At 61.2% G+C, this 55562-nt stretch carries 53 protein-coding genes and 1 pseudogene (1 of these 54 running past the window's edge); 33 read left to right on the top strand and 21 right to left on the bottom strand.

Annotation, left to right across the window (positions count from 1 at the left end; translation table 11 throughout):
- The 3 genes in view from ACFQJC_RS17850 to ACFQJC_RS17840 are tightly spaced (each overlapping or abutting the next) and all read left to right on the top strand, a layout consistent with a single transcriptional unit that may run on beyond the window.
- A protein-coding gene (locus ACFQJC_RS17850) for an ABC transporter permease (protein ID WP_390226020.1) crosses the window boundary here: on the top strand, window positions 1-628 show its 3' portion. Its footprint begins 332 nt before the window's first position; 628 of the gene's 960 nt are visible here — the last part of the coding sequence; its start codon lies off the left edge, out of view; it ends in the stop codon at window positions 626-628.
- Window positions 628-1557 (top strand): ABC transporter permease, encoded by a 930-nt coding sequence (locus ACFQJC_RS17845; protein WP_390226018.1) that lies wholly within the window; start codon window positions 628-630, stop codon window positions 1555-1557. The genes ACFQJC_RS17850 and ACFQJC_RS17845 overlap by 1 nt, the downstream gene beginning before the upstream one ends.
- The gene (locus ACFQJC_RS17840) at window positions 1554-3683 is read left to right on the top strand and encodes a dipeptide ABC transporter ATP-binding protein (RefSeq protein WP_390226016.1); all 2130 of its coding nucleotides are present in this window, start codon (window positions 1554-1556) and stop codon (window positions 3681-3683) included. The genes ACFQJC_RS17845 and ACFQJC_RS17840 overlap by 4 nt, the downstream gene beginning before the upstream one ends.
- A gap of 146 nt (window positions 3684-3829) precedes the next feature.
- On the opposite strand, the gene ACFQJC_RS17835 is transcribed toward ACFQJC_RS17840, so the two are convergent.
- A complete protein-coding gene (locus ACFQJC_RS17835; RefSeq protein ID WP_390226014.1) occupies window positions 3830-4519 on the bottom strand; it encodes a DUF1028 domain-containing protein in 690 nt (229 codons plus the stop codon).
- Window positions 4520-5120: 601 nt separating this feature from the next.
- Here ACFQJC_RS17835 and ACFQJC_RS17830 point away from each other — a divergent pair.
- Complete coding sequence (locus ACFQJC_RS17830) at window positions 5121-6284, top strand: glycoside hydrolase 5 family protein (protein WP_390226012.1); 1164 nt, start codon at window positions 5121-5123, stop codon at window positions 6282-6284.
- A gap of 4 nt (window positions 6285-6288) precedes the next feature.
- Window positions 6289-6774, top strand: a complete 486-nt coding sequence (locus ACFQJC_RS17825) for a right-handed parallel beta-helix repeat-containing protein (RefSeq protein WP_390226009.1) — start codon at window positions 6289-6291, stop codon at window positions 6772-6774.
- An 11-nt stretch (window positions 6775-6785) separates the two neighbouring features.
- On the opposite strand, the gene ACFQJC_RS17820 is transcribed toward ACFQJC_RS17825, so the two are convergent.
- On the bottom strand, window positions 6786-7355 hold the full coding sequence (locus ACFQJC_RS17820; RefSeq protein WP_390226007.1) for a SprT-like domain-containing protein: 570 nt from the start codon (window positions 7353-7355) through the stop codon (window positions 6786-6788).
- 328 nt (window positions 7356-7683) lie between these two features.
- On the opposite strand from ACFQJC_RS17820, the gene ACFQJC_RS17815 reads away from it, so the two are divergent.
- The 3 genes from ACFQJC_RS17815 (at window position 7684) to ACFQJC_RS17810 (ending at window position 9098) form a co-directional block, all read left to right on the top strand.
- Window positions 7684-8346, top strand: coding sequence for a helix-turn-helix domain-containing protein (locus tag ACFQJC_RS17815; RefSeq protein WP_390226006.1), 663 nt, complete (start codon window positions 7684-7686; stop codon window positions 8344-8346).
- Window positions 8347-8430: 84 nt separating this feature from the next.
- On the top strand, window positions 8431-8781 hold the full coding sequence (locus ACFQJC_RS18330) for a DUF7344 domain-containing protein (RefSeq protein WP_465261530.1): 351 nt from the start codon (window positions 8431-8433) through the stop codon (window positions 8779-8781).
- A gap of 17 nt (window positions 8782-8798) precedes the next feature.
- Window positions 8799-9098: a HalOD1 output domain-containing protein gene (locus ACFQJC_RS17810; protein ID WP_390226004.1), complete on the top strand. Its 300-nt coding sequence runs from the start codon at window positions 8799-8801 to the stop codon at window positions 9096-9098.
- A 3-nt stretch (window positions 9099-9101) separates the two neighbouring features.
- Here ACFQJC_RS17810 and ACFQJC_RS17805 read toward each other — a convergent pair whose 3' ends face one another.
- Entirely contained in the window at window positions 9102-9659 is a 558-nt protein-coding gene (locus ACFQJC_RS17805; RefSeq protein WP_390226002.1) for a hypothetical protein, read from the bottom strand.
- 481 nt (window positions 9660-10140) lie between these two features.
- Here ACFQJC_RS17805 and ACFQJC_RS17800 point away from each other — a divergent pair, with 481 nt between their 5' ends.
- From ACFQJC_RS17800 to ACFQJC_RS17790, 3 genes are all read left to right on the top strand, one after another.
- Window positions 10141-10452, top strand: a complete 312-nt coding sequence (locus ACFQJC_RS17800; protein WP_390226000.1) for a winged helix-turn-helix domain-containing protein — start codon at window positions 10141-10143, stop codon at window positions 10450-10452.
- A gap of 212 nt (window positions 10453-10664) precedes the next feature.
- Window positions 10665-11672: a DUF1616 domain-containing protein gene (locus ACFQJC_RS17795; RefSeq protein WP_390225998.1), complete on the top strand. Its 1008-nt coding sequence runs from the start codon at window positions 10665-10667 to the stop codon at window positions 11670-11672.
- A gap of 180 nt (window positions 11673-11852) precedes the next feature.
- Window positions 11853-12437, top strand: a complete 585-nt coding sequence (locus ACFQJC_RS17790; RefSeq protein WP_390225997.1) for an NUDIX domain-containing protein — start codon at window positions 11853-11855, stop codon at window positions 12435-12437.
- A gap of 76 nt (window positions 12438-12513) precedes the next feature.
- Here the strand turns inward: ACFQJC_RS17790 and ACFQJC_RS17785 are convergent, their stop codons facing one another.
- Window positions 12514-14142 carry an alkaline phosphatase family protein gene (locus ACFQJC_RS17785; RefSeq protein ID WP_390225995.1) on the bottom strand — a complete coding sequence of 543 codons (1629 nt, stop codon included), beginning with the start codon at window positions 14140-14142 and terminating at the stop codon, window positions 12514-12516.
- Between the two features lie 325 nt (window positions 14143-14467).
- On the opposite strand from ACFQJC_RS17785, the gene ACFQJC_RS17780 reads away from it, so the two are divergent.
- Window positions 14468-15769, top strand: coding sequence for an antibiotic ABC transporter permease (locus ACFQJC_RS17780; protein WP_390225994.1), 1302 nt, complete (start codon window positions 14468-14470; stop codon window positions 15767-15769).
- A 509-nt stretch (window positions 15770-16278) separates the two neighbouring features.
- On the opposite strand, the gene ACFQJC_RS17775 is transcribed toward ACFQJC_RS17780, so the two are convergent.
- The gene (locus ACFQJC_RS17775; protein WP_390225992.1) at window positions 16279-17298 is read right to left on the bottom strand and encodes a lipid II:glycine glycyltransferase FemX; all 1020 of its coding nucleotides are present in this window, start codon (window positions 17296-17298) and stop codon (window positions 16279-16281) included.
- 372 nt (window positions 17299-17670) lie between these two features.
- Here ACFQJC_RS17775 and ACFQJC_RS17770 point away from each other — a divergent pair, with 372 nt between their 5' ends.
- From ACFQJC_RS17770 to ACFQJC_RS17750, 5 genes are all read left to right on the top strand, one after another.
- The gene (locus ACFQJC_RS17770; RefSeq protein ID WP_390225990.1) at window positions 17671-18210 is read left to right on the top strand and encodes a twin-arginine translocation signal domain-containing protein; all 540 of its coding nucleotides are present in this window, start codon (window positions 17671-17673) and stop codon (window positions 18208-18210) included.
- A gap of 303 nt (window positions 18211-18513) precedes the next feature.
- Window positions 18514-21213, top strand: coding sequence for a hypothetical protein (locus tag ACFQJC_RS17765; RefSeq protein ID WP_390225988.1), 2700 nt, complete (start codon window positions 18514-18516; stop codon window positions 21211-21213).
- Window positions 21214-21333: 120 nt separating this feature from the next.
- Window positions 21334-22746, top strand: coding sequence for a sulfatase (locus ACFQJC_RS17760; RefSeq protein WP_390225986.1), 1413 nt, complete (start codon window positions 21334-21336; stop codon window positions 22744-22746).
- Window positions 22747-23096: 350 nt separating this feature from the next.
- Entirely contained in the window at window positions 23097-25895 is a 2799-nt protein-coding gene (locus ACFQJC_RS17755) for a hypothetical protein (RefSeq protein ID WP_390225984.1), read from the top strand.
- Window positions 25896-26195: 300 nt separating this feature from the next.
- A complete protein-coding gene (locus ACFQJC_RS17750; protein ID WP_390225982.1) occupies window positions 26196-27662 on the top strand; it encodes a flippase in 1467 nt (488 codons plus the stop codon).
- A gap of 4 nt (window positions 27663-27666) precedes the next feature.
- Here ACFQJC_RS17750 and ACFQJC_RS17745 read toward each other — a convergent pair whose 3' ends face one another.
- On the bottom strand, window positions 27667-28032 hold the full coding sequence (locus tag ACFQJC_RS17745) for a cupin domain-containing protein (RefSeq protein ID WP_390225981.1): 366 nt from the start codon (window positions 28030-28032) through the stop codon (window positions 27667-27669).
- Between the two features lie 50 nt (window positions 28033-28082).
- On the opposite strand from ACFQJC_RS17745, the gene ACFQJC_RS17740 reads away from it, so the two are divergent.
- A complete protein-coding gene (locus ACFQJC_RS17740; RefSeq protein ID WP_390225979.1) occupies window positions 28083-28664 on the top strand; it encodes an NUDIX hydrolase in 582 nt (193 codons plus the stop codon).
- A gap of 60 nt (window positions 28665-28724) precedes the next feature.
- Here the strand turns inward: ACFQJC_RS17740 and ACFQJC_RS17735 are convergent, their stop codons facing one another.
- Together ACFQJC_RS17735 and ACFQJC_RS17730 are read right to left on the bottom strand one after the other, a co-directional pair.
- Entirely contained in the window at window positions 28725-29795 is a 1071-nt protein-coding gene (locus ACFQJC_RS17735) for a Gfo/Idh/MocA family protein (protein ID WP_390225977.1), read from the bottom strand.
- Window positions 29796-29978: 183 nt separating this feature from the next.
- The gene (locus ACFQJC_RS17730) at window positions 29979-31604 is read right to left on the bottom strand and encodes a right-handed parallel beta-helix repeat-containing protein (RefSeq protein WP_390225975.1); all 1626 of its coding nucleotides are present in this window, start codon (window positions 31602-31604) and stop codon (window positions 29979-29981) included.
- A gap of 172 nt (window positions 31605-31776) precedes the next feature.
- On the opposite strand from ACFQJC_RS17730, the gene ACFQJC_RS17725 reads away from it, so the two are divergent.
- Both ACFQJC_RS17725 and ACFQJC_RS17720 read left to right on the top strand, forming a co-directional pair.
- The gene (locus ACFQJC_RS17725; protein WP_390225973.1) at window positions 31777-32712 is read left to right on the top strand and encodes a hypothetical protein; all 936 of its coding nucleotides are present in this window, start codon (window positions 31777-31779) and stop codon (window positions 32710-32712) included.
- A gap of 98 nt (window positions 32713-32810) precedes the next feature.
- A complete protein-coding gene (locus ACFQJC_RS17720; protein WP_390225971.1) occupies window positions 32811-33683 on the top strand; it encodes an amidohydrolase family protein in 873 nt (290 codons plus the stop codon).
- A gap of 13 nt (window positions 33684-33696) precedes the next feature.
- Here the strand turns inward: ACFQJC_RS17720 and ACFQJC_RS17715 are convergent, their stop codons facing one another.
- Complete coding sequence (locus ACFQJC_RS17715) at window positions 33697-34461, bottom strand: enoyl-CoA hydratase/isomerase family protein (protein WP_390225969.1); 765 nt, start codon at window positions 34459-34461, stop codon at window positions 33697-33699.
- A gap of 23 nt (window positions 34462-34484) precedes the next feature.
- Window positions 34485-35132, bottom strand: coding sequence for a helix-turn-helix domain-containing protein (locus tag ACFQJC_RS17710; protein WP_390225967.1), 648 nt, complete (start codon window positions 35130-35132; stop codon window positions 34485-34487).
- 117 nt (window positions 35133-35249) lie between these two features.
- Here ACFQJC_RS17710 and paaA point away from each other — a divergent pair, with 117 nt between their 5' ends.
- The 5 genes from paaA to paaE are packed head-to-tail and all read left to right on the top strand — an operon-like array spanning window position 35250 to window position 37932.
- The gene (gene paaA / locus ACFQJC_RS17705; protein WP_390225965.1) at window positions 35250-36191 is read left to right on the top strand and encodes a 1,2-phenylacetyl-CoA epoxidase subunit PaaA; all 942 of its coding nucleotides are present in this window, start codon (window positions 35250-35252) and stop codon (window positions 36189-36191) included.
- Between the two features lie 2 nt (window positions 36192-36193).
- Window positions 36194-36508 carry a 1,2-phenylacetyl-CoA epoxidase subunit PaaB gene (paaB, locus tag ACFQJC_RS17700; RefSeq protein ID WP_390225962.1) on the top strand — a complete coding sequence of 105 codons (315 nt, stop codon included), beginning with the start codon at window positions 36194-36196 and terminating at the stop codon, window positions 36506-36508.
- A 1-nt stretch (window position 36509) separates the two neighbouring features.
- Window positions 36510-37337, top strand: a complete 828-nt coding sequence (gene paaC / locus ACFQJC_RS17695; RefSeq protein ID WP_390225960.1) for a 1,2-phenylacetyl-CoA epoxidase subunit PaaC — start codon at window positions 36510-36512, stop codon at window positions 37335-37337.
- Window positions 37334-37765: a 1,2-phenylacetyl-CoA epoxidase subunit PaaD gene (paaD, locus tag ACFQJC_RS17690; protein WP_390225958.1), complete on the top strand. Its 432-nt coding sequence runs from the start codon at window positions 37334-37336 to the stop codon at window positions 37763-37765. Before paaC ends, paaD begins: the two co-directional genes overlap by 4 nt.
- The gene (gene paaE, locus ACFQJC_RS17685; protein ID WP_390226157.1) at window positions 37765-37932 is read left to right on the top strand and encodes a 1,2-phenylacetyl-CoA epoxidase subunit PaaE; all 168 of its coding nucleotides are present in this window, start codon (window positions 37765-37767) and stop codon (window positions 37930-37932) included. Before paaD ends, paaE begins: the two co-directional genes overlap by 1 nt.
- 53 nt (window positions 37933-37985) lie before the next feature.
- On the opposite strand, the gene ACFQJC_RS17680 is transcribed toward paaE, so the two are convergent.
- From ACFQJC_RS17680 to ACFQJC_RS17665, 4 genes are all read right to left on the bottom strand, one after another.
- Complete coding sequence (locus ACFQJC_RS17680; RefSeq protein WP_390225956.1) at window positions 37986-39437, bottom strand: aldehyde dehydrogenase family protein; 1452 nt, start codon at window positions 39435-39437, stop codon at window positions 37986-37988.
- 93 nt (window positions 39438-39530) lie between these two features.
- Window positions 39531-39914, bottom strand: coding sequence for a PaaI family thioesterase (locus tag ACFQJC_RS17675; RefSeq protein WP_390225953.1), 384 nt, complete (start codon window positions 39912-39914; stop codon window positions 39531-39533).
- 65 nt (window positions 39915-39979) lie between these two features.
- Entirely contained in the window at window positions 39980-40984 is a 1005-nt protein-coding gene (locus ACFQJC_RS17670; protein ID WP_390225951.1) for an LLM class flavin-dependent oxidoreductase, read from the bottom strand.
- Between the two features lie 95 nt (window positions 40985-41079).
- Entirely contained in the window at window positions 41080-41550 is a 471-nt protein-coding gene (locus ACFQJC_RS17665; RefSeq protein ID WP_390225949.1) for a MaoC/PaaZ C-terminal domain-containing protein, read from the bottom strand.
- A gap of 94 nt (window positions 41551-41644) precedes the next feature.
- Here ACFQJC_RS17665 and ACFQJC_RS17660 point away from each other — a divergent pair, with 94 nt between their 5' ends.
- Window positions 41645-42052 carry a PaaI family thioesterase gene (locus ACFQJC_RS17660; RefSeq protein ID WP_390225947.1) on the top strand — a complete coding sequence of 136 codons (408 nt, stop codon included), beginning with the start codon at window positions 41645-41647 and terminating at the stop codon, window positions 42050-42052.
- A 44-nt stretch (window positions 42053-42096) separates the two neighbouring features.
- Here ACFQJC_RS17660 and paaK read toward each other — a convergent pair whose 3' ends face one another.
- Window positions 42097-43389 (bottom strand): phenylacetate--CoA ligase PaaK, encoded by a 1293-nt coding sequence (gene paaK / locus ACFQJC_RS17655; RefSeq protein WP_390225945.1) that lies wholly within the window; start codon window positions 43387-43389, stop codon window positions 42097-42099.
- A gap of 101 nt (window positions 43390-43490) precedes the next feature.
- Here paaK and ACFQJC_RS17650 point away from each other — a divergent pair, with 101 nt between their 5' ends.
- Together ACFQJC_RS17650 and ACFQJC_RS17645 are read left to right on the top strand one after the other, a co-directional pair.
- Window positions 43491-44654: a thiolase domain-containing protein gene (locus tag ACFQJC_RS17650; RefSeq protein ID WP_390225943.1), complete on the top strand. Its 1164-nt coding sequence runs from the start codon at window positions 43491-43493 to the stop codon at window positions 44652-44654.
- A complete protein-coding gene (locus ACFQJC_RS17645) occupies window positions 44654-46093 on the top strand; it encodes a zinc ribbon domain-containing protein (RefSeq protein WP_390225941.1) in 1440 nt (479 codons plus the stop codon). The genes ACFQJC_RS17650 and ACFQJC_RS17645 overlap by 1 nt, the downstream gene beginning before the upstream one ends.
- A 35-nt stretch (window positions 46094-46128) precedes the next feature.
- Here ACFQJC_RS17645 and ACFQJC_RS17640 read toward each other — a convergent pair whose 3' ends face one another.
- Window positions 46129-47289 carry a thiolase family protein gene (locus tag ACFQJC_RS17640; RefSeq protein WP_390225939.1) on the bottom strand — a complete coding sequence of 387 codons (1161 nt, stop codon included), beginning with the start codon at window positions 47287-47289 and terminating at the stop codon, window positions 46129-46131.
- An 81-nt stretch (window positions 47290-47370) separates the two neighbouring features.
- Between ACFQJC_RS17640 and ACFQJC_RS17635 the strand changes: the two genes are divergently transcribed.
- Together ACFQJC_RS17635 and ACFQJC_RS17630 are read left to right on the top strand one after the other, a co-directional pair.
- A complete protein-coding gene (locus tag ACFQJC_RS17635; protein ID WP_390225937.1) occupies window positions 47371-48255 on the top strand; it encodes a 3-hydroxyacyl-CoA dehydrogenase family protein in 885 nt (294 codons plus the stop codon).
- Window positions 48252-49079, top strand: coding sequence for an enoyl-CoA hydratase/isomerase family protein (locus tag ACFQJC_RS17630; RefSeq protein ID WP_390225935.1), 828 nt, complete (start codon window positions 48252-48254; stop codon window positions 49077-49079). The genes ACFQJC_RS17635 and ACFQJC_RS17630 overlap by 4 nt, the downstream gene beginning before the upstream one ends.
- A gap of 417 nt (window positions 49080-49496) precedes the next feature.
- On the opposite strand, the gene ACFQJC_RS17625 is transcribed toward ACFQJC_RS17630, so the two are convergent.
- Window positions 49497-50264, bottom strand: a complete 768-nt coding sequence (locus tag ACFQJC_RS17625; RefSeq protein ID WP_390225933.1) for an IclR family transcriptional regulator — start codon at window positions 50262-50264, stop codon at window positions 49497-49499.
- A 121-nt stretch (window positions 50265-50385) separates the two neighbouring features.
- On the opposite strand from ACFQJC_RS17625, the gene ACFQJC_RS17620 reads away from it, so the two are divergent.
- From ACFQJC_RS17620 to ACFQJC_RS17610, 3 genes are all read left to right on the top strand, one after another.
- Entirely contained in the window at window positions 50386-50706 is a 321-nt protein-coding gene (locus tag ACFQJC_RS17620) for an EthD family reductase (RefSeq protein ID WP_390225931.1), read from the top strand.
- A gap of 6 nt (window positions 50707-50712) precedes the next feature.
- The gene (locus ACFQJC_RS17615; protein WP_390225929.1) at window positions 50713-52407 is read left to right on the top strand and encodes a thiamine pyrophosphate-binding protein; all 1695 of its coding nucleotides are present in this window, start codon (window positions 50713-50715) and stop codon (window positions 52405-52407) included.
- Window positions 52408-52491: 84 nt separating this feature from the next.
- Complete coding sequence (locus ACFQJC_RS17610) at window positions 52492-53436, top strand: NAD-dependent epimerase/dehydratase family protein (RefSeq protein WP_390226155.1); 945 nt, start codon at window positions 52492-52494, stop codon at window positions 53434-53436.
- A gap of 16 nt (window positions 53437-53452) precedes the next feature.
- Here ACFQJC_RS17610 and ACFQJC_RS17605 read toward each other — a convergent pair whose 3' ends face one another.
- The 4 genes and pseudogenes from ACFQJC_RS17605 to ACFQJC_RS17590 form a co-directional block, all read right to left on the bottom strand.
- The gene (locus ACFQJC_RS17605) at window positions 53453-54310 is read right to left on the bottom strand and encodes an alpha/beta fold hydrolase (RefSeq protein ID WP_390225927.1); all 858 of its coding nucleotides are present in this window, start codon (window positions 54308-54310) and stop codon (window positions 53453-53455) included.
- A gap of 83 nt (window positions 54311-54393) precedes the next feature.
- The gene (locus ACFQJC_RS17600; protein WP_390225925.1) at window positions 54394-54747 is read right to left on the bottom strand and encodes a cupin domain-containing protein; all 354 of its coding nucleotides are present in this window, start codon (window positions 54745-54747) and stop codon (window positions 54394-54396) included.
- Between the two features lie 31 nt (window positions 54748-54778).
- Window positions 54779-55372: an HD domain-containing protein gene (locus ACFQJC_RS17595; RefSeq protein WP_390225923.1), complete on the bottom strand. Its 594-nt coding sequence runs from the start codon at window positions 55370-55372 to the stop codon at window positions 54779-54781.
- Window positions 55373-55374: 2 nt separating this feature from the next.
- Window positions 55375-55562 (bottom strand): annotated as a pseudogene (locus tag ACFQJC_RS17590) (EthD family reductase); the annotation flags it as partial.

Genomic DNA, 55562 nt, shown 5'->3' with positions numbered 1-55562 from the left:
AGTCGTCCTCTCGGTCCCACTCGGCGTCTACGCCGCTATCAACCAGAACGAGGCACCCGACGTGAGCGCCTCGATGTTCGCGTTCGTCGGTATCTCGATGCCCATCTTCCTGTGGGGACTGGTGTTCATCTTGGTGTTCGCCGTCTGGTTGAATCTCTTCCCGACTGGGGGATACGTCGCCCCCAGCGAGGACTTAGTGGGGTCGCTACAACGACTCGCACTGCCCGCGGGCGCGATGGGATTCGCCCTCACTGCCTACATCATGCGGATGACTCGGTCGTCCATGCTGGAGGTCCTGAACGAAGAGTACATCAAACTCGCACGCGCGAAGGGAATGAGCCAGCGCGTCATCGTGCTCCGGCACGCACTGAAGAACGCAATTATCCCCGTCATTACCGTCATCGCGTTCCAGTTCAGTTACGCCTTCGGCGGCGTCGTCGTGCTCGAAGAGGTGTTCTTCTGGCCCGGTATCGGCCGGTTGACGCTGACGGCGATTCAGAGCCGCGACATCCCGCTCATTCAGGGATGTATCATCGTAATCGCACTCATCTACATGTTCTCGAACTTCGCTGCAGACCTGCTGTACGCCTACTTCGACCCCCGTATCCGCTACGGAGGTGACGACTGATGGCGACAGAACAGGAGACGAAACAGCCGCTCATCTCGCAGTCCCAACGCGAGCGTATCGCCCGGTTCGTCCGGAAGTTCCGTAACAACACCAAGGCGATGATCGGACTCACCATCGTCGTGGCGCTCGTGTTCGTCGCGATTTTCTCGCGGCCCATCGTCATCGAGGGATTCACCATCCAGCCGTTCTCCCTCGCACCGTATCCGGTCGCGGAGACGAACATCCCGGCGCGGACGCAACCGCCGTCGCTCGCGCACCCGTTCGGCACCGACGACCTCGGCCGCGACATCTTCAGTCGCGTCATCGCGGGGAGTCGCATCTCCCTGTACGTCGGGTTCGGTTCGATTACGGGTGCACTCCTCGTCGGCGCGGTTATCGGCGTCGTCGCGGGATACGCCGGCGGCTTGACCGACGAACTCCTCATGCGCGTCATGGACGCGGCGATGGCGTTCCCACCGGTGTTGCTGGCACTGACCCTTCTCGTCGTGCTCGGCCCCGAGTTGACCAACGTCATCATCGCGCTCGCGTTCGTCTATACGCCCTATATCGCGCGCGTCTCGCGCAGTGCGGCGTTAGCCGAGCGCAACGAAGCGTACGTCGAAGCCGCGATTGCCCGCGGTGAAAACGACTCGCGCATCGTCTTCAGCGAGGTGTTCCCGAACTGTCTGGCACCGATGCTCGTCCAAGGCTCGCTGAACGTCTCGTTCGCCATCCTCGCGGAGGCGAGTCTGTCGTTCCTCGGCCTCGGCGCACAACCGCCGAGACCCTCGTGGGGGCTGATGATTAACACCGGTCGCGGCTTTATGGAGACCGCACCGTGGATGCTCATCTTCCCCGCGCTGGCGATCGGTATCGCCGTCGTCGGGTTCAACATGCTCGGTGACGGCCTGCGTGACGTCCTCGACCCCAAGGTGGAGGCGATAGAATGAGTACGAACACGACCACGGTCGAATCGAACGGCGAGAGCGGTGCGCTCCTCCAAGTGCGCAACCTCAAGACCGAGTTCCGCACGGAAGCCGGGAGCGTCGTCGCCTCGAACGAAGTGTCGTTCTCGCTGGACCGCGGCGAGACGATGGGTCTCGTCGGCGAGTCCGGGGCGGGCAAATCAGTCACCGCGCGGTCTATCATGCGTCTCATCGACTCGCCGGGTCGGATTTCCGGCGGGCAAATCGTCTTCGACGGCGAGGACCTCATGCAGAAGTCGGAAGCCGAGATGCGCGACATCCGCGGCAACCGCATTGCGATGATTCCGCAGGACCCGATGTCGTCGCTCAACCCGGTGATGACCGTCGGCGAGCAAATCATCGAGACGATTCGCCGTCACCAGGACGTGACGAAAGCAGAGGCACGAACGCTCGCCATCGAATCGATGGACGAAGTCGGCATCCCGGACGCCGCCGAACGAATCGACGACTACCCGCACGAGTTCTCCGGCGGGATGCGTCAGCGCGTCCTCGTCGCAATCGGCTTCTCGTGCGAACCCGACCTCATCATCGCCGACGAGCCGACCACCGCGCTCGACGTGACGACGCAGGCGAAGATTCTCGACCTGCTCAACGAGATGCAAGAGCGCGAGGGGACGGCCGTGCTGATGATTACGCACAACCTCGGCGTCGTCGCCCAGACGTGTGACCACGTCGGGGTGATGTACGCCGGGAACCTCGTCGAGACGGCCGAACTCCACGACCTGTTCGACCGCCCGCGACACCCGTACACCCGCGCGCTCATCGACTCCATCCCGGAAGTCGGCACCGAGTACGACGAACTGCCGACGCTCGACGGCGCGATGCCCGACCTGTTGGACCTCCCGTCGGGGTGTAACTTCGCCCCGCGGTGTCCGCACGCGACCGAAGCGTGTCGCACGGGCGGCAACCCGGCGCTCGAATCCGTCGGCGGCGACTCCTCGCGCGCGGCGTGTATCCACGCCGAGGAGTTAGACCTCTCCGAAAGTACCGTCGGCAAGAGCAGTGGCGGCCGCAACGAAATCGACCGGAGCGGCGACCCGCTCTTCGAGGTCAACAACCTGAAGAAGTACTTCAGCGCGGGCGAGGGCATCTTCGGAAACATCCGTTTCTCGCGCGAGGGTGGCGGACTCCCGTCTATCGAACGTCGCTACGTCAAGGCAGTTGACGACGTGAGCTTCGACGTCTACCCCGGTGAAACCGTCGGTCTCGTCGGCGAATCCGGCTGTGGGAAGTCCACCGTCGCGCGGACGGCGCTTCGACTCCTCGAACCCACGGAGGGCGAGGTGTACTTCGAAGGTCAACCGCTCCACGAACTCGGCTCTTCGGAGGTTCGCAGTCTGCGCCGCGAGATGCAGATGATCTTCCAAGACCCGTCGAGTTCGCTCAACCCGCGGAAGACGGTCGGCCAAATCGTCGGCCGCGCGATGGAGAAACACGACATCGCGTCGGGCGAAGAGAAGCGTCGCCGGGTGCGCGACCTGCTCGAACGCGTCGGTCTCTCCGGCCAAGCGGCGAGCAAGTACCCGCACGAGTTCTCCGGCGGACAGCAACAGCGCGTCGCCATCGCGCACGCGCTGGCCGTCGAGCCGAAACTCATCATCTGCGACGAACCCGTCTCGGCACTCGACGTGAGTGTCCAAGCCCAGATTCTCAACCTGCTCAACGAGATTCAGACCCAAGAGAACATCTCGTTCCTCTTCATCTCGCACAACATCGGCGTCATCCGGCACATCTGCGACCGCGTGGCCGTGATGTACCTCGGCAAAATCGTCGAGTTCGGGAGCATCGACCAGGTGTTCTCCGCGCCGTTCCACCCCTACACGGAGAGTCTTCTCTCTGCGGTTCCGCACGCGAATCCGAATCGCAAGACTGACCGGATTCTCCTCGAAGGGAGCGTTCCCAGTCCCATCAACCCGCCGTCTGGCTGTCCGTTCCAGACGCGGTGTCCGAAGAAAATCGGCGAGGAGTGCGAGACGAAGGTCCCACAACTCGAAGCGATGGGCGAGGATGGACACGCCATCTCGTGTCACCTCTCGGAGAGCGAGATGAGCGAGCGCGAATCGTTCATCGCGCCGTCGGCGTCCGACTGAGACGATTCTCCAGACTGAGGCACTCCTCTCTTCTCTCCTCCCCACACCCCTCCTCTCTTCTCTCCACTGCCGAACGGCGAGCCGCCGCACAGCGTGCTCTCGAATGTGTCGCCGCTGCGTAGCGCTGGGAAAAAATCCGCCCGTCGTCAGTACTTCACACCGAAGTCGAGAATCTCCTCGGGGTAGTCGCCGAACAGGTCGTCCGTCTCGGCACGGATTCGGTCTTTCGCACGCCGGGCCTCGGTGAGCAAGTCCCGAAGGTCCGAAACGGGCGTCTCCGAGAGGTCAACGCGGAGGTTGTGGTACATCTCGGGTGTCGGTGCGTGGACGAGAATCGCGGCGCTCATCTCTCCTCGGTCGTCGCCGCCGGCGTCTTCGCCCGCTTCGAGCGCCGAGACGAGTCGTTCTGCCATGTCGCCCGTAGTCGATTCGTACGCCTCGGCGGTCGCATCTACCACTGCTTTACCGGCGAGCATGTTCCCCGCGACGGTGTAGTGTTCGCCCGTCCGGTGGCCCGCCCACTCGACACACTCGTCGCCGGTGAAGGCGAACGAACTGTCGGTGCCGACACCGTGGACCTGTCGATAGGCGGCGTGTTCGTCGGCGTCGAGAAGGGATTCGAAGGCGTCGTCGATTCGTTCTCCTGCGTCGGCACGGCTGACTGCCTCCCGACCGTGCTCGGTCTTGGTGTACGATTGGGTGACCGCTGCGGCCTCGCTGCTCACGTAGGGACATGTCGCCCCGACCGAGACGGTCCCTGTCGTCACCGCCGCGCCGAAGGTGCTCGTCTCTGGGTCGTATGCCGCTATCGAGAACGTTCCGGGAATGTGTCGCATGGCTCGTTACGTAGTCTCTCGGGTGACTGTGTGTTAAACACGCACGTCTCGGTCTGAATGTGGATTTCAGACCTATAGTATTGTACGAAATGACATCTACAATCTCTTTGGAATACATTTTATTCTTAAACAAATATTGTTGGATTATCTATCGAACTCTCGAAGTTCTCATCGGTGGTGGGATATTAGAGACGGACTTGTCCGCAAATCTCCGAGGATGGTAGTAATTACATATCACATAGTTGTATTTCAATTGCCAATTTCTGAATATATTGTGAATATTTTGCACTACTTATGCGGCTTTCGTCGAACCGGTTCGCCCCCCACGAGGAACTCATCGGCCGTCAGAAACCTTGAGTAATCACAAAAATAGGATTGCATCGAATACATTCAAAACTGTTGTTAGAAATATTTTGAACTTCGAGAATGTGAACAAACATTTTTGATTTTCGTCAACCACTAGTGTGATTGTGATGTCAGGTATCTCCCCCACTCTCTCCAGTTGTATATCACGTCCCTCCACCACGCGAGTCGAATTCAGTGAGTTCGAGATTCACGAGGGTGCACCGGTGGTAGACTGGCGGTTCTCCACTTCGAGGCCATGAGTAACGAGTTGACCCGCAGACGACTGTTGCAGATTGGTGCTGTGGGGAGCGTCGTCGGTGCCGCCGGGTGGAGTACACGATACGGCGAGAGGATGGACACTGAGTTGCAGACACAGCGGTCGCAATTCTCCGTTCCCGATGCTTCGCTGACCAGCCAAACCGACCCGGTTGACGTCCGGGGGGCGATATACATCCCCCCGAGGGCGTTCAACTTCTATCAGATGTGGCGCTACTACGACCCGTCGGTCATCGAGCGAGACCTGACCTACGCCACGCAGGTGAACCTGAACGCCATCCGGACGTGGCTGTGTTACGAACAGTGGGAGCGCGACCCGGACGGTCACGAACGGGCGTTCGACCACTTCCTCGATACCGCCGAAGAACGGGACCTGTCGGTTCTCATCGGTATCTTCGACGGAATCGGGGCGAACCCCACGACCGACCGACTCTTGGACACCGACCCGAAGACCTCGGTCGGACTCAGTTCCCCCTCAAGAGAGATTCTCAGCGACCCCACTAGATGGGACGAACCTCGGGCGTTCGTCGAGTGGTTCATGGAGAACTACCGCGACGACGACCGACTGCTCGGCATCGAAGTGATGAACGAACCGGGATGGTCTGCGAACAAACTCGCGTTCTCCGAGTCGATGTTCGAGACGCTCGTGGACAATCGCGGGAGCGTGCCGCTCACCGTCGGTTCGACGAGTCTCGTGAACAACGCGGAGTACGCCCGCTGGGGCAGCGAGATATTCCAGTTCCACTATAACTTCGTCAGCGACCAGGCGACGTTCCAAGAGATGCTCGAACGGGTCGCAATCTCCCGGGCCGCCCTCGACACGCCGATTTGGATTACTGAGTGGCAGCGCGCCCGTAAGGGACAGGGGTTCACGGCCGAACCGGAACCGGACGAGAGAGGTCCCGATTATGCGAGTCTCGCGCCGCTCATCCACGATGCAGGACTAGGGAACTTCTTCTGGTCACTGATGGTCAAACCGGCGTGGGTCCAACCACAGCGCAAGAATGGGGTTATCAACGGCCTGTTCCACGAGGATGGAAGCGTCTGGAGTCTCGACGACGCGCTAGCGATTCAGGCGATGTCGGGCGAAACGTCGCTCGACGTTCAAGAACGTCAAGAGGTACCCGACTGGATGGCGGTGTGATGTGATGAACGAGATAGAACTCTACGGGAAGACGACGATTACGGAACCGGGAACGTACACGTTGGGACAGGACATTCCCTACGGTGGCGGAACACATCTCTCTGAGGCGTGTTTCAGTATCGAAGCGAACGACGTCGTCTTCGACGGTGGTGGCTTGACTATCGGCGGAAACGGGGTGAGCGACACGTCTGCTATCGTCGCTACGGACGTACAGAACGTCGTCATCAAGAACGTCACGCTCGCTCGATGGGACTACGGGATTCGGTTCGAGAACGTCGTTGGCGGGCAGATTCGTGACGCCGAGGTGACCGGAAACGGCTACGGACTCGTCTTCCACGACTCGTATCTGTGTATCATCAGAGACTCCCACGTCTCCGAGAACCTCCTCGGCGTCGTCTTCGATTCCTTCAGCGACGTGGCCCTCTTGGACACGACTGTCGAGTCGAACAGCGGCCGTGACACGTTCCGAATTCCGACTGAATTGCTGTGACGTACCTTCCCCTACGGTTCGAGACACCGGAGTGGCGCTTCACAGCACCCAGACCGGTACGCGTCTGCGTGCCGGACGAGTTTACAGTCGCGGTACCGATGAGCGACGTTCTCTCCACAGTCCGTACAGGTGAGGACGTACTTCGGGTCCGAAAACCGACGCACTCTGACGGGCGCATCGACTTGGTCCGCACGTTCTTTGAACGCTGTCCCGTGGTTCGTCGAGCCGAACGTCTGGAACTGCTCGACGTGAACGAGTTCGTGGCGTAACGTCGCTGCCCACTCTTCGTATTCGAACGACTGGGCGGCGCGCCACGACAGCGACATCGTACACGACGGCGGCCCGTCGCCGTTCCACGTTCGCGGGGTCCCGACCTCGGCGTCCGAGAACGAGGGAGACTTCACCGCCGCCGCGCGGCGCTTTGCCCGGGTGGAGACTTCCCACTCGACTGCGTCGAGCGACACGTCGAAGTCGTAGTTGTCGATTGCGCTTCTCGCATACGCTTTCGACCACCGAACGAGCGACGTGTGTGTCTCGATGGCTTCGAACTCGTTCGGTGACGCCGCCTTCCCGCGTTCCATTGCAGTGCTCGGGGATTTTTGACCCGAGGGCTTGGGTGTTACGCTGTTCCCACTGTCGATTTCCCCCGCTCGCTGCGAGTGGGGTTCGTGCTGAGTCTGTCGTGAGCGATGGCTAGCCCACTCTAGTTGAAAATTTGTCAATTTTACTAATGTCGTTGTCTCCCATAGACAACGAGCTTTAGCAGAATTCAGTGCTACGGTGCGCCGATTTGAATATATCGCATGTCGCTATATTCAATTTTCTCTGACTGTCTCCATCTCCGGTCGGTACGGGTCCACTCCTCTCACCGCCAGCGTAGTTCATATCTTCTGCGGACGTACCCCTCTCGTGACCGTCATCGCTGAATTTACAATCCGCTCAGATGAGTTCATCCTCGGCCAAGTGCTCGCCCGGCAGCCGGGAGTACACATCGAGATGGAGCGTATCGTCCCCGCATCTGGGCAGGTCATGCCGTACCTGTGGGTTCGAGGGCCGGATTTTGCTGCGTTCGAGGAGGCAGTTCGCGGAAGCGAATACGTCCGGGAAATCATGACCCTCGATGTCGTCGGCGAGAGCGCACTCTATCGCGTTGACTGGGACGAGGACATTCGAAGTCTGCTGTACGGGATGGCAGAGACAAACGCGACGATTTTGGAGGCGCGTGGAAACGACGATTGGTACTTCCGGATTCGGTTCGACGGCCACACGGACCTGACGGCGTTCAACAAATTCTGCGCGGAGCACGACATCACGTTCAAACTGAAGCGAGTGTACACCCTCACCGAGGAGCAACACGGCGAGTACATCTTCGACCTCACCGACGCACAGCGGAAGGCACTCGTCACCGCGGTCACCGATGGCTATTTCGAGGTTCCGCGTGGGACGAACCTCGGCGAAATCGGACAGAAACTCGGTATCTCCGAGCAATCTGCGTCTGAGAACATCCGCCGAGGTGCCAATAGCGTGCTCACCAAACTACTCCTCGCGGCGTCGATCGACGAGGTCCAATAACCACCCGAGGAATGTGTACCACTTTTGAACCGCCTGAAATATCAAGCGTATCCTAAATACAACGGTACTCCGTAGGCACGTGGTATGAGTGGTGAGAAGAGTAAGTTGTGGGAGGTGGTATACCAGGCGTTGGCCAGCTCCCATCGGCGCAGCGCCCTCCGTTACCTCAGAACCGACCCGACTTCTGCGACCTTCGACGGCGTCATCGAACACCTCGTAGACGACGGTCAGGTATCGTCTTCGCCTGACGAAGTTGCCCGTGTTCGGACGAAGATGTATCACGTCCACCTTCCGAAACTATGCGAAGCAGAACTCGCCGAGTGGGACGGCAATTCCACAGTCAGACCGTCTTCGTTGCTTCGACAACTTCCGCCTGAACTGCTATCGCCACAGCTCAAACCCCACGCAGAAAACCCCCAAGGTGCTGACGACTAGAACACGCTCCTCGACTGATGAAGATTGAGCGGAAGAGTAGCCACGAAGTATTCTCACCCGCTAGCTACGACGACCCAGACGGCGTTGCGTACAGAGTCGTCGCCTGCGTCGCCGAACTCACAGACGTTTCTCCGATGGACCTACCACCGCTCACGGATTCGGTGGACCCCGACGCACTCGCTGGGGTGGTCGAATCGACGAGTGAGGGGAACTGTTCTATCGTCTTTCCGTTTGCCGGTGCGCAGGTGAACGTCGTCGGAAACGGCGATGTGTACGCCTTCATACCCCAGTTTTCCGGCCCCGGTTCGAAGAACTGAGGGTCACCAAAACCGTTCTGTCTCTGCTTCCCATTCGACTTGTTGAAAGTTCTCTTCTAACATCCGGAACTGGTGAGCACGTCCGTTCGTGAGGAACGCCTCGCGCCCATACGGGAGAATCACCCGCACGCGGTCGAGTGTCGCCGCTGCCAACGTGTCGAGTGAACACGTGCCCGTGTTCTCGATACCCAATCGCTCGGACTCGTCGTCGATTGCCTCTTCGGAGTAGTGGTTCGACACACGGACGTGGTCGTCGCCGACCGCTTCGAAGTGGAGGAACCCTTGGTTTCCTGCGTGCATCGTTATCGCCGTCTCCCCCGCGTATAGACGCTTCAGTACACCGAGTGTCCTCTTGAGGAACGAGACCTCGGACTCGTCGAAGAAGTAGGCGACGTCTCCCGAAGGGTTCTGTCCGGGAATCCACGTCTCCCCGATTCGCAGTGCGACACCGCACTTTGGGTCGAAGTCGTCGCCTCTCTCTTCGGGGTGCCACGGAGACCCGCCGTTGTGTCGAAAGTCGAATTCGACCTCGTCGGGTTCCGTCATCCCATCGCTACTCATCTTAGTCGCTGTAATCGGTCAGTGTAACATACCGATTTTCCCGTCACACTGTTCTTCCTGTACGTCAGAAGTACGTGACTAACGTAGAAACCAGATGGTAGCGATTAGTTTTCCAATTGTTCGTGAGAGTCGGCGGAGACAGCACGAATAGTTTGGTACGCTGTGGCACGAGAAATTCCGAGTTTCGGCTATCCGTGTCTATCAACTGTTCGTGCATGAAACTTCTTTCTGCCTCACGCATCACGCCGATGTCTCTCGGTTCCCTATCTCAACCTCGCAAGATAACTGGTAATTTTGCCAACTGGACCATCGAAAAGTACCTGTTAACGTTCGTATCTTTGTGCTGTTTCGATGTCGAAAATAACAGGTGACCATATGGTATGTATTTGCAGTGAACTCACAGGAACTCCCGAATGTCTGGATATCCTAAATAAATTACCACCAAAGACTTTATGTAATTAAGTGCCTGTTAATCAGGTGAATGGCTAGCAAGCAAGAGAACGAGGCTGGTACGAACGAGGAAATCAACTGGAATGTCATTAGTTACGTCATCAGTTCGCACTACCGCCTCGCAGTCTTAGAACGATTGTCTGAAGGACCCGCGACGCCGACGCGCATCGCATCGGACACCGAACAGCACGTCGCACACATCTCGCGTGCGCTCCAGCGACTGCGCGAGCGCGACCAAGTAGACCTCTTGGTCCCCGAAGACCGGACGAAAGGTCGCGTGTACGGTCTGACCGACGAAGGAGAGCGGTCGTGGAAAATCATCGACGAAGAGGAACTACTGTAACCGAGAACTGGATTTCTACCGCCTCACTCTTCTCTCCACTCCGGGAGGTTTTTCACTACGTTTCGGTGAGCGAACAGCCACCGATTCTGAAAAATCTCTATTGCTGAATTGTCCACCGAGAGGCGTTCTATGTCACGTTATGAGCTGTCTAATGGTTGGAATATGCCAGTCAGCCGATGAACAACAATATACCCTCTTCAACATTAGAGGGTATGGTGGAATTACCGAACAAAGAGCGCAATCGCCTGTTGCGCGTCCTCGGATACTCCGCAGTAGACGTTTCCGTTGGACTCTTCCTTCTGGTCGGTGCTTCCCTGTCGTTACTGTATTTCAGTTCGTGGAGTCTTCGAGCAGTCTTTGGACTTCCTGTCCTCCTGTTCCTCCCAGGGTACACCCTCCTCCTCGTCTTGTTCCCGCACGACCACTCGACGAGTGTCTCGACGGTCTCCGACGCAGGTGTTCGTCCAGCGATGACGAACATTAGCCTCGGCGAACGACTGTCCCTGTCGTTCGGAATGAGCCTCGCCTTGATTCCGATTCTCGGTCTCGTTCTCCTCCAATTCGGTCAGTCACTCGGGACGATGGTGTTGGTCGGGATTCTTCTCGTCCTCATCGCTGTCGGTCTGCTGTTCGGCGAATACCGTCGCCAGCAACTTCCCGAGTCCGAGCGCTATTCGCTGCCAGTCGCTCGCTGGCTCACCGGCGTCACTGCGGCGTTCACCGCCGAAGACACCGCTACCCGCGGTGTCAACATCGCCCTCGCGCTCGCCATTATCCTTGCGATGAGTACGCTCGGATACGCACTGGTCGTCCCCAACACCGCCGAGCAGTATTCGTCGATGTCGTTGCTCACGCAAGGCGAGAACGGTGAATTCGTCGCGTCCGACTACCCATCGACGTTGACGACCGGCACGACGGACGACATCTTCGTCTCCGTTACGAACAACGAAGGTGCGGCAACAAGTTACACGCTCGTCGTCGAACTCCAGCGCATCGATACGACGTCTGGCGAACCGAGAGTAATCGAGACTCAAGAACTCACCCGCACCACACAGTCCGTCGCGGCGGGCGAGACGTGGACGGCGAACCCGTCTATCCAGCCCGAACTGACCGGCACTGACATGCGACTCGTCTACCTCCTCTACAAGGGCGATGCCCCCGAATCCCCGGATATGGACAACGCGTACCGCTCGACCTACGTTTGGGTCTCCGTTCAGTAGTCGGTGAGCGTCTCACTCGGTCTGTTCGGCTTTCGACCTCCTCTCTTGTCTCCTACATTAGTACTCGTCCGTCGCACTCGACATCCGTGAGTATCGGCGATGGAATTATTTGTCAGATGGATGTATTCTCTGCCGATCGTTGCGACGTGTGGCGTCGTACGTGGCACATCGAGAACTCAGATGACGACCGACTGGCCCACCGTTCGTGAACGCATCGCCGACCGGACAGCACGCGTCCTGTCCGACCTCAACGAGCGGTGGGGACCGACTCGAACTATCGACTCGTTCGACTTCGGACCAAAGCCGTACTACCCGGACGAACCGCCTCGGTCGGTGGACGGACAACTGACACGCATCGCGGGCATCGCGTCCGTCGTCCTCTTCTATACCTCGTCACACGAGCAGACGGTGCTCGTCTACAACTACGGTGGCTTCTGGGAACCGCCCGGTGGTGTCACCGAGAAGTCGCAGACACCGGAGGAAGCTGCCCGCGCCGAGGCACGAGAAGAGACGGGACTCGAAATCGAACTGACCGGTCTCCTCTACGCTGGCACGTTCGAGTTCCACTACGCCAACGGTGCGAGCGTCCCGCTGCCAGTCGCGCAGTTCGTCGGTCATCGGGTCGATGGGACGCTCACCGTCGAGCGCGAACGTATCGACCACCCGGGGGCGACCAGAGCGACCGGTCTCTTCGATACTGATGTCTTTCCAGAACAGTGCCGCGACGGCGACGAGATACGGCGACTACTCGCCGAGAGCGAGTGAACACTGAGCGGCAGAACGCGAGAAAAAGAGCGAAAGGAGCGAAGAGAGCGAAAAGACGGAAAAGAGCGCGGTTCGACTATTCGAGGTAGCCGAGGTTCGCAAGGCGTTCTTCGACCATGTCGTCATCCGTCTCCTCGACGGCACCGGCTTCGAGAGTCGGGTACGCCTTCGACCCGGGTGAGGTGACGATTGGAAGCGCGCGTCCGTCCATGCGTTCGTCGCTCTCGATACCGAAGGTGGCGAGGACCGTCGGTGCGACGTCGAAGATGTGTGCGCCTTCGAGACCGGCGCTGGCGTCGATTGCCTCGCCCTTCGCTCCGATGACACCGAACAGCTTGTGATTCCACGGTTCGCTCGGGGTACCGAACACCTGTCCCGGCATCATCGCAGAGAGGAACTGGTCGAACTCGCGCGGAACGGTGACGATATCGACCGACGTGTCGGCCTCTGGGCCGAAGTAGTACTGTTCACGCGGAGCGACCTCGTCGAACACCGGTTTTCCGTCGGGTCCCTTCGCGCTCTCGAGGAGTTCGATAAGCTCGCTTCGGACCACGTCGTACTCCGAGACGGGGACGATGCCGTGTGGTTCGCGGCCTTCGAGGTTGATTCTGATGCCGATTTCGGTGCGCGAGCGCATGAACGCCATCGACCGCTCGAAGTCCACCTGTCGAGTTCCGGCGCTGATGAGGTCGGTATCGATGTGTTTGGCGACGACTTCGTCGAGACCGACGCGCTTGAGTACCGCACCGATGCGCTGACTCGTCAACCCGACGCGGGCCATGAGTTGAATCAGTCTCGCAGCAGCACCGAGTTCGACGCTCTGGGCTTCGACGCCTTCCTTTAGTTTCGAGTCGCGGACGGTGGCCCACGTGGGCATACCCTGCCCGCCGTTGACCGTCTTGACGTAGCCGTGTTCGTGGAGGAACTCGTTGACGCGGAACTCGTAGCCGTTCATCTCGCCCATCCCGTGGTCGCTGACGACGATGACGTTCGATGGCTGGTAGGCGTCGATAATCGCCGCGAGTTGGGCATCCACTTCCGCGTAGATGTCACGGACGGTGTCGAGGTCGCCGGGGCGTTCGTGGAAGACGGTGTCCGTCTGTTGGAACTGGATGAACCCGAACTCGGGTTGGAATCTATCGACTAAGTAGCGGAACGCCTCGCCGCGCATCCGGATGAGTTCGCAGTAGCGGTCGCTCGCTTTCGCGTCCGTGGGCTTTGGGTCGCGGGCGTAGATGCGGTAGTCACCGATGGCCTCGCGCACGTCGTCGAGGATTCCAGCGGGGTAGCACGGGGGGTTCTCCGGCGACGTGTAGCCGGGGATGAGTGCGCCGTCGAACTCCCGACAGGGGTGTGTGACGGGCGTGTTGACGACGACGCTCGTGTGACCGTGATAGCTGAGGAGTTCCCACAGCGTGCGTTCACGGATGTGGCTACCGTTCACGACGGACCAGTCGTAGCCATCGAACGAGAGAAAGTCGAAGATGCCGTGTTTCCCGGGGTTCATGCCGGTGTAAATCGAGGGCCAGGCGCTCGCGGTCCACGGCGGCATCTGGGATTCGAGCGGCCCGTGGGAACCCTGGTCGAACAGTGACGCCAAGGTTGGGACCGCTCCTTCTTCGAAGAGGGGTTCTAAAACCGGGAGACACGCTGCGTCTAATCCTACTAACAACGTGTTCATCTCTCCCGAGCGAGTGTCGGTCATACTGAAACCATGGCGAGTTCGGCGTTTTGTTATAGAGTGGCTTGCGCCCGGCAACTCCTTACTAAATCCAACAGTCTGCTTTCGTTGTGCGTTTATGTCGAACTGAATTCCATTTATCGAAGGTTGCCAGTGGCACCTATTTGGACCCCAAACTGATGCACGCCGACTCCCCGTTGCACTGGAAAAACAGTTCTCAGCCCCCAAAGTGGTAGACGGCGTCTGGGTTTCGGGCCTCTATTTTACCCTATTCTACATGGAAATCACGGCCTGACGAGCGTAGGCGGCACGTAACAAAGCCGCTAAACTCTGTTTCTCAACGTATTGTATGTCACAAGACGCTTCGCTCCTGACCGACCTCAAAGAACCCTCCGAGACGACGGTCGGACCCATGCTCGAGTTCGAGGGGACTCCAATCTCGAAGATTCTCGAGCAGACGCTCGAATACTCGCGTGAGCGAGACTACACCGGGTGGGACTACGGAGACGGCATGAGCAGTCGCTTCCTCCAAGCGCTCCCGTTCGACAACAAGTGGGTCAACCTCGTCGTCCAAGAACTCGTCAAGCGCCCGCCGGTCAACGTTCGGCCGCTCTTCCTCGTCGAAAAGCGCCGTAACTTCAAGGGAACGGGACTGTTCTCGATTGCCAACCTGAACTTCCACCAGTACAAGAACGCGATGGGCGAGCAGTCGGACGTCGATTACCTGGCGGAGTCCAGAGCACTCGCCGACTGGCTCATCCAGAATCGGAGTGTCGGATATCACGGCTTCTGCGGTGGCCACAAACACGTCCTGCAGATGCTCGACGGAAAGGGCATGCCGAACGACCCCGACGTGGTCTCCACCTCGTATGCGACCAAAGCGCTCCTCAGAGCCGCTCCCTACGACCCGATCTACCCGACTATCGCCAAGACCGCTTCGGACTTCGTCGTCCAGGACCTGAACTACCGCGAAGTCGATGGCGGCGCGAAAATCAACTACCACCTGAACCACCCCGATACCTACTACACCATCAACTCGGGTGCGCTCGGTGCGCGACTCTTCGTCGATATCTACGACTACTACCACGACGAAGCCGACCTCGAACGCGCGACCAAGATTCTGGACTTCATCGCGGACCACCAGGCGGATATCGGTGGCTGGACCTACCGCATCCCGGCGTCCAGTTCGCACCTCTCGATGGACAACCACCACAACGGGTTCGTCCTCGACGCGTTCCTCCGCTACCGCGAGGTGACTGGCTCGGACCGCTACGACGAGACTATCGACCGTGGGATGGAGTTCTTCCGCAACGCCCTCTTCGAGTCCGACGGCGCACCCAACTGGGACGAGTCGAAAGCGTTCCCCCGCGACATCCACGCCGCCGCGACGGCGATTCAGGTGTTCACCGCCGCCGGCGATTTAGAGTTCGCCGGTCGCGTCCTCCAGTGGACGCTCGAAAACCTCTACGCCGGTAACGGGCGGTTCTACTACCGCAAGCACAAGTACTACACCGTCAAGACCACGCTGATGCGCTGGGCGCAGGCGTGGATGGCCTACGCGATGTCCGAGTACCTGAACGCAGTGGCTCGCTCGCAGGGCTACGAAGTCGGCGATAACCCGGACGCTGCTTCCTCCCGGCAGACGGTGTAGACGAGCGACGCCTTCTCCTCTTTTTTCGGTCCCCGTGTTCGATATGCTATACTCACGAGACTGGTGCACATGGACTCGTCGAGTGCGACTGCCGGTTGGCTGTCCCTGCTGTCCCTCTCGCATCGAAGCGCGAATCCGCAAATGGCTCACGTCGCGGGTGTCGCATCGGTCAGGACGCGGTGCACCACAGCGACCGGCCCACCGACAAGCGTGAGTCCAAGGAGCAACAGCGAAAGCGAGACGAGCGTCCGGAACGGGACTGGGATGATGAACAGCCCCTCCTGTGAGAACTCGACGGCGTATCACCCGACACCGACTGCCACGTAGAGTTTGAGCGGTTCTGGACTCAGCGCGTACCGCAGCGCGTCGAGTGCGGGTCATCAGGCACACACTACGATCAAACAATCGTCAGCTACCCCCTGTGACTAACTAGAGCAACGGGACAGGTCGGGTGTCGTCAGCGATAGAAAAGATACCAGACGGCGATACTACTTCTTGAGCCGCTGGAGTCAGGCACGCTGCCGGATCGACTTGTAGAGGTGGGCCAAGGTTCCGATGCCGGACTCGCCCTTTTCGAGGCTGTAGAACGGCACGAGTTCGGGGTTGAACTTCGCCTTGTACTTGTTGATGCGGCGGTTGTCGGCACCGACGAGGTCGTAGGTGGTCCGTTCGCGTTCGATTGCGTCCGTCATGACGTGCCAGTCGAGCAGGTCGTTGACGGCGATATCGACGTCGATGTCGGTTCGGACACCACCCTGCCATCGAGAGACCATCTCTTTGTAGTCCGTGACGAGGATGCCGCCGATGAACTCGCCGTCGATGCGGAGGGTGTACGGTCGAATCTGCCCCGCTGGAAGACTGGTGTAGAGGTCTTTGACGAACTGTGGAGTGGTACGGTACGAGATTCCTTGGCTCTCGTAGCGCTCGGTAATCTGCTCGACGATGAGGTCGATTTCTTCGAGTCCGCCTTCCTCGATGGTGTACGAGTCTTCGGGAGCGTTCCTGATGTTCGCCCGTGCGTCGCTGCTGAACTTCATCAGCACCTCTTCTTCACCACCGGTCAAATCGACGTGGTAGGTGTACGAGGGCGTAATCGAGAAGTTGTTCCACGAGAACGGACGCAAGTCCGTGTACCCCCCGTCGAGGCGGATGTGCGTGTACTGCGGCCTGATCTCGTTCTGAATCCACTCGAAACAGCCGTCTAAAAACTCGTGATGGCGGCGCTCACGCTTGCGCTGCTTGAGTTTGTCCATGTTGAGGAGGATCGGCCCGAGGTAGGAAACACGAAGCTCTGGCGGCGGTGAGAACGCCGTTCGAATTGGACCCTTCGTTATCTTGAAAACGGGAAAGAGACCGACGATTTCCTGCCCTTTGAATCCGACCAACGGATACAGCTCTGCACCTGCGTGCTTTGCCTGTACTCGGAGTGCTTCGTATTGGTGGAAGAGTGTCCCGTGCGGCGATTGCTCGACGTACTGGTCCCAACGTTCGAGGTCATCTTGGTTTGCGTGCCTAACTTCTATCGTCATTGTTCGCAGGTTGAAAAATCACTGCTTTCGTGCTTTGTTATACATCTGTTACCTCTCGCAGGCTTCCGTGCAACGTCTCCTTGCATCACTAATGGCCCAGATAACTGGATTCTCAGTTCGTAAAGATAACCGGGGCGAACACTTTTCTCACTCGTCGAGTCTCTTGAACGTCACTCGTTCGTGCCGTTCTCGAGAGAACCGTCAGCCTACCTGTCGTTCAGGAACACCGGAACTTTAACCGGAATCTCCTCCACTTTCCGCGCCCAATATCAGATTGTTGACTACTAACGAATCGAGACAGTCCGGGATAGAATCTATAACTAACTGTCTCTCTCGCAACCAGTCAGTCGTCCGAAATCGGACGATTCAACTATGACTACCAGACCATTGCTCCGACTCTCCCGCCGTTCCCTGATGAAAAAGAGTGCGCTCGCTACGCTCGCGCTGGGTGTCGGAGTTCCTGCGTTCTCCGGTACCGCCGCCGCAACGTCGTGTCCACGGACACCCGGCTACTGGATGAACCACGACTGGCCCGACGGTGGGCTTGCGAAAGTAAATCAGAAACTCGGCACGGACTTCCAGTCCGTCGAGGAGGGCCAAGCCTTCCTGAAGATGCCGACTCGGGGCGACAAGGGCGTCATCATGGCGACGCACCTCATCGCTACCATCCTCAACTTCCAGGGCCGAGACGGCTCTGAACCGACGTGTGTCGATGCGTACCTCGCCGACTACGACACGACGGTCCGCGAGGCCAAACAAAACGCCGAATCGTGGCTTGCCGACTCGTCTTTCCCAGCGGCCCAACGGCGGTGGAGAGTCGCTGGTGTCGATGGCGAGGAACTCAAGGACGTCCTCGATGCGTTCAACAACAACGCCCTCGGACTCGACTGCGGGTGTGGCACTCTCGAGTAATCCGCTGCATTCTCATTCCTCGGTTCACCCCCTGTTGGTCGGCTTCTCTCCTTTCGTCTGTGTTGTTTTTCCGTTCCTCTTGTTCTCAGACGGTGACCGGGGTTTGACCGCTAACGCTCAGAGTTTGCGCACACGTACACGTGCGTATCACTACTCTCTAGTGGCAACATATCACGAGCCGTTAGTCTCACGATATCCCGAACTATCAGGCTGAATCACGCTCTGCTCGTCTAGTATAAACGCCAGACGGGAACGGAAGTTGGCGACCCATAACAATACTTGCTCATACCCATCAACTGTGTAATGAGTCAATCGCGGTCGTGGTCTCTCAGCCAAGTCGGCTTAATTGGAGGATTCGTAGCGTTCGCAATCGCTGTGTTGGTCGCCTATCGGGCTCCTGCGACTGGCTACGAACTCTCGATTTACGGCGCGACGCCGACCCTCTACTGGGTTCTCGTTGCAGTTGCCGTCCTCTGTTCGCTCGTTATCGCTGTGATGGGTGGCGCTCGGTTCCGAAACCTCGCGCTCTTCCTCGGCGGCGTTAGTGTGTTCTCTGTCGTCGCATTGCCCGTCATTCGCGGCTACTTCTTCCTCGGCGCCGGCGATTCGCTGACGCACCTCGGATGGGCGAGAGACATCGTTAGCGGTCAAACCCCGGTCACCGAGATTCTCTATCCGGGGATTCACACCTTTGCAATCCTCCTCTCGATGGTCACCGGCTACTCGCTGGAACACTCCTTCCTGTTCGTCGTATTGGCGTTCATCGCGCTGACGTTCTTGCTCGTTCCCCGAATCGCCGCGCTCGTCTTCCCGCAGGACGATGCTGTGGTCGTCATCGCCACGTTCTCGACGTTCCTCCTGCTCCCCATCAACACGATTAGTACCCACTTGGCACCGCACTCGTTCAGCCAAGCGGTCTTCTTCGGTTCGTTGACGGTGTTCCTCTTCTTCCGCTACGTGTCGAGCAATCGCCCAGAATCGTCTACATTCCGGCCGACGGCAATCGGCGCGCTTCTCGGCATCACCGGTATCGCAACAGTGCTCTACCACCCGATGCAGGCGCTCAACATCTTGGTCCTGCTCGGTTTGGCCGCCGCGGTACAGTACGTCGCTCGCCGGACCGACCGCTGGGAGCAGTTCCACTCGAACCGCCCGGTCTACGCACAGACTGCGATACTCGCCGTCGCGCTCTTCCTGTGGATTATCCAGCGTGCCGCCTTCCTGAACACGGTCGGGGCAGTCGAGCGAACGGTGGAAGGCTACCTCAGCGGGACGCCCCCAACTGCTGCAGGGGCCGCCGCCTCCCAAGGTGCCTCGCTCGCGGCTATCGGCGTCAGTATCGAAGAGATATTCCTCAAACTCTTCCTCGTCAGTGTCATCTTCATCGGTCTGACGGGGGTGCTGGCGGTGGCGACGCTTTCGAGTCGCTTCGACGACATGCCCGAAACGACCGCGAAGATTCAGTACTTGACGCTCGGCGCGCTCGGCACCCTGCCGTTCGCGCTCGTCTACATCTTCGGCAACATCGGCGAACTACACTTCCGTCTCCTGGGCTATCTGATGGTCATCGCAACGGTGCTCGGTGCGGTCATGATAACGCTCAGTGCAATCGGCATCTCACCACGGATGGGTGCTCGAACGGCGCACGTCGGCATCGTCCTCGCCTTCGTCATCCTCCTCCCGCTCGCGCTGTTGGCAGCCTTCCCGTCGCCGTACATCTACCAGCCCAACCAGCAGGTCACCGAAGCACAACTCGACGGCTACCACCAGGCCTTCACGCTCCAAAACGAGACGTTGACCGTCCAGAGCGTCCGGCAGGGACCGTGGCGCTACAACGACGCCGTACTGGGCGTCGAAGCCTCCGAAGAGACGGAGTACGACAACTACGTCCCCGACAACGGACTCACGGACCTCAACTCGAGTTTCGAAGGCCAGGGCTACCTCGCCATCACCGACTACGACCGTGAGCGCGAACTCGTCGCGTACAAGGAACTCCGGTACTCGCAGGAGGGCTTCGACGCGCTCGATGCCACGCCCGGCGTCAACCGAGTCATCTCGAACGGCGATTTCACGCTGTTCTTCGTCGAGGACTTCGAGGAGCGGGCCGAATCGACCGAGACTCAACAGACGTTCGGGTCGGATGAGCAGTCAGCCGTCTCGGAACTCGACCTCGCTGGCGGCGGTGCGGCAGCCGACGCGACTCGTCCCGGAGGGGGCGACGGGTCGTCGGTGACGAATGCAGAGGTCCCTGACAGGGAGACCGACCCTCCCGACGACACCCAACGGACGAGCGACGAACCGGCGAACGACGATTCTTTTTCTGGGAGTGACTCGACACAGAGCGACGACTCAGCTGTGACGCCGGACACTGCAGCGCCGACGCCGACGACCGACGAACCGGTCGGTACTCCCAATGCGGAGGAGACGACGACCGACGAGCCGACGAGTCTCGATACCGGTGAAGCGGTCGCCGCGGTCAACGACACGAGAGTCGCCCGCGTCGAACAGCGAGACGAGCGACAGACCAGCACGACGACCCAGCGTGAGAGAGACGATGACGACGCCAGTAACGATGGCAAGGCGAAGGGTCACGACAAGGACGAAAAGGAGAACAGGGGGAACGGCGACGGGAAGGCCAAGGGAAGAGACGCTGATAGAAGCGAGGAGCGTCGTGGGGAGCGAACCGGCGAGGAGGACGAACGCGAGGGCCGAGATGACCGCGACGACGAGACCGAACGGGAGCGAGACGAGGGCCGGGACGAGGACGATGACGAACGTGAGGACGACGAACGCGAGGACCGTGACGAACGCGACGATGAAGACGAAGAAGATGACGACGACCGTCGTGACGACGATAGGGAGAGAGACGATGATGACCGCGACGATGCGGATGAGAGAGATGACGACGACGATGAAGAGGAAAGTGAGGGCGACGATGACGAAGACGAAGGTGACCGTGACGACGAAGACGAAGACGGCGGCGACCACCGAGACGACGACTAACCTCGTTGACTGAACACCGGGTGGGTTTTCGTTCCGCGTGAATTTCGGGCAGTGAGACGCTGTCACTCGGATATGCGACTTATAACTATCCGATTCACAGACGAAGCACCGCCCAGAGCTATGACTGAGCGGCCAAATATCGTCTGGATTACACTCGAAAGCACGAGAGCAGACCACACGACGATGGGTGGGTACGACAAAAACACCACCCCGAACCTCCAACGAATCGCAGACAGCGCCGACGGTCGGTACTTCGCCGAATGTTTCTCTCACGGTATCTGGACGCTCGCTTCTTCGGCGTCCATCCTCACGGGAACGTACCCCTCGCACCACGGCGCGGGAATGACCGGCGAGGCGATTCCCGACGAACTGCCAACCGTCGCAGAGCGATTGCAGCAAGCCGGCTACGATACGGCCTGCATCTCGCCGAACTCCCACCTGAGTTCTGCGACCGGTCTCGACCGGGGCTTCGACGAGTTCGTCTGGCTGAGCAAGTCCACCCTCCGCGAATCGGTCGGTGTCGGAACGATTCTCTCCTACCTCCGCAACATCAACAAGCACGGCGGCGGGCTGAGCCTCGATACGCGCAAGCACAGCACCGACTACATGATGAACGAACTGGCGAAGCGGTGGCTCAAAGACCGCCAGACGAAAGAAGACCCGATGTTTCTCTATCTCCACTACGGCGGGCCGCACCACCCGTACTACCCGCCGAAGCGCCACCTCGACACGTTCGCCGATGCCACCGGGCTCCCCACCGAGCGTATTCAGGAGATCGGGTTAGACCACCACGACCGCCTGTTCGAGCACATGGCGGCGAACAGCCCCTTCTCCGACGAGGAGTGGAAGGCAATCTCGGCGCTCTACGACGGCGAAATCGCTCACGCAGACGAACTCGTCGGCGAACTGTTCGACACCGTCCAGTCGCTCGACCTCGACAACACCATCTTCGTCATCACCGCCGACCACGGCGAACTGTTCGGCGAGAGCGGCTTGCTGGCTCACCAAATCGTCACCGACGATGCGGTCTGTCACGTCCCGCTCATCGTCCACGGACTCGACGGCGTACTGGACTACGACGGTGAACTCGTCCAACACGCCGACGTGATGACGACGTTGCTCGCTGCCGTCGGTGCCCCGACCGAAGGGATGCAAGGCGTGGATATGCAGTCCGACAGCCGCGAATTTGCCATCATCCAGCGCGGTGCAGACCGCTGCAAACAGAACCTCGACAAGCTCGTCGAACTCAACCCGGCGTTCGACGCGTCGAGATTCCCGAAATCGACGCTCACGGCGCTCCGAACGTCGGAGTTCAAATACGAGTACAGTGACGACGGGGCCGAACTGTTCGCCCTCCCCGACGAGACACACGACGTCTCTGACGAGTACCCTGAGGTTCGAACCGAGTTAGACGACCAACTCCAGACGTGGTTCGAAACCGACGGCGTCCCGGTGAGCGAACAGCAGCAACAGGGTCGGTTCACCAAGGCGATGCGAGCCCAGCTCGCCGACCTCGGCTACCTCGTCGATTAGCTGTTCGAGGCTATTTTCCGGTTTACACTCTCCTTAATCGCCACAATTCGGGAAGAGCGCCCCCGATACCGTCTCAGTTCGCTAGAGGTGTTCGTTTTTCCAATTCCTCGCCGTTTTTGTTGAATATTTGTTCGTCTTCTGGTGACACGAGACGGATGTTGGTAACAGGTAGCATACGTTTCGGGGCTCGCTGAGAACAGTTGGTAAACACTTCGCTCATTTATCGATACTTATTTGCAAGCTTATGGTGCACATTTGACCACTATTCTCAACTAACTACAGCAATTTAACCACATTTTGCTTCAAATGTGGCCATATTCGTTATTTATGCAAGGTTCAAGGGGCCGACCATGCAGAAGGACTCTGACCGCAACGACCGCAATCAGCTCCTCGATAAGATTTCGAGCGATGAAACAAGCATGGGCCGCAGATCGTATCTGCGAATGGCCGGCGTCGCCCTCGGTAGTATGGCTGCTGCAGGTGCAGCAGCAGAGAGCGCTTCGGCCGCCACGACCGTCCGTGGCATCTCCTTCGACCGCGTCCTGAACGCCGCAGACTTCTGTGACACCTCGGGTAACCGCGACTGTTCGAACGCCATCGAGAACCGCCTCTCGAGTGGGACGCTCATCAAGTTCCCCAAGGGAACGTACCGGATTTCGAGCACCATCTCGACGGGTTCGATGAACAACGTCGGGTTGTACTCCGAAGAGGGTGCGACGTTCGAGATTCCCTCGGGCAACCACGTGACGGTGTTCTTCAACCGCGGCGGCCGCAACGTCTTGTTCGAAGGCTTCACCATCGACCAGACCGCACGCGGCGCGTTCGCAAACATGAAAATCCTCTGCCGGGACAACGGCCAGATTCGCAACGTCGAAATCGTCGGACGTGCACCCAATGCCGACGACCGCCTCGACCAGCACATCCTCGCCGACGTTTACGACGCGGACGGAACGTCCATCATCAAGAACTTCAAGGCGGCAGACGGTGGCGTCCTCGGGGCGTACCGCAACAGTTCCGGTGGGATTCAAGCAGGTCCCTCCCACGAGGGGACGCTCCGCATCATCGACTGCCACCTCGAAGAGATGGCGAACAACGGTATCTACGCGACGCGCTGTAAGGGTGCTATCCAAGTAGAGGGTGGTATCTACCGCAACAACGACGTCGCGCAGGTTCGACTCATGGGTCCCAACTCGTACGTCGAGGACGCCCTCATCGAAATCGACATGAGCAAGGCTCGGGACAACCCCGGCACGCCTCGTAAGATGCGTGGGCTGTGGGTCGAGACCAAGCAGAGCAAGTTCAGCGGAACGAAGAACGGCGGCCACGCCCGCAACTGTACGTTCATCGTCCGCGACTCGCCGAACTCGCTCGAAGCGATCGACCTCGACGAGACGGGTGGCTTCTTCGAAGTCGATAACTGTTACTTCGTCATCGACCGCGACAACACCCGCGCAATCACGGCCTACGGACCGGAGGACAAGGCGTCGAACTACCCGAAGGCACCCAAGCCGTGGGACCTGACGGTCAAGAACTCCTCTATCACGGGTAGCGCGGCGGACCGCGAGAGCATCAAAATCATCAACCGCCCCGGTTCGACCATCGAGAACACCTGTATCCAGCAGACGGCCAACGGCCGCGACGGTGTCACCGTCGTCAACGCCGGCGACTGTTACGTCGGCGAATCGACCATCAACGTCGATGGCCGGGCAGTCCGCGAGGTCGATACGAACGTCCAGACGCAGGCAATCGAAACGTCCGGTAGCTGTCCGCTCCCGGGCGACGGCGACCTGTCCAGCGGCTCCGACTCGGACTCCGATTCGACGGATTCCGATTCGGACTCCACCACGACCGACGCTACGGAAAAAAAAACACATGAACTAGTCGTAAATGGTGAAGGTGGTACAGAACTGATTAACTACGAATTCAGTGTAAGCGGCACCGTCTCGCAGACGGACTCCCCCGGCGAGGACACCGTCGAGGGCAGCACCGTCTCGGGCGCGGTTCGCGCCGGTATCGACAGCTTCGAATTCACGGGCGAAATCACGTCGTTCTCCATCGACGGGTCCGCACTGCTGACCCTCGACGGCGAGGAAGTCACCCCCGAAGACCTCGGCGGTTCCTCGGATTCGTCCACCGATTCGGGTTCGACCGACTCGTCCACTGATTCGAGTACGGACTCCGGTTCGACGGATTCGAGCACGGATTCGTCCACCGATTCGGGTTCGACCGATTCGAGTACCGACTCTGGTTCGACCGACTCGAGCACGGACTCTTCGACTGATTCGACCGACTCGCCGGACACCCTCACCATCGAGACGGCCGAGGGCGGCCCGCTCGTCGAGTACGAGTTCACCGTCGATGGGACTGTCTCCAAAGGCTCGGGCGCGGAGAGTTCCGACACGCTCGAATCGAGTAACGGCACGACGACGGTCACCGGCAAGGCCGGCAACGGGTACGCCGACGACTTCGAGTTCGACGGCGAACTCACGGCGTTCAGCGCGAACGTCGATGCCGACAACTACACGGTCCTCGTCAACGGCGAGGAAATCGACCCATCGTCGGTCGGAAGTTCGGACTCCGATTCGACCGCGACGACGCACGAACTCGTCATCGACGGCGAGGGGCGCTCGGAACTCACGAACTACGAGTTCAGCGTCAGCGGCTCTGTCTCGCAGACGGACGACCCGGGCGAGGACACCGTCGAAGGCACCACCGTCATCGGCGCGGTGGGTGGCGGTCTCGACAGCTTCGACTACACCGGCGAGGTGACGGACTTCACCATCGACGGGCCCGCGAAGGTCACCGTCGATGGCGAGGAAGTCGATCCCTCGACGCTTGGCAGTTCGGACTCGACGGACTCCACCACGGATTCGAGCACGGACTCCTCGACGGACTCGACGGTCGAGACGGCGACCAAGCTCACCATCGACGGGATGGGAACCGAAGACCTTGCGACCTACGAGTTCAGTGTCAGCGGCGACCTCGCACTGCTCACCGAGGCCGACAACGACACGGTCAGTGGCAGCACCGCGAAGGGGCAGACCCGCGAGGGTCTCGACGAGTACCGCTTCACGGGTAACCTCACCGCCTTCAGCCTCGACGGGCCGGCACGTATCTACCTCGACGAGATGAAGGTCGAATCCAACTAAGCCAGCGAGCGCGGAACTCGCGGTTCGCTGCTGTCCTTCTTTCGACGCGTATCACGCCCCGGTGTGGGTTACGACGCGATTTTTCGCCAATCGACTTCCTGCCGAGCGGTTGCACCGTCCTGAAATCCAGTAAGTCACCTATAACAAAGCCCCAACGACGCCCACACTCGGTGAGTTACGCGCGACAGAGCTTGCCCACAGCAGTGTAGACGCGACGTCGTCGAAGCCCGCCGTTCGTTTATGCCGGTTGGCTTCCAATTCACTGCAAGGTGGGAAGCCCGCACACGGACGCAACAAGTCATGGTGACAAGCAAAATTATTCGGGGCATCAAGGCAATGTTCGCAGCCCAGGGCATCTCACTGCTCTCGAAAGGGTTGCTGCTCATTCTGCTCACACGGTACTTTCTGACGCCCGACGAGTACGGGCTTCTCTTCCTCGCGATTTCCATCCTCTCGGTCGCACTCCTGTTTGCGAACCTCGGGTTGGCGAAGTCCGCAGCGAGATACCTCGCGGAGTACCGCAAGACCGACACCGCACAGATTCCGCACATCCTCTGGTCCACGCTGAAGTACAACCTTGCGACGATTCTCGTCGTGGTGACGGCCGTGGTGGCGCTCAGCGGTCCCGTCGCCGAGTTCATGGGCGACGAGCGCGTCGCCCCACTGCTCGTCGCGGGTGTCGGCTACATCGCGTTCAGTTCGCTCAACACGTTCGTCTCGCTCGCGTTCCAGGGATTGAACAGCGTCGATTTGAGCGCGAAGACCGATATCGTTGCGAACGTCGGGTTCATCGTCTTCATCGTCGCGCTCTTGCTCCTCGGGTTCGGGCCGGTCGGTGCCGTCGTCGGCTACACCGTCGGCTACGGACTCGCGGCGGTCGTCGGTCTCGGAATCCTCTACACGCAGTTCTATCGCCGATACGACGAACACGAATCGGCCGAACCGGGACTCTCGAATCGGATTCTCCGCTACAGCGCTCCGCTGACGGTGACCCGCGGCGCGGTCATGCTCGACTCACGCGTCGATGCGATTCTCGTTGGGTTCTTCCTCAACCCCGTCGCCGTCGGCTTCTACATGCTCGGCAAGCAGATTACGGACTTCGTCATCGCGCCCGCGACGACCATCGGCTTTTCCATCTCGCCGACCTTCGGCGAGCAAAAGGCCGAGAACAAAATCGAGCGCGCGTCGAAGCTCTACGAGACCACCTTCGAGTACGTCGTAACGCTCTACGTTCCGGCCGCAGTCGGGATGGCCATCCTCGCCGAACCCACCGTCCGTCTCGTTTTCGGCGAGCAGTACCTCGGCGCGGTCCCCATCGTACAGGTGTTCAGTCTCTACGCGCTCCTGCGGGCTATCGACAAAATCACCAACGACAGTCTCGACTTCATCGGTCGAGCCACCTCTCGCGCGTACGCGAAGGGCGCGACTGCCGTCGCCAACTTCGGGCTCAACCTCGCGCTCATCCCCGTCTTCGGCGTCGTCGGTGCCGCGGTGGCGACGGTCATCACCTACGTCTTCCTCGTTGGCTTCGAGGTGTACCTCATCTACGCCGAGTTCGACCTGTCGCTCTGGCGACTCGCCCGAACCACGGCCATCGTCTGTCTCGTCACCTTCGGGATGGCGGTGCCCGTCATCGCGTTCCAGCCCTTCATCTCCGGTCTCGTCACGCTCGGTGCCGCCGTGGTCATCGGACTCGTCACGTGGTCGGTGCTCGTCTCGGCGAGCGGCCTGATGAACTTCCGGCGCGTCGTCTCGATGCTCCGATAAGAGGCTATTCCAGTCGCTTTTCTTCCGTCTGCGTGAGTTCTGACTCGACGTTCCCGGTGTTCTTCGTTCCGCTCGGTTCGAAGAGGAGAATCTGTGCTTCCTCGTCGGCGACCGGTCGGTGTTCGACGCCTCGCGGGACGACCACGAACTCGCCCGCGTCGAGGTGCACGTCCGGTTCGTCGCGGAGTTCGATGGTCAACGCGCCGTCGTGGACGAAGAATAGCTCGTCGGCGTCGTCGTGCTGGTGCCAGACGAACTCGCCTTCGACCTTTGCGAGTTTGACCGCTTGCCCGTTGAGTTCGCCGGCGACACGGGGCGACCACTGTTCGTCGAACGTGGCGAACGCCTCAGTGAGTGCTACTTTTTCCATATCTGACTCTCGAAGCGTGACTAATCAAGTGTTTTGCGTCCGCTCATCGTGTGCTATGCGGTATCACTTTAACCGTCGGTGACAGAACGTACCACATAAATATCGAGGAGCGAACACGGGAGACGATTACCCGACAGGTACGACTCCTCGAAGAGCGATTCGACGCGTTCGAACTCGAAGCGGAAGCGGTCACCAACGACCCAGAATACTTCGAACACGGACACGAACGTGCCGAAGAAGGGTGGATAGGCGATGCGGGCGCGTGGGTTACCGACGACGACGACAGAGTACTCTTGATTCGTCACGAAGACGACCCCGACCGTTGGGGGACGCCCGGCGGGAGTCACGAACCCGGAGAGACGCTCGCAGAGACCGCTCGCCGCAAAGTTCGTGAGGAGACGGGCGTCGAGTGCTCACTGACTGACGTGTACGCCGCGCGGCAGAAGGTCGTCGTCAACGAAGCCGACGAAAGCAGTCGGTTCCACGTGCTCACCGTCGAGTTCGACGCGGCGTACGAGTCGGGCCACCTGTTCATCGACGACGAAGATATCGTGGAAGCACAGTGGTTCGCCGAGCCGCCGGACGACACGCACGAGTCGTTAGACGACAAAATCGAACAGTGGGAAGAGTAGCAAAAGGGTACAGAGCGACAAACGGCGAGGACACCCCACCAGAGGTGCGTGCTCGCCGGCTTAGGAGTTCCGAGCCGCCTCGCGGACCGCTTCGAGGAGGACCATCGTCCACTTCGACTCCTCGACTGGAATCGGCATCGGGCCGTCGGTGTCGATGGCACGCGATTCGAGGTCGATTTGGTAGTAGTGGGGGTTCATCTGTTTGACGTTATCCCACCCGTCGTCGTACTTGGTCTTGAGCATCGTGCCGGCGTTGCCGACGACGCCGCCGATGAGGTTGGCCGAGCGTTCGAAGTTGTAGCGGGCCTTCGAGAGCGACGTGCTCGTCGGGTCGCGGGCGACGTTCATGACCGTCTGTGAGACCAGGTCGGCCATGAGCGACTGCTCTTCGCCGTGGACGATGACGAGGCGCTGTGGAATCGCGCCGGAGATCATCTTCACGCTGACGACACAGCCGTCTTCGGTCCGATACTGGACGGAGGCGTTGTCGTACGTGAATCCCTGCTCGTACTCCTTCGTGAGGCTGGTGAGCGCGGAGATGGCGTCTTCGTCTTCTGGGTAGCCGCCGGTGTGGAGGGCGATGTAGAGGGGGTGTGGAAGCCCTTCTTCGAACTCGCCGCCGTCGAGTTCCATGGCCCAGCGGCCGCGTTGTTCGAGGTCCGGCGGGGTGAGTCCGGTGAAGATGACTTCGACGCTGCGAATCTTCCCGAGGTCACCGCGCTTGAGGCGTTTTTCGACCGTCCGCATCGCGGGGTCGAAGACGTGTTGGTGGACTTCGGAGAACTGTACGCCTGCGTCTTTCGCGTAGGATTCGAGTTCGAGGTACTCTTCGAGCGTCGTGGTGATTGGTTTCTCAATCATCACGGGGACGCCCTTGTCGATTGCTTTCTTGGCGAGTGCGACGTGGGTCTGGACTCCGGTACAGATGTGTACCCAGTCGAGGTCTTCGGTTTCGAGCATCTCGTCGAGGTCCGTGTACGGTTTGATGCCGTACTGGGCCGCAACGTCGTTCGCTCGCCCCTCGTCGATATCACAAATGGCGACGAGGTTCGTCCGTGGGTTTCGTTCCAGTGCTGAGAGGTGCGTACTGGAGACGACACCGGCACCGACGACTGCTGTGTTCAACGTCATACGCCTCGTGATTTAACGGATAAGGGTATTGTTATACGCTCAATGACCGCAGGACAGGCGCGCTAACGGTGTCATTGAACTGTCCTCGAAGCTCGATAGATTTGAACGGTGGCGGTTCCCCTCGTCAGGTGGTGACACACTAACCGACTATTGAAAGCCGCGAGAAAATGCCGTTTCGGCCGGTTACTCCGGGACGAACCGGAGCCATTTGAGTTGGCCGTTCTGCGTTCCGGTGATGGCGAGCGTGTTGTCGCCGGTGGGCGAGGAGAGGTTGTCCGTCGTCATGCATCCGGACGTGGAGAACACGCCGCCGCCGTTAGCGCGGTACTCTCGTCCGTCGATGAGGACCGTACTGTCGGACTGACCGGGGTCGAACCGCGCCGACGATTGTCGTATCTCCGGAACGGCGTCGAACTGGAGCAGACACGGGTCTGTGTTGCTGTCGCCGTCGAACTCGATGATGTAGGGATAGCGCGTCGTCGTCACCGAGCCACCATCGACGACGGTCGAATTCGAATTCGAGAGGTACACCCCGTCGCGCTGTTCGCCGGATTGGTCGATAGTGCAGTTTCGAATCACCGACTCGGGGGCGTCGGCTAAGATGATTCCCGACGCGCCCCTCGCGGTGCCGGTGATGAGGACGTTTTCGAGCCTGACCCACGACGGACCGTCCGGGGGTCGGTACTGACCTTGGCGTTCGAGCGGACTCCGGAAGACGCCGGGAACGTTGTCGGCGTTGATGCGAATCGTCGAATCCCGTACCGTCACCGTCCGTCCGGTCGGGAAGACGTAGATACCGCCTTTCGACTGCGGCGTCTTCTCGATGACGATGGTACAGTTGCGAATCTCCGCACCCGCGGGCTTCTGGGTCGGTCCCTGCTCGATGACGATACCGCGAGTGTTGAACTGCGAGTCGAGTTGGGTCAGCGGTCCGGTGTAGCTATCGAGATCGACCTCGACGGTCGCGCCCTCGACGTAGCTTCCTTCGCCCGCGATTCTGATTCCTGCGACGTTGTTGTTGCGGAAGGTGCCACCGATAACTTCGATGTTGCCGGTGGTTCGACTCGCGTAGATACCGTTGTTGCCGAACTCTTCGAGGTGGCAGTTTTCGATGCGGATGTCACCGCTGTTCCACGGGCCGATAGAGATGCCACCACGGCCGTCGCCGTTCTTGTAGTGGCCGATTGCGGACCCTTTCTTCGCTCTGAAGTTGCGAATCACGCCGCGGCCTTCTGCGGTCGTCAAGCCGAGCAACATCGCGTGAACGACGTCCTGGTTGGGGTGATTACCGCGGCCAATGTATTCGACGTCATCGACGAGGAAGCTATCGCGGGTGAGGATGCGGACGCCAGCGGTCGTCTCCGGTGCGGTGATATCGATATCGATGCCGCTGAAGACGAAGTTACCCACTTCGGAGACGTCGATGAGGAAGTTGTTGTAGCCCTCCGGCGGGAGCAGTTGCACCGGCCCCTCGCCGAGCATGACGACGCTACTGAACTGTGAGATGCGCAGACGGTGCTCGAAGCGGTAGGTCCCGGACGGGAATCTGAGGACGATGTCGTCTTCGAGTGCCTGCCGGATACGAGCGGCACACGGCTCACGACCAGTCGGGTCGCAGCCTAAGTCTTCGACGACGTTGACTCCTTCAGGGTATTCCGGCGTCTGCTCGGGGGTCGGCTCCGGTGTCCGTTCTGGAGTCGGTTCGTCATCGGTCGGAGTCTCCGGGATATCTGGCTCCTCTCGCGTGAGACAGCCAGCTAACGACGCCGCGGCAACACCGACTAATCCAAGATACGCCCGTCGATCCATTATGTAGACCACCTAACCTTGGCAGTGGGCGGATATAATTATGGAGCGCCACATCTGCTTTCTCATCCTGTTAGTAGGTGGTTCAACAATGTATCCTTTGCCTACACGTGTCCGCTGCTGACGTGTTAAGAGCCGAGTTACAATGCGGTTTCTGTACTCATCAGTACACCAGATGTACACATTCTCGCAGATACGGAAAGGGGTCAGTCTCGGGCGCACGAACCCCGCATTCTTCGGCCGTGAATTTAACCGACTCTACTACAGCCGTCTCAACCAACGCGAGTTCAATCAGGAGGGTATCGACGTCGTCGCCGAAGATTGGGACAACCTTCTCATTCTCGATGCCTGCCGATACGACCTCTTTGCCGAACACAGCACGCTTCCCGGCCGACTCGAATCACGGCAGTCGCGTGGTTCGCACACGGTCGAGTTCCTCCGCGGGAACTTCACCGACCGAGACCTCCAGGATACGGTGTACGTCAGCGCAAGTCCGCAGTTGTACGCCGAGCGCGACCGACTCCGCGCGACGTTCCACGACGTGATTCACGTGTGGTCCGAAGAGGGATGGGACCAAACCCACGGGACGGTCCTCCCTGAGACGATGGCCGAATACGCACTGCGAGCGAGTGAAGCGTACCCCGAAAAACGGATTATTGTCCACTTTATGCAGCCACACTACCCGTTTATCGGGAGTCCCGAACTCAACGCCCGGTCGCCGTTCGAGTCCAAAGACAAGAAACTCGACATCTGGGCCGAACTGATGACGCGAAAGCGTACGGTTGACCCCGAGGTCGTCTGGGAAGCCTACCGCGACAACTTGCTTCTCGCACTCCCCGTGGTCGAAGAACTGATGCAGTCGCTTCCGGGACGAACCGTCGTCACGTCCGACCACGGAAATATGATCGGCGAGCGCTCGTTCCCCGTCCCGATTCGAGAGTGGGGCCACCCGCCGGGGATCTACACGAAGGAACTCGTCACGGTCCCGTGGTTGGTCTTCGACAACGGCCAGCGCCGAACGATTACCTCGGGAAGCCCGGTCGATGTCGATGAAGGCATCTCTTCGGACGTCGTCACCGACCGATTGGCCAACCTCGGATACGTCGAATAGCTCGTCTTCGGCCGTCTTCGCCCGGCTTTGCCTCCATCTGACCGCTTACCCGCTACTCTCTCCCCGTATCTTTTGCTCGTTCGGGTGGTACTTCCGCTATGTCTGTACGAGAATCGCTCTCCGAACCGCGCATCATCGACACGCACGCCCACCAACCGACGGCGGAGTTCCTCTACGACGCCGGCGGCGAGATGATGCAGGATGCGGCCCGGAAGTTCGGTGCCGAGATGGAGACGTGGGACTACGAGGCGATGATAGCGGAGTACCACGAGTACGACATCGGCCGGGCGATTCTCCTCGGGTGGGACGCCGAGACGAACACCGGTAACCCGCCGGTTCCGAACGACTACGTCGCCGACGTACGCGACGAGCATCCGGATTTCTTCATCGGATTCGGGAGCGTGGACCCCCTGAAAGACGACTGTGCCGACGAAGCTGTCCGGTGTGTCGAAGACCTCGACCTCTCGGGGTTCAAGTTCCAGCAAATCGCACAGGGGTTCGACCCGAGCGACGGCGCGCACGCCGAATTGTTCGACACCATCGAGGACCTCGGCGTCCCCGTCATCTTCCACGGTGGCAGTTCGACACTCGGGGCCGGTGCACCGGGTGGTCGCGGCCTGAAACTCAAGTACGGAAATCCGATGCTTATCGACGACCTCGCGGCCGACCACCCGGACCTCCAGATTCTCATCGCACACCCGGCGTTCCCGTGGGAGAAAGAGCAACTCGCCATCTGCCAGCAGAAGGGCAACGTCTACATGGACTTCTCGGGGTGGCTTCCGAAGTACATCGACCCGCAGGTGCTCCACTACGCGAAGACGGTGCTACAGGACAAGGTGATGTTCGGCACCGACTACCCGATGATTCGACCGGAGCGCTGGTTCGAGTCGTTCGACGAGTACTTCGACGCGCCGGAGGCGGTTCAACGAAAGGTGCTGTGGGAGAACGCGGAGAACTTCCTCGGACTCTAAGCTCGATTCCGATTCACGAGAAATCCGGCCGTCGCCCCTCCAAGAACGCCGAGACGCCTTCCTCGTGAGCGTCGGTGTCGTAGGCGAGCGTCTGGGCGTGCGCCTCACGTTCGAGTCCGTCGCGCCACGACCGACCGAGGTTGTCGTGAATCGCTTCTTTGGCGAGCGCGAGCGACTCTGTCGGACGCGAGGCGAGCGTCTCGACCAGCTCTTCGACCGTCGAATCTAACTCCTCAGGAGAGACCACCTCGTTCACGATGTCGAGTTCGGCCGCGTGCTCGGCCGAGACGAGTTTCCCAGTGAAGGCGAGTTCCTTGGCCGCACGCAGACCGACGAGCCGAGGGAGTGTGACGGTCCCACCGGCGTCGGGGACCAGTCCCACGTTGATGAAGGAGGCGGCGAATCGAGCCTCTGGCACGGCGTAGGCGAAGTCGCAGGCGGCGACGAGCGACATCCCAGCGCCGACGGCATCGCCGTTCACACGCGCGATGACTGGTACGGGTGCGGTGAGGATGGCTTCGGCGACACGGCCGAGCGTTCCTCTGACGCGTTCGTAGGCCTCGCGGGCGGTCTCGTCGCGCTCTGCCATCGCCTGGATGTCGCCGCCCGCGCTGAAGGCGTCACCGTCGCCGGAGACGATGGCCACGTCGAAGTCGTCGGGGTTCAGTGCTTCGAGGGCTTCGGAGAGTTCGCGGGCAACGTCGGCGTTGAACGCGTTTTTCACCTCGGGTCGGTCGAACGTCACGCGCCGGATGCCGTTCTCATCTTCGACTCGCATAGCGGTGTCTACACAGAAGGTGGCTAAATACCCTGCCCGAACACCGACGAACAGAGCGACGACTGCGCGCGACGGAGCCGTTCGAGAAACGCCGTCTTGCTGATACCGAGTTCGTCGGCGACTTCGGCGGCGGTGACCGCCTTCGGAATCTCGAAGTAGCCCATCTCGTGAGCGACTCGGAGGCTCTCGGCCTGTGGTGACGTGAGTCCCCACGCCCGACTCTGGTGTTCGTCGTCTTCGGAGCGGAGCGGATAGACGCGCTGGAGTTGAATTCCGACGGTCTGGCCTGCAGTTTCCATCACGCCGCGGAGCACGTCGTAGCCGACGACGGCACCGCTCATCGTCGCCCCGCCGTCGTGGTAGCGCATCGACTCGACGAGGAAGCCGACGTTGACCAGTCTATGGACGACACAGGGGTGTTTCGAGAGACAGCGATAGGTCCACGCGTTCTCCCCACGGGTGACGTGGAGGTATCTGATGTTCGGGTCGCTGTCGAGAACTTCGGCCAGTTCGTCGTTCGGTGGCGCAGAAAAGTGCAAGAGGACGTTCCCGTCGTCACGTAACTGCGGTGCACTCGCGTCGATTACGACATCGACCTGTGCAGTCGCTCGTGCGAGCGGACACTCGTCACCCTCGATGCGGAACTCCGCGACTAAGCATTCGTCTATCATCGTGATTCGTGGTGGTAGGCTCTCCCTAACCGGATAGTTCGCAGACATAGTATAAAAATGCAGTCCATGGACTGGCTAATTGGTAAGTGGTTATCCATGATAGATTATAGTAGAAAAATGGACCTCGAAACCGTCAAAGAACTCGCCGCACCGCGGCGCTTCTCCCCGAAGGACGATATGCCGGAGGAGTACCGCAAGGCGGCGACGCGGATGATTCAGTTCCACGCGAACAGCGAAGTGATGGGTGGCTATCTCGAAAAGCCGTTCATCCGCCAAGCGCCCAGTATCGACCGCAAACTCGCGTTCTCCGCGAAGGTGCAGGACGAAATCGGCCACGCACAGTTGCTCTACCGCGCGGCCGAGTCGCTCGGCGTCAAGACCCGCGAAGAGATGCTCGACGAACTCGCCGCGGGTGAGGGGAAGTTCCTCAACTGCTTCCACTACCCGATGGAGTCGTGGCACGAGGTACCGATGATTGCGTTCTTCGTGGACGGTGCGGCGATGCACCGACAGGTGACGCTCAAGAACACCTCGTGGCAACCCTACGCGCACGCGATGGACAAAGTCTGTTTCGAGGAGGGCTTCCACGTCAAGCACGGTGAGTCCATCCTCTCCGAGCTGATGAACGGCTCGAAGGCGACCCAAGAGAAGACGCAGGAAGCCTTCGAGAAGTGGTGGCCGCGCATCATCCAGTTCTTCGGCCCGACCAACGACAAGTCCGTCCACAACGACTTCGCCCAGCAGGTTGGCCTGAAGAAGAAGTCGAACGACGAACTCCGCGATACGTTCCTCGAAACCTACGTCCCGAAAGCCGAGAAGTACGGTCTCGTGGTCCCCGAGTACCCGCGCATCGAGTACGACGAGGACCTGCAAACCTACCACGTCAACGAAGACGACCTCGACTGGGACGAGTTCTGGACGATCGCCAAGAACGCCTCGGACGGCAGCCACGAGCAGATTGGCTCGCGCGCCCGCGCTCAAGAGGCGGTCGAGTGGGTCCGCGAATCCATGGCTGGCTGGGAACATACCTCGAACACCGCGCCACAGGCGGCTGACTAACCATGATTTGGGAAGTGTTCAGACAGGACAAACCGGGCGACTACCACAAGCACTGTGGGAACGTCCACGCACCGGACCGCGAGATGGCACTCCAGTTCGCGGCCATCCAACACGGCCGGCGGATGCGGACCCACAGCCTGTGGGTCGTCCCGCAGGACGAAATCGGCGAAATCAGCGCCGACGAGGCGAACTTCGGCGGTTCGACGGACAAGACCTACCGCTGGGCCACGTCCTACACCGACATCGAGGCTGCGGCCCCCGAAGTCGCCGACAGCGAGCGCGAGCAGGCAGAGCACGAACTGGAGGCCGACAGCTAAGATGGTCGCCAAGATTCAACCGGAAGACCTCACCGACACCCAGCAAGCCGCGCTCGAAGAACTCCTGTTCCGCCTCGCCGACGACGAGTACGTACAGGGCGAACGCCTCATCGAGTGGCAAATCTACGCGCCGACGCTCGAATCCGACCTCGCGCTGGCGAACATCGCACAGGACGAGTTCGGCCACGCCCGCCTCTGGTACGACCTGCTGCAGGAACTCGGCTACTCGGAGAGTGAGGTGCTCTGGGAGCGCCCCGCCGACGAGTTCCGACACAGCACGCTGGTCGAACTCCCCTTCGAGGAGGGCGACTGGGCGGACGTCATCGTCCGAAGCTACCTCTACGACGCGGCCGAGCGTCTTCGTCTCGAATCGCTGACCGAGACGAGTTACGCGCCGCTCGCCGACCGCGTCGGCAAAGCACTCAGCGAGGAGCGCTACCACCTCGAAAACGCACAGAACTGGCTGGACCGTCTCTGCGAAGGCGACGGTGAGAGTCGAGGACGCGTCCAAGCGGCGGTCGAACGCCTGTTCCCCCACGCGCTCTCGCTCTTTGCCGAACCCGAGTACGAGGGCGAACTGATGGAGTCCGGTTTCCAGACGGTTTCGACCTCCGACCTCAGAGTCGAGTGGCTCGACACCGTGATTCCGTACCTCGAATCGCTCGGACTCGACGTGCCGGACCCCGAGGAAGTCGAGCGCCCGACCGCTCGCGGCCGCGACGGAACCCACACAGACCACTGGTTCGAACTCGCCGAGGACTTCCGCCGGACGTACAACGAAATCGACAAGCCCGAACCGGCGAGAATCGGGAGGGAGCGTAAGGCATGAGCACCGAGGAATCCACCGGAACGGCCTGCGGCTACACCGACTACGTCGAGGGCGACGTCCCCGAGGAGTTCCCGAAGACCGGCGAGGGTGCAACGGGCACCGAAGCCAAGATTTGGGAGGCCCTCTACGAAATCGAGGACCCCGAGATGCCGGTGAGCATCGTTGACCTCGGTCTCATCTACGACGTTCGCGTCGTGGAAGTCGAGGGCGATGACGGCGAACCGGAAACCCTCGGTATCGTCGAGATGACGCTCACCTACACCGGGTGCCCCGCACGCAACTACATCACGAACGACGTGCAGTGTGCAATCCTCTCGGCCGGCGTGGACGACGCTTCGGTTCGACTCCGCTTCACCCCGGAGTGGACCGTCAACATGGTCACCGAGAACGGCCGCAAAGCGCTCCGCGAATTCGGGTTGAGCGTATGATGCGTCGATTCGACCCCAGCACCGAGACGACGGGCGACACCACGGGGGCCGAGTGCCCCTACTGTGGTTCGACCGACACCGTCCGCGAACACCCCAAAGGTCCGGGGCTGTGCCGCTCGATGCACTTCTGCAACGAGTGTCTCGAACCCTTCCAGCGGTTCGAGTAACGGGGTTCGAGGTCCATTTTCCCCGTTTACGCCGAGTCTGAGGAGCGCCTGCGTCAGCGGATGTTGATGTTGACGTTCTTCGCCTGCGTGAACTCGCGGACGGCTTCGAGACCCTGTTCGCGGCCGTGACCGCTCTGTTTCGTGCCGCCGAAGGGCGTCTGCGGGAACGTCACCGGATACTCGTTCACGCTGACCATGCCGTAGTCGAGACCCGCTGCGACTCGGTGAGCGCGCGAGAGGTTGGTCGTCCAGATGCCGGCGAGCAGTCCGTACGGCGAGTCGTTGGCGAGTTCGACCGGGTCGTCGTCCTCGCCGAACTCGATGACAGAGAGGACGGGACCGAATATCTCCTCGCAGGCGACGGTCATGTCGTTCGTCACGTCGGTGAGGACGGTCGGTTCGACGAAGTAGCCCGACTCTTTGTCGTCGGGGATGCCGCCGCCGCAGGCGACTGTCGCGCCCTCCTCGACGCCGATGTCGATGTACTCCAGTACGTCGTCGCGGTGGTCGGCGCTCACGACCGGTCCCATGCGGGCGTCGTCATCGATGCCCGAACCGAGTGGTGTGGACTCCGCGCCCGCGACGATTTTCTCGACCAACTCGTCGGCCACGTCCTCGTGGACGAGCAGGCGAGAACCGGCCCAGCACATCTGGCCGGCGTTCATGAAGATACCGTAGTGAACGCCGCGAGCGGCCGCGTCGAGGTCGGCATCTGGGAAGACGACGTGTGGACCTTTGCCGCCGAGTTCGAGGGTCACGCCCGTCACGTTGGCGGCGGCGTCGGTCATGACGTGGGTGCCGACGTCCGTGCTTCCGGTGAAGGTGACGTGTTCCACGTCGGGGTGCGAAGCGAGTGCAGAGCCGGCCTCCGACCCACTGCCGGGAACGACGTTGAGGACGCCGTCTGGGAGGCCCGCTTCTTCGGCGGCGATGCCGTAGTAGAGCGCCGAGAGCGGGGTTTGACTGGAGGGCTTGACGACGGTGGTGTTCCCACAGGCGAGGGCGGGTGCGATGCTTCGGCCGGCGAGTTGGAACGGGTAGTTCCACGGGACGATGTGACCCGTGACGCCGAGGGGTTCGCGCGTCGTGAAGTTCACGCGCTCGCCGGGGACGGGATTGTAGTCGCCGGTGAGTTTGTCCGTCCACCCGGCGAAGTACCGGAAGGTGTCGATGACCATCTGGACTTCCATGCCCGCCTCGAACGGCGTCTTGCCGTTGTCGTGGGACTCGACGAGCGTAATCTCGTCTTTGCGCTCTTCGATGGCGTCGGCCATGGCGTGGAGTTTCGCGCGGCGCGTGCCGGGGTCCATGGTTCGCCACTCGCTCCCGCGGGCGGCCGCAGCGGACGCGGCGGCGACGGCGGCGTCCACGTCGCGCTCGTCGGCGCGCGCGACTTCGGCGTACGGTTCTTCGGTTGCCGGGTCGAGCGTCTTGATGAACTCGCCCGACTCGCTGTCTACCCACTCGCCGTCGATGTAGCAACTCGTTGGACCGCGATATTCCATTCTAGACTATCCATTCGACCCCAATTATTAATCATTATTGGTTACTTGGGAGACGGATAGCACGTCGAAGTAACGTCATCCAGTGTTCGACGGCTAGCCGGTTTTGTATACGCCCCGAGCTTCGGCGATGTGCGTCCCGTCCTCGGTGTAGACGGCGACATCGACGGTGCCCACGTCGCCCCCGAGTCGAACCACGTCGGCCTCGGCGCGCAGGTCCCCGCGCCCCGCGTTCAGATAGTCGATGCGCATGTCGATGGTCGGAACTGGTTGTCCGACGAGACTCACGAGCGCCGCGCCGCCGACGGTGTCAGCGAGCGTAAACGTCACCCCGCCGTGTGCCATCACACGGTCCGTGTTCCACGAGAGTTCGTCTCGCAGTTCGAGTTCTCCTTCGGCGTGGCCGTCTTCGACTGTCGTCAGTTCGATGCCGAGCAGAGAAGCGAAGGGCATGCCTTCGAAAAACGCCTCGATGTCCATGGTAGTCTCTCTCAGGGAACTGGTAAGTCGGTTTCGCCGAAGGAGAAGGATGACGAGTTCCGCTGTCACTCGAAGTGAGGAACCACGTCGTCGCCGAGTCGCTCGATACACGCGAGTTGTTCGTCGGTTCCGACGCCGGGATGATAGGTTCGGAAGATGAAGTGGATATCGTCGCCGAGTGCAGCGCGGTAGCGTTCGAGACCCTCGATAACGTCCTCGGGCGTCCCATAGATGGCTTGCTCGCGGAGTTCGGCCACTCGCTCGTCGGAGAGTTCGGACACCGATTCACCCGAAAATATCTCGGCGTAGCGGCGCTGGAGGTAGAGATAGCCGTCTCGCATCGTCTCCCACGCGTCTTCTTTGGAGTCGCCGACGAACCCGTGCTGGAGGACGTAGATGGTGAAGTCGTCGTCGAGTCCGTCGGCCTCGCGGACGCTTCGAATGTCCTCGACGCGCTTTTTCACGCCGACGACAGAGAGCGAGGACGGCGCGCACCACGCGTCGGCAGTCCGCGCCGCACGCCGGACTGCGGGTTTCGCGCCCCCGCCGAGCATGATTGGAATCTCGCTCGCGGGTTTCGGCGTGACGTTCACACCTGTCGCTCCCTCGTGAAACGGGGATTCGTGCCTAATCGCACCATCACTCCACGACTCTCGGAGTAGGTCCACCATGTCGGCGAGGCGCTCGACGCGCTCGTCTCGGGGGACGCCGAAGGCCTCGAACTCCCGGGGATTCGAACCGATTGCGAGACCGAGTGTGAGTCTACCGTCGGCGAGCAGGTCTACGGTGGCCGCGTCCTCGGCGAGTCGAATCGGGTTGTAGAGCGGGCCGAGAGCGATACACGACCCGATTTCGATGTCCTCGGTGACCGCGGCGAGCGCACCGAGTGCGGGCATCGTCGCCGAGAGGTAGCCATCGTCGAGGAAGTGGTGCTCCGAGACCCACGCACTGGCGAGTCCCGCCTCGTCGATGGCGCGACCGAGCGTGAGCATCTCGTCGTAGATGTCGGCCATCGACCGGTCGTCGTCGGGGCGTCGCTGGCACGTGAACAGACCCGTTCCGATATCCATGACTCTCCGTCACAACCTCGACTATTAATGGTTAGGAGCATCGGAGGTTCGCAGACGGATTCAGACGACTCCGTCGAATCGGGGTGACCGCCGCCTTATTGGTCGCCGGCTTTCGTCTTGATGAGGAACTTCATGTCGCCTTCGAGGACGACGGTTCCGTCCTGTTTCGTCATCTCGACTTCGAGGGTGACCAGACCCGCGTCGTCGCGGGTACTGAGTTCTTTCTGCCCGGTGACGACCATCGTCTGTTCGAGCGTGTCGCCGATGAAGACGGGGTTCGGCAGGTCCATGTAGTTCATCCCGAGGAAGGCGATGGCGGTGCGCTCGACGATGCCGGAGCGATAGACGAAGCCAGTCGATTGGACGAACGTCATCGGCCCGTGGGCGATGCGCTTTCCGAACTGCGTATCTTCGGCGTACTCCTTGTTGGTGTGCAGTTCCGTCCAGTCCCCCGAGAGGGCCGAGTGCATCATGAAGTCGGCTTCGGTGACGGTGCGACCGACGCTCTGGAACTCTTTGCCCACGACGAAGTCCTCGAAGTGATGCGGTTCGTAGCTGTATGCCATACCTGTCCGTCAGCCTCATCGGATAAAGAATTTTACATGCCTATTGTTGCTGATATACGGAGCCTACTTGTGGAGCGCGGATGACGCTGTTGCTATGCCATCCCGAGACACTCACGCAGAGATACGCGAGCGTGCATCGAACGACCCCTTCTGCGGTCGCACCGGAATCGAACTCGCGGACGTCGGCGAGGGGACCGCCGAGACGCGAGTCGTCATCGACGAAGACCACCTCAACTTCCACGGGACGCCACACGGCGGTCTCGTTTACACGCTCGCTGACGCCGCGTTCGCGGCCGCCTCGAACAGTCACGGAGACGCCGCCTTCGCTCTCGAAACCAACATCTCGTATCTCGCCGCCGCCGAAGTGGGCGATACGATTCGGGCAGTTGCGACCGAGACGCATCTGGGTGGTCGAACCGCCGAGTACGAAGTCGTCGTCTCGGACGAAGAGGGAGAACGGATTGCGACGTTCCGCGGGCGAGTGTACAAGCCCAGTCGCTAACGGAACAGAAAGCAAGGTAAAACGAAAACCGAGACGGCGCGCGATTACTGCTCGCGGTGGTCGAAGACACGCTTTATTTTCCCGACCTCAGTGCGGCCGATGCCGCCGTACTCGACGAGGTTGAGCACGTCTGGTTTGAACGACAGGACGTTGACGAGGCGTTCGTGAATCCGCGCTTCGAGGTCGTCGGTCGAACCGTCGAACCCCTCTTCGAGTTCGACCGTCACCTCCAGTTCGTCGAGGTTGTTCTCGCGGCGCAGGTCGATGCGGTAGTGCGGGGCGACTTCGTCGAATTCGAGGATGACCGACTCGACTTCGCTCGGGTAGAAGTTGACGCCGCGGACGATGATGAGGTCGTCGGCGCGACCGGTCACGTTGTCCATGCGGACGGCTGTACGACCGCAGTCGCAGGTGTCGTAATTGAGCGTCGTCAGGTCGCCGGTGCGGTAGCGGAGGACTGGCAGCGCGTCCTTTGCGAGCGTCGTCAACACGAGTTCGCCCTCCTCGCCCTCTTCGACCAGTTCGCCCGTCTCGGGGTCGATGAGTTCGGGGTAGAAGTAGTCCTCCCAGATGTGAAGGCCGTCTTGGGCTTCCTCGCACTCGACGGAGACACCGGGACCGACGATTTCGGAGAGACCGTAGATGTCGATGCCGGTCACGTCGAGGCGTGCTTCGATTTCGGCGCGCATCGGTTCGGTGCAGGGTTCGGCACCGAAGATGATGACCCGAAGCGGGAGGTCGCGTACGTCGATGCCCATGTCTTCGGCGACTTCGGCGAGATAGAGCGCATAAGAGGGCGTGCAGGTGATAACGTCGCTGCCGAGGTCGGCGAGCATCTCGACCTGTCGCTGGGTGTTGCCGCCACCGATTGGAATGACCGTCGCGCCGATTTCTTCGATGCCTTGGTGGAGTCCGAGACCCCCGGTGAAGAGACCGTAGCCGTAGGCGTTCTGCACCACGTCGTCGGGACCGACGCCCGCGGCGACGAGACACCGCGCGACGGCCTTGCTCCACACGTCGAGGTCGTCTCGGGTGTAGCCGACGACTTTGGGCTTGCCCGTCGTGCCCGACGAGGCGTGGATTCGAATCACGTCGTCCATATCGACGGCGAACATGCCGGTCGGGTAGTTGTCGCGGAAGTCCTCTTTCGTCGTGAAGGGCAGTTTCGAGAGGTCTTCGACCGACTCGATGTCGCCGGGTGTTAGTCCGGCCTCGTCGAACACCTCGCGGTAGTACTCGACGTTCTCGTAGGCGTTCCGAACCGTGGCCCGTAATCGCTCGTCTTGGACCGCACGAAGGTCGTCTCGTGAGGCAGTCTCTATGCTATCGAACACCATGTATGCTGAACCTGATGATTGAATATGATAAAAATGATGTGGTCGCACCGGTCGCCTCGCCGGGGCGAACCTATTTCGCACGTCGCGGGCAAGCGGTTAGCATGCGAGACGTGTACGTCGTCGGAGCGGGCCAGTCGAAGTACGGCGCGTTTCCGGACGAAAGTTACCGGTCGCTGTTCGAGACGGCCTACGAATCCGCGCTCGACAGCGCCGGTGGAATCGACCCGGGCGACATCGACGAGGCGGTCGTCGGGTCGCTGGGCGTCGGCGGGCGGCAACTCGGGTTGTCCGGCCCGGCAGTGACCGAACACGTGGGACTTCACGGGGTCCCCTGTTCGAGAATCGAAAACGCCTGTGCCGCGAGCGGGTACGCGGTCCGGCAGGCCGTCCAAGCCGTCAAGAGCGGGATGGCAGACGTCGCCCTCGCCGGCGGTTACGAAGTCATGACCGATATGAGCGGCGACGTGGCCAAGTACTGGTTGGGCGTCAGCGGCGAGACCGAGTGGGAGCGCCTGACTGGAACGACGTTCTCGGGCGTCTACGCGCAGATGGCCTCCGCCTACATCGACGCCTACGACGCCTCGCCCGACCACTTCTCGAAGGTCGCGGTGAAGAACCACGCCAACGGCGCGAAGAATCCGAAGGCACACCTCGGGTTCACCTGCTCGTTCGACGACGCGCGCGACGCACCCGTGGTCGCCGACCCGCTGAACCTGTATCACTGCTGTCCGACCTCTGACGGCGCGGCGGCGGTCATCGTCGCCAGCGAAGAGTTCGCCGAGAAGTGCGACGACGCCGTCCGCGTCGCGGGCGTCGGCGCGGCCTCCGAGCGCGTCGGGCTCTTCCAGCGCGATAGTTACACCTCGATTCGCTCCACCGAAGAAGCCGCCAACACGGCCTACGAGATGGCCGGAGTCGGCCCCGACGACATCGACTTCGCCGAAGTTCACGACTGCTTCGCCATCGCCGAACTGCTCGCGTACGAAGACCTCGGGTTCTGCGAGCGCGGCGAAGCGCCCAACCTCATCGACCGAGGCGTCACCGAACTCGACGGTGACCTCCCCGTCAATCCCTCCGGCGGTCTGAAGTCCAAAGGCCATCCAATCGGTGCGACGGGCGCGGGACAAGTGGTCGAAGCCTTCTCCCAACTCACTGGGCAAGCGGGCGACAGACAAATCGAGGGCGCGAACGTCGGTCTCACCCACAACGTCGGCGGGTCCGGCGGTGCGGCGGTCGTTCACGTCCTCGAAGGAGGTGTGCTGTGATGAACGTCGCCGGAATCGGAGCCTACGTCCCGCGAAACTACCTCACCGCAGAGTCGTACCGCGAGGCGTGGGGGAAAGTCGGTGCGGCCGGAGTCGAACGAATCGCAATCCCGGATGCCGACGAGGACACGCTCACGATGGCCGCGGAAGCAGGACGGCGCGCCCTCGACGCGACGAACACAGACGCATCGACCGTCTCCTCTCTCGCGTTCGCAACGACGACGCCACCGACCGAAGCGGAGGAAGTCGTCGTCCGACTCGCATCGCTCCTCGGGGTGCCGGATGAGGCGACGATGCGCCAGTTCGGCGGCGGAACGCGAGTGGGCGTCGGCGCGCTCGCCACCGCTTCGAAACAGGACGACGACGCCGACGGCCCGGCGTTGGTCGTCGTCTCCGATAGCCCGCAAGGCGCACCAGAGAGCGACGAAGCGGCGGGTGCTGGCGCGGGAGCAGTCGCCGTCCTCCTCTCCGACGACGGGCCGCTCGAAATCGAGGCAGTGGGTGAGTACGGCGACCCGTACCCCGGAACCAACTTCCGGCGGCGCGGCAGCGCCGACACCGAATCCATCGGCATCACGACGTACGAACGCCAGTCGTACACCGCGGCCGTCGGTGGCGCAGTCGAATCCCTCGACGCGGACGTTTCGACGGTCGATGCGGTGGCGCTCACCGCGCCGAACGGGAAGTTGCCGTACCGCGCCGCAGGAACGCTCGGCGTCGCCCCCGCGCAAATCATGGCCGGGACGGTCGTCTCGCAGACCGGCGATACGGGGGCGGCGAGTCCGCTTCTCGGACTCGCGTCTGCGCTCAGCGACGGTGCAGAGTCCACGCTCGTCGTGGGATACGGCTCCGGCGCGGGCGCGACTGCACTCCTGCTCTCGGCAGACGGCGACGTGCCAGTCTCCGCGGTGTTCGAAGGCGACACGGAACTCTCCTACGCCGAATCACTGCGTCGGCGCGGAGCCATCACCGGCGAAGAGCCAGAAGGCGGTGGCGCGTACGTGAGCATCCCGACGTGGCGACAGACGATTCCGCAGCGACATCGCCTCGTCGCGGGCGAGTGTCGCGCCTGTGGCACGCTCTCGTTCCCGCCAGAGGGTGCGTGTTTTGACTGCGGTTCGACCGACGGATACGACGACGTGACGCTCCCCGGAACCGGGACCGTCGAAGCGACCACGGTCATCGGACAGGGTGGCGCACCGCCGGAGTTCGTCGAACAACAACAACGGTCTGGCGCGTTCGGCGTCACCATCGTCGCCTTCGACGGACCAGAGCGCGACGACGACCGGACAGTGAGTGTTCCGGCACAGGTCGTCAATTCACCTGCGGGAGTCCCGGAAATGGGCGACGAAGTGGAGGCGGTCCCCCGACGCATCTACGAGCAAGAGGGTGTGATTCGGTACGGCTTCAAAGTCGTCCCAACGGACGGGAAGCGGTAGGGCGGTCGTCGCAGTCTCTCGTTTTTGCGTTCGCCTCAGGGACGTTCGAACACCGTGGCGACGCCCTGTCCGAACCCGACGCACATCGTGGCGAGTCCGTACTGTCCATCGCGGCGGTCGAGTTCGTGGAGGAGCGTCGTGGCGATTCGCGCGCCGGAACACCCGAGCGGGTGACCGAGGGCGATCGCCCCGCCGTTGACGTTCAGTCGCTCGTCGGGGATGCCGAGTTCCCGTGCGCAGTAGAGGCTCTGCGAGGCGAAGGCTTCGTTGAGTTCCACGAGGTCGATATCGTCCATCGTGAGGTCCGCTTTGTCGAGCGCCGAGCGGGTCGCCGCGACGGGTGCGATACCCATCTCCTCGGGGTCAACGCCGACGACGGCACGAGAGACGACGCGCCCCAAAATCGGGAGGTCGTTTGCCTCGGCGTAGGATTCTGCGGTGACGAGCGCGCCTGCCGCGCCGTCGGTGAGCGGCGAGGCGTTCCCCGGCGTTACGGATGCCTCGTCGTCGTCCGCGAAGACCGTCGGGAGCGACCCGAGCACGTCGAGTGAGGTGTCTTCGCGCGGCCCTTCGTCGTGTTCGACGACGCCGTTCGGCGTCTCGACGGGGACGATTTCGGCCTTGAACCGACCTGCCTCGCGGGCATCGAGCGCGCGCTGATGCGAGCGAAGCGCGAACTCGTCCTGGTCGGCACGCGAGATACCATAGCGGCGGGCGACCGTTTCGGCGGTGACGCCCATCGAGAGCGACCTTCCGCCGTCGTAGCGTGCTTCGAGTGCCGGGTGGAGCCAATCGGAGAACGGAATCCGCGACATGTGTTCGACGCCGGCGGCGACGTACACCTCGCCATCGCCCGCCTCGACTGCTCGGGCGGCGTCGTTGATGGTCGTCAGCGACGACCCGCAGAGGCGGGTGAGCGTCGCGCCGGGAACCGTTTCGGGAAACCCGCCGGCCAAGAGCACCTGTCGCGCGAGGTTCCTCCCTTGCTCGTTCTCCTGGTTCGCACACCCGAGCCTGAAATCCGCCCAGTCTTCGGGGTCGATGTCGGTCCGCGAGACGAGGGCGTCGAGGACGGCGATAGTGAGGTCTTCGGGATAGAGGTCGGCGAACCCGCCGCCTTTCTTCGCTTGCGGCGTTCTGACGGCATCGACGACGACGGCGCGTTCGCTGTGCCGGGGGGTGCTACTGTGACTCATACACCCACTGCGAGGTGATGTATCTTGAATCTTCACTAACCAAGGCAAACGATTATGAGGATTCCCGAAGGCCTTCCGATAATGAACGTGAGTGTACTCGGCGCTGGCACGATGGGCCACGGCATCGCCCAGGTCGCCGCGATGGCCGGTCACGACGTGACGATGCGCGATATCGAGCAGGAGTACGTCGAAAATGGACTCGACGCGATAGAATCGAACCTGCGAGGCGGCGTCGCGCGCGACAAAGTGACCGAAGAGGAGATGGCGGCGACGCTCGACCGCATCTCGGTTACGACCGAACTCGAAGCCGCCGTCTCGGGTGCCGACCTCGTCGTCGAAGCGGTCCCCGAGAAGATGGACCTCAAGCAGCAGACGATGCGAGAGGTCGAATCCATCGTGAGCGACGAGACGGTCATCGCGTCGAACACCTCGTCGCTCTCGGTGACAGAAATCATGAGCGCGCTCGAACGCCCCGAGCGCGGGGTCGGTCTCCACTTCTTCAACCCCGTGCACATCATGGCGCTCGTGGAAGTCGTCGTCGCCGAGCAGACGAGTTCGGAGACGCTGGCGTTCGCCCGCGACTTCGTCGAAGGAATCGACAAGACGGCCGTCGAAGTCGGCGACTCGCCCGGATTCGCCTCGTCGCGTCTCGGCGTCGCCCTCGGCGTCGAAGCCATGCGGATGGTCCAAGAGGGCGTCGCCTCGCCCGCCGACATCGACGCCGCGATGGAACTCGGCTACAATCACCCGATGGGACCGGTCGAACTCGGCGACGTGGTCGGACTCGACGTTCGATTGGGAATTCTGGAATACCTCCGCGAGGAGTTAGGGGAGCGATTCCGACCGCCGCAGATTCTCAAGCGGAAGGTCCGCGCCGGGAAACTCGGCAAGAAGTCGGGTGAGGGGTTCTACGTCTGGGAAGACGGCGAAATCGTCGGCGTGAGCGAGGACGTGATGGACCGATGAGTGAGAGTGAGAGCGAGGTTGCGGCCGTCGCCGCCGACTGTGAGACAGTAGACGTGAGGCTCCACGACGGCACGCTCGACGGCGTCGTCACCGTCACGCTGAACCGACCAGATGCGCGAAACGCGCTGAACGCGACGCTCCGCGCGGAACTCAAGCGCGTGCTCGACGCGGTCGAAGCGAGTAGCGCCAAAGTCGTCGTCCTCACGGGTGCCGACGAGGCCAAAGCGTTCGTCGCCGGCGCGGACGTGAAAGAACTCCGCGAGCGCGACATGCTCGAACAGCGCGAGGCGAGCAAGCGCCCGCGGGTGTACGAGTACGTCGATGACCTGCGACAACCCGTCATCGCTCGCATCAACGGCCACGCCCTCGGCGGCGGGTGCGAACTCATCCAAGCCTGTGACGTTCGCATCGCCCACGAACGCGCGAAAATCGGCCAACCGGAGATTAACCTCGGCATCATGCCCGGCGGCGGCGGTACCCAGCGCCTCCCCCGACTCGTCGGCGAGGGTCACGCGATGCGTCTCATCCTCACCGGCGAACTCGTCTCGGCCGAAGAGGCCGCCGAAATCGGTCTCGTCGATGAGGTTCACGACGGCGAGACGTTCGACGACAGAGTGTACGAACTCGCGGAGATGATGGCGACGAAGAGTCCGGTCGCCCTCGAATACGCCAAGAAGGCCATCAAAGCCGCGTCCAGAATGGACCTCGAACAGGGAATCGAGTACGAAGCGGAACTGTTCGCCCAACTGTTCGCAACACCCGACAAGAACGAGGGTATCGACGCGTTCTTCGAGGACCGCGACCCCGAGTGGGACGAACGGTAGCGTTCGAACCCTTCGAACGGAGTTTTTTCGTGGTAACCGCCCTATTCGAGCCACATCGTCGCTAGAATCGACGGAGAGACCGCAGAGAAGGCGAGTAACAGCGGACATCACGGTGTACGAGAGTGGAAGTGGAAGCCAAATTCACGAGTAAAGAGACGAGTATGTTCGAAAGGTACGAACGCCCTAGCGGATGTCGTCATACTGAACCGTGGCAGACACGGCCCGCCGGAGGTCGAGACCGGAGAGTGGTTTGAAACCTGTATCTCAGAAAATCGCACGACTCCGCCGTGTCCCACTCGCACAGCATGCGAACCATATTACAAAGGTACGTCTGTAATATTTCGGGATGAATTTGAGATGAACGCCCACGCGAGACCGCGATTCCGAACCGGGCGTTCGAACTGTTCGAACGGTAGTTCAGGAGAAGTTGAGGTTGATTTCGACTTCGTTGGCCGCACCGAGCAGGAGGTCCGCGAGGTCACCGGTCAGACGGTCGTCGTTGAGTCGATTCGACGGGCCGGAGATGCTGAGCGCGCCGACGGGAGCACCCTCCGTGTCGGTGATGACGACACCTATCGCGTGGAGTTTCGGAACGATTTCCTCGCGGTTGAGTGCGTAGCCTCGTTCTCGAATCGTCGCCAACTCGTCGCGGAGTGCCTCGGGGTCGGTGATGGTCTTCGCCGTCTTCGCGGGGAGACCGTGCTGGTCGATGATTTCCGAGACTCTGTCGTCCGAGTACGCCGAGAGAATCGCCTTCCCGGCGGCGATTTGGTGGAGGTACGATTGGGTGCCATCGCGGGCGGGGGTCCGAACAGATTGGTGGCCGCCAGCGCCGTAGAGGTGGACACCCCGGCCCTGTTCTTCCGTGATGCACCACACTTTCTCGCCGGTCTGCTCGGCGAGTTCGTCAACCTTCGGTCGAGCGACTTCGTACAGCGGGTGCTCGTTTCGCGCGTGAATCCCGAAATCGAGGAGTCGAAGGCCGATTCGGTAGCCGTCGTCGTCGGGGACGACGAACCCCTCGCGTTCCAGCGTCTTCAGGTGACGATGGACCGTGCTCTTGGCCAAGCCGAGTTCGGTGGCGAGTGACGTCGGTCCCTGCGGGCCGTTCGTCTTGAGTCGTTCGAGGATTGCAACGGCCGTCGTCGCCGTCTTCACCGGTCTGCGTTGTTCCCCCTGCGTCATTGCTGACATTCGTGACCGAGAGAACAAAAATCTTGTTCGAATAATGCGAACGGCGTGTGAACGTGAGAAATCGGGCGACGGCGATAGAGCAAAGTAATCCCGAGTGAGATACCGAACGCACATGATTAAATTGGTGAATTTGGTCGTCAAGAAGGACGAGTACAGCCACGAGGAGTTCGTCGAGCGCTGGATGGGTTCCCACGCCGAGTTGGCGAAAGACCTCCCCGGGTTGAAAAAGTACGTGACGAGTCTGCCGACCGCCCCCGAGCGCTCGGCGTACGACGGTATCGTCGAACTCTACTTCGAGGACATGGGCGCGCTGAAAGCCGCCTTCGACTCCGAAATCGGCGAGGCGGTCAACGCCGACGCCGCGGAGTTCATCGACATGGAACAGGGTCCGACGCTGTACGTCGAAGAAGAGATTCAACTGGACGACGCGTAAGAGACCATGAACACGAGCGAACGACTCGTCGCATCACTCGAAGCCCTCGGCGTCGAGCGCATGTTCGGCTACCCCGGTGGTCGCGTCATCGAACTGTTCGACCACCTGCCCGACTCCAGCGTCGAACTCGTTCGCCCGCGCGACGAGCGAGAGGCGAGCGTCATGGCCGAGATGCACGGCCGACTGACCGGGAAACCCGGCGTCCTCGCCGGGCAAGGCCCGTGGATTGGCAGTCTCGGTCTCATCGGCCAGATGGAGGCGCGTCTCGCCTCGTCGCCGATGGTCACCATCACCGAAGCCTCCGAGCGTGGGAACTACTCGACGCTCGCACCCTACCAGCAGGCCCGCGGCGACTACGGCGGTCTCGACCTGCCGAAGATTCTCGACGGTGTCACGAAGGAACACTGGTTCCCGCGGACGCCCACCGAGACGGTCCGAAGCCTCCAACTGGCGTTCAAACACGCCGTTTCGGGGCGGCCCGGACCGACCGCCGTCATCCTCGATGGTGACGCCGTCACCGCGGAGTTCCCCGAGGAATCGACCCCGAAGGTGTGGGACGACGAGCGACAGACTGCGACGTGGAAGGCGGCACCGAGCGCCCGCGACGTTGCGGCCGCGACGCTCGCGCTCGAAGGTGCCGAGCGACCCGTCATCGTCGCCGGAAACGGCGTCCACGCCGCGAACGCGTACGACGAGTTACAGTCGGTCGCCGAGGCGTACGACGCCGCCGTCGTCACCTCCTATCTCGGGAAATCGACGTTCCCCGAGACGCACGAACTCGCCGGCGGCGTCATCGGGTCGTTCGGCCACGAAGGGGCGAACCAACTGGTGAGCGACGCAGACGTCCTGCTCGTCGTCGGATGCCGACTCAATCCGATGGACACCAACTGGCAGGCCCCGACGTTCATCCGCCCCGACGAGCAGACGATTCTCCACGCCGACATCGAACCGCAGAACGCCGGGTGGGTGTACCCCGCAGACGTAGGTCTCATCGGCGACGCCGCCGAGACGCTCCGCGAACTCGCCGACGCGGGCGGGAACGACAACGACTGGGCCGGGGATGCGGCACAGGAGGCGAAGAAATCGTTCCACGCACCCGAGTGCGACTCCGACTCCGTGCCGATTCTCCCGCAACGCGCCGTCAGCGAGATTCAGAACGTCCTCGACGAGGACACCATCGTCACCGCCGACTCGGGGAACAACCGCTTTTGGCTCCTGAACTACCTCCAGGTGCCGGCGGTCGGGACCTACTACGGGTCTGGCGGCGTCGGCGGAATGGGGTGGGCGACACCCGCCGCAGTGTCGGCCGCGCTCGCAACCGACAAACACGTGGTCGGCGTCGCGGGCGACGGCGGATTTGCGATGACGATGACGAGCGTCGAGACGGCCGTCGAACACGGTGTCGCGCCGACGTTCGTCGTCCTCAACGACACCAGCCTCGGCATGGTGCGACAGATGCAGCACGGTCCCGACGACATCGCGGGCGTCGAGTTCCACGACACCGAGTTCACGAAGGTCGCCGAGGCGTTCGGCGCGGTCGGAGTTCGTGTGGAGACACCAGACGAACTGGCCGACGCCCTCGCGGACGGCAAGGAGAGCGACCTCCCGACGGTCATCGACGTTCGCATCGACCGCGAGCAGGACATGGCCGAGACGCTCCAGTCGTCGTTCTACGCGACGGTCGGTGGACTCCACGAGTAGTCGAGCGCCCGCGGGCCGGTTCGCGCGGGAAACATTTTTCTCACCCGCAACGGGAACTACGGTACAATGTCACAATCGACCGTGATGGTCACGGGTGGGACGGGATTCATCGGTTCGTACGTCGCTCAGGACCTCGTCGAACACGGCCACGAGGTCGTCGCCTACGACCGCTCGACGGACCCGCGAATCCTCGACAAACTGGGAATCACCGACGACGTGACCATTCGCCGAGGCGACGTCACCGACCCGACGGACGTGTTTCGCGCCGTCCGCGAGACGGGGGCGACCCACATCGTCCACCTCGCCGCGCTGCTCACCACCTCCGCGCGGGCGAACCCTCGCGCCGCCCTCGACGTGAACATCGCGGGGACGAACAACGTGTTCGAAGCGGCGCGGGCCCTCTCCGACCAAGTCGAGCGTGTCGCGTGGGCGTCCTCGGCCGCCGTCTACGCCCCACCGACCAACTACGGCGAGTCGTTCGTCACCGAGTCCGACCTCGTCTATCCAGACACGCTCTACGGGGCGACCAAAGAGTACAACGAGCATCAAGCGCGCGTCTACTACGAGGACTTCGGCGTCTCGCACGTCGGCCTCCGACCCACCGTCGCCTACGGACCCTACCGCGAAACCGGCGGCTCTGCGTTCCTCGCAAGCATAATCGAAAAACCGGCGCTCGGCGAACCGTTCAGCGTCGAGTACGGCGACCAGGTCATCGACTGGCAGCACGTCCGCGACATCGCACAGGCGTTCAGACTGGCCGCGTTCGCCCCCGAGGACGACCTGACACAGCGCGTCTACAACGTCCGCGGGGAGTTAGCCACGATTCGAGAGGCCGCCGAGATGGTCGAGACGATTCTACCCGATGCCGACCTCACGGTCTCTGACGAGGGCGAACTGCCGTGGACCCAGCGCCTCGATATGTCGAAAGCGCAGGCAGACTTGGGGTACGACCCCGAATACGACCTCGAAAGGGGGTTCAAAGACTACATCAACGTGCTTCGGAGAGAGAACGGTCTCGGGCCAGTGTGAACGGGTGAGCGACGAATCACGCGCCGACAGTCCCGGGTTCACCAATGTCGCTTCCGGCGTGACGGGCGACGAACGTCGAGAGTTCTCGGTTGAATCGCTCCGGTTCCTCCCAGAACGGACAGTGGCTACTCGACTCGAACGTCACGAGTTCTGACTCTGGAATTTGCTCAGCCATCCACTCGCCGAGTGGGCCGGGGAACACGCCGCTGTGTGACCCGTACATGAGGAGCGTCGGCACGTCGATGCGTGCGAGCGAGTCTCGGAAATCCGCAGAAGCCAACTCCTTTATCGTCGTGACGGCGACAGAAGTCGGCGTCTTCATCATCTCGGCGTAGATTCGGTCCACCGTCTCTTCTGGTGGTCGTTCTACGAAGAACGCCCCGACGACGACGTCCTTCACGATCGTTTCCCGGTCGGTCTCCAGTCCGCCGACCAACTCAGCCAACCCGTCTGGTGTGAAGTCACCGAACAGTGGGTAGTCCCACCCCTCCTCGGAGTAGAATCTCGGGGTTTGGTCGATGAGTCCGAGCGCGCGGAGACGGTCGCTCCCGAACAGGTCGAGGTAGGTGAACACGACGTCGGCGCCCATCGACCACCCGACCAGCGTCACGTCGGTGAGGTCGAGCGATTCGATGAGGTGACGTACGTCGTGGGCGTACTGCACGAAGGTGTGGTTAGCGTCCGTCTTTCCGGAGAGTCCGTGGCCACGTAGGTCGAAGGCGACGACGTGGTTCGACTCTGCGAGTGCCGGGATGTTCTTCTGCCACCAGTACTCCGTATTGCAGGTCCACCCGTGGACGAGGAGAATCGTCTCACCCTCACCGTGCTCTTCGTAGTACAGTGGAATACCGTCTGGCGTTTCGATGTATGCCATAGTGTCAGGACGGCGTGTAATCAGAAATACAGCACTCACGGTGAGGCAGAAAGTAGGGAAAGTAGAACTAATGATGTCTGTCTTCAGTCCAGTACCACACCGTCGTCCTTGACGTTCGGCGCACCGACGACGAACACCTTCCCGTCTTCGAGACAGTGCAACTGTCGTTCTTCGTCGGGCGAGACGACGACGAACGACCCCGGTTCGAGTTCCATCGTCTCGTCGGCGAAGACGAGTTCGAACCGACCAGAGAGGACGTGGTAGAGTTCTTCTTGCTCCTTTTGTTTGTGCTTCGTCCCGTGACCACCAGCCTCGTACACCCAGACCGAGGGCCGCATCTGCTGTGGTCGGAGTTCGTAACCGACTGGGAGCAGTTTGCCGCGCGTGACGTCGGCGTCGTACAACTCCATCTCGTTCAGGTTGACGTGTTTTCGCATGGCCATCCTTCACACGGGCCGAACAAAGTCGTTACTGCGTCTGTGAGTATCTCGTGACCCACTCGTCGAGGCTGATTCCCATCGCGGCCTGCGTAATCGCGTTCGAGGAGATGGAGTTCGCGCTTTTGACGAGTTCGGCTTCGAGCGTCCGGGTCGGAATCTCGCCGATGAAGTGCGGAATCGCTCGTTGGACGGCCAGCGGACACCCGACTTCGTGAGCGAGCGCGTAGCCGGACAGCGAGTGGGGAATCTCTTCGGTCGCGTACTCGGGATTCGGCGCGTCGAGTCGGTCGGCCTCGACGAAATCGACGTACTCGTAGCACTTGCCCACGTCGTGGAGGAGACACGCGGCGCGAATCACGTCGAAGTCGGGGTCCGCGCCGTGGAAGTCACGTTGTTCTTCCGCCCCGCGAACCGCGATTCGAGTGACGCCACGGGTGTGTTCGACGTTCGAAACCTCGTGGATGTTCCACGCATAGGGGATGTCCTCGATGTCGCGCCACCCGCCGCGTTCGAGGCCGAGACACCACGCCTCGACGACCTGCTCGCGGAGTTCGTCCGAGTCGATGTCGGCGAGTTCCGGAAACGCCTCGGTGACCTGCGTTCGGTACTCGGATTCGGGCATATTCACACCGCCGTGTCCGCTGTTTCGTCCTTCTGGACGGTCTCTCGGCCGACGAATCGCGGGCGGTCACCCAGCGAGAGGAAGTTGTCAACATCTTCTCTCGGGGCCTTCGCCTTCGGGTGGTCGGGGTCGTAGTCGCGGGAGGACTCGTGGCCGAGTCCGGCGCGGAGCGCGTCGAGGTTCTCGAAGT

It is taken from the genome of Haloferax namakaokahaiae, from assembly GCF_042663225.1.
Lineage (GTDB): Archaea > Halobacteriota > Halobacteria > Halobacteriales > Haloferacaceae > Haloferax > Haloferax namakaokahaiae.
This window is presented reverse-complemented; position numbering and strand designations above follow the sequence as displayed.

Excerpts from the sequence above, each read along its gene's own strand:
- ACFQJC_RS17615 (WP_390225929.1), top strand. The coding sequence starts at position 50,713 with ATGAACACGAGCGAACGACTCGTCGCATCACTCGAAGCCCTCGGCGTC.
- ACFQJC_RS17600 (WP_390225925.1), bottom strand. The coding sequence starts at position 54,747 with ATGCGAAAACACGTCAACCTGAACGAGATGGAGTTGTACGACGCCGAC.
- ACFQJC_RS17665 (WP_390225949.1), bottom strand. The coding sequence starts at position 41,550 with ATGGCATACAGCTACGAACCGCATCACTTCGAGGACTTCGTCGTGGGC.
- ACFQJC_RS17735 (WP_390225977.1), bottom strand. The coding sequence starts at position 29,795 with ATGACGTTGAACACAGCAGTCGTCGGTGCCGGTGTCGTCTCCAGTACG.
- ACFQJC_RS17620 (WP_390225931.1), top strand. The coding sequence starts at position 50,386 with ATGATTAAATTGGTGAATTTGGTCGTCAAGAAGGACGAGTACAGCCAC.
- ACFQJC_RS17765 (WP_390225988.1), top strand. The coding sequence starts at position 18,514 with ATGAGTCAATCGCGGTCGTGGTCTCTCAGCCAAGTCGGCTTAATTGGA.
- ACFQJC_RS17755 (WP_390225984.1), top strand. The coding sequence starts at position 23,097 with ATGCAGAAGGACTCTGACCGCAACGACCGCAATCAGCTCCTCGATAAG.
- ACFQJC_RS17610 (WP_390226155.1), top strand. The coding sequence starts at position 52,492 with ATGGTCACGGGTGGGACGGGATTCATCGGTTCGTACGTCGCTCAGGAC.
- ACFQJC_RS17635 (WP_390225937.1), top strand. The coding sequence starts at position 47,371 with ATGAACGTGAGTGTACTCGGCGCTGGCACGATGGGCCACGGCATCGCC.
- paaD (WP_390225958.1), top strand. The coding sequence starts at position 37,334 with ATGAGCACCGAGGAATCCACCGGAACGGCCTGCGGCTACACCGACTAC.
- ACFQJC_RS17835 (WP_390226014.1), bottom strand. The coding sequence starts at position 4,519 with ATGCGACACATTCCCGGAACGTTCTCGATAGCGGCATACGACCCAGAG.
- ACFQJC_RS17760 (WP_390225986.1), top strand. The coding sequence starts at position 21,334 with ATGACTGAGCGGCCAAATATCGTCTGGATTACACTCGAAAGCACGAGA.
- ACFQJC_RS17640 (WP_390225939.1), bottom strand. The coding sequence starts at position 47,289 with ATGAGTCACAGTAGCACCCCCCGGCACAGCGAACGCGCCGTCGTCGTC.
- ACFQJC_RS17830 (WP_390226012.1), top strand. The coding sequence starts at position 5,121 with ATGAGTAACGAGTTGACCCGCAGACGACTGTTGCAGATTGGTGCTGTG.
- ACFQJC_RS17660 (WP_390225947.1), top strand. The coding sequence starts at position 41,645 with ATGCCATCCCGAGACACTCACGCAGAGATACGCGAGCGTGCATCGAAC.
- ACFQJC_RS17645 (WP_390225941.1), top strand. The coding sequence starts at position 44,654 with ATGAACGTCGCCGGAATCGGAGCCTACGTCCCGCGAAACTACCTCACC.
- ACFQJC_RS17805 (WP_390226002.1), bottom strand. The coding sequence starts at position 9,659 with ATGAGTAGCGATGGGATGACGGAACCCGACGAGGTCGAATTCGACTTT.
- paaE (WP_390226157.1), top strand. The coding sequence starts at position 37,765 with ATGCGTCGATTCGACCCCAGCACCGAGACGACGGGCGACACCACGGGG.
- ACFQJC_RS17775 (WP_390225992.1), bottom strand. The coding sequence starts at position 17,298 with ATGACGATAGAAGTTAGGCACGCAAACCAAGATGACCTCGAACGTTGG.
- ACFQJC_RS17780 (WP_390225994.1), top strand. The coding sequence starts at position 14,468 with ATGTCACAAGACGCTTCGCTCCTGACCGACCTCAAAGAACCCTCCGAG.
- ACFQJC_RS17730 (WP_390225975.1), bottom strand. The coding sequence starts at position 31,604 with ATGGATCGACGGGCGTATCTTGGATTAGTCGGTGTTGCCGCGGCGTCG.
- ACFQJC_RS17625 (WP_390225933.1), bottom strand. The coding sequence starts at position 50,264 with ATGACGCAGGGGGAACAACGCAGACCGGTGAAGACGGCGACGACGGCC.
- ACFQJC_RS17785 (WP_390225995.1), bottom strand. The coding sequence starts at position 14,142 with ATGACCGACACTCGCTCGGGAGAGATGAACACGTTGTTAGTAGGATTA.
- ACFQJC_RS17605 (WP_390225927.1), bottom strand. The coding sequence starts at position 54,310 with ATGGCATACATCGAAACGCCAGACGGTATTCCACTGTACTACGAAGAG.
- ACFQJC_RS18330 (WP_465261530.1), top strand. The coding sequence starts at position 8,431 with ATGAGTGGTGAGAAGAGTAAGTTGTGGGAGGTGGTATACCAGGCGTTG.
- ACFQJC_RS17595 (WP_390225923.1), bottom strand. The coding sequence starts at position 55,372 with ATGCCCGAATCCGAGTACCGAACGCAGGTCACCGAGGCGTTTCCGGAA.
- ACFQJC_RS17750 (WP_390225982.1), top strand. The coding sequence starts at position 26,196 with ATGGTGACAAGCAAAATTATTCGGGGCATCAAGGCAATGTTCGCAGCC.
- ACFQJC_RS17810 (WP_390226004.1), top strand. The coding sequence starts at position 8,799 with ATGAAGATTGAGCGGAAGAGTAGCCACGAAGTATTCTCACCCGCTAGC.
- ACFQJC_RS17770 (WP_390225990.1), top strand. The coding sequence starts at position 17,671 with ATGACTACCAGACCATTGCTCCGACTCTCCCGCCGTTCCCTGATGAAA.
- ACFQJC_RS17680 (WP_390225956.1), bottom strand. The coding sequence starts at position 39,437 with ATGGAATATCGCGGTCCAACGAGTTGCTACATCGACGGCGAGTGGGTA.
- ACFQJC_RS17790 (WP_390225997.1), top strand. The coding sequence starts at position 11,853 with ATGACGACCGACTGGCCCACCGTTCGTGAACGCATCGCCGACCGGACA.
- ACFQJC_RS17650 (WP_390225943.1), top strand. The coding sequence starts at position 43,491 with ATGCGAGACGTGTACGTCGTCGGAGCGGGCCAGTCGAAGTACGGCGCG.
- ACFQJC_RS17845 (WP_390226018.1), top strand. The coding sequence starts at position 628 with ATGGCGACAGAACAGGAGACGAAACAGCCGCTCATCTCGCAGTCCCAA.
- paaK (WP_390225945.1), bottom strand. The coding sequence starts at position 43,389 with ATGGTGTTCGATAGCATAGAGACTGCCTCACGAGACGACCTTCGTGCG.
- ACFQJC_RS17820 (WP_390226007.1), bottom strand. The coding sequence starts at position 7,355 with ATGGAACGCGGGAAGGCGGCGTCACCGAACGAGTTCGAAGCCATCGAG.
- ACFQJC_RS17720 (WP_390225971.1), top strand. The coding sequence starts at position 32,811 with ATGTCTGTACGAGAATCGCTCTCCGAACCGCGCATCATCGACACGCAC.
- ACFQJC_RS17630 (WP_390225935.1), top strand. The coding sequence starts at position 48,252 with ATGAGTGAGAGTGAGAGCGAGGTTGCGGCCGTCGCCGCCGACTGTGAG.
- ACFQJC_RS17795 (WP_390225998.1), top strand. The coding sequence starts at position 10,665 with ATGGTGGAATTACCGAACAAAGAGCGCAATCGCCTGTTGCGCGTCCTC.
- ACFQJC_RS17675 (WP_390225953.1), bottom strand. The coding sequence starts at position 39,914 with ATGGACATCGAGGCGTTTTTCGAAGGCATGCCCTTCGCTTCTCTGCTC.
- ACFQJC_RS17710 (WP_390225967.1), bottom strand. The coding sequence starts at position 35,132 with ATGATAGACGAATGCTTAGTCGCGGAGTTCCGCATCGAGGGTGACGAG.
- paaA (WP_390225965.1), top strand. The coding sequence starts at position 35,250 with ATGGACCTCGAAACCGTCAAAGAACTCGCCGCACCGCGGCGCTTCTCC.
- paaC (WP_390225960.1), top strand. The coding sequence starts at position 36,510 with ATGGTCGCCAAGATTCAACCGGAAGACCTCACCGACACCCAGCAAGCC.
- ACFQJC_RS17745 (WP_390225981.1), bottom strand. The coding sequence starts at position 28,032 with ATGGAAAAAGTAGCACTCACTGAGGCGTTCGCCACGTTCGACGAACAG.
- ACFQJC_RS17715 (WP_390225969.1), bottom strand. The coding sequence starts at position 34,461 with ATGCGAGTCGAAGATGAGAACGGCATCCGGCGCGTGACGTTCGACCGA.
- paaB (WP_390225962.1), top strand. The coding sequence starts at position 36,194 with ATGATTTGGGAAGTGTTCAGACAGGACAAACCGGGCGACTACCACAAG.
- ACFQJC_RS17825 (WP_390226009.1), top strand. The coding sequence starts at position 6,289 with ATGAACGAGATAGAACTCTACGGGAAGACGACGATTACGGAACCGGGA.
- ACFQJC_RS17670 (WP_390225951.1), bottom strand. The coding sequence starts at position 40,984 with ATGGATATCGGAACGGGTCTGTTCACGTGCCAGCGACGCCCCGACGAC.
- ACFQJC_RS17725 (WP_390225973.1), top strand. The coding sequence starts at position 31,777 with ATGTACACATTCTCGCAGATACGGAAAGGGGTCAGTCTCGGGCGCACG.
- ACFQJC_RS17840 (WP_390226016.1), top strand. The coding sequence starts at position 1,554 with ATGAGTACGAACACGACCACGGTCGAATCGAACGGCGAGAGCGGTGCG.
- ACFQJC_RS17800 (WP_390226000.1), top strand. The coding sequence starts at position 10,141 with ATGGCTAGCAAGCAAGAGAACGAGGCTGGTACGAACGAGGAAATCAAC.